The sequence below is a fragment of the Sinorhizobium psoraleae genome (genome assembly GCF_013283645.1).
Lineage (GTDB): Bacteria > Pseudomonadota > Alphaproteobacteria > Rhizobiales > Rhizobiaceae > Sinorhizobium > Sinorhizobium psoraleae.
Map to the genome: position 1 here is coordinate 1,808,398 of NZ_JABEKV010000001.1, position 50,628 is coordinate 1,859,025.

General features: G+C 60.4%; 47 protein-coding genes and 1 pseudogene. 22 read left to right on the forward strand and 26 right to left on the reverse strand.

Annotated features, from left to right (window positions below; genetic code table 11):
- Nucleotides 1-308: 308 nt before the first annotated feature.
- Both ILFOPFJJ_RS08520 and ILFOPFJJ_RS08525 read right to left on the reverse strand, forming a co-directional pair.
- Nucleotides 309-731, reverse strand: coding sequence for a hypothetical protein (locus ILFOPFJJ_RS08520; RefSeq protein WP_173510066.1), 423 nt, complete (start codon nt 729-731; stop codon nt 309-311).
- A 342-nt stretch (nt 732-1,073) separates the two neighbouring features.
- Complete coding sequence (locus ILFOPFJJ_RS08525) at nt 1,074-2,198, reverse strand: adenylate/guanylate cyclase domain-containing protein (RefSeq protein ID WP_173510067.1); 1,125 nt, start codon at nt 2,196-2,198, stop codon at nt 1,074-1,076.
- A gap of 297 nt (nt 2,199-2,495) precedes the next feature.
- Between ILFOPFJJ_RS08525 and ILFOPFJJ_RS08530 the strand changes: the two genes are divergently transcribed.
- Together ILFOPFJJ_RS08530 and ILFOPFJJ_RS08535 are read left to right on the forward strand one after the other, a co-directional pair.
- Complete coding sequence (locus ILFOPFJJ_RS08530) at nt 2,496-2,711, forward strand: hypothetical protein (RefSeq protein WP_173510068.1); 216 nt, start codon at nt 2,496-2,498, stop codon at nt 2,709-2,711.
- A gap of 21 nt (nt 2,712-2,732) precedes the next feature.
- The gene (locus ILFOPFJJ_RS08535) at nt 2,733-3,503 is read left to right on the forward strand and encodes an aminoglycoside adenylyltransferase family protein (RefSeq protein ID WP_173510069.1); all 771 of its coding nucleotides are present in this window, start codon (nt 2,733-2,735) and stop codon (nt 3,501-3,503) included.
- A 52-nt stretch (nt 3,504-3,555) separates the two neighbouring features.
- On the opposite strand, the gene ILFOPFJJ_RS08540 is transcribed toward ILFOPFJJ_RS08535, so the two are convergent.
- From ILFOPFJJ_RS08540 to ILFOPFJJ_RS08550, 3 genes are all read right to left on the reverse strand, one after another.
- Nucleotides 3,556-4,233 (reverse strand): cysteine hydrolase family protein, encoded by a 678-nt coding sequence (locus ILFOPFJJ_RS08540; protein WP_173510070.1) that lies wholly within the window; start codon nt 4,231-4,233, stop codon nt 3,556-3,558.
- Between the two features lie 146 nt (nt 4,234-4,379).
- A complete protein-coding gene (locus tag ILFOPFJJ_RS08545; RefSeq protein WP_173510071.1) occupies nt 4,380-5,354 on the reverse strand; it encodes a C45 family autoproteolytic acyltransferase/hydrolase in 975 nt (324 codons plus the stop codon).
- A 177-nt stretch (nt 5,355-5,531) separates the two neighbouring features.
- Complete coding sequence (locus tag ILFOPFJJ_RS08550) at nt 5,532-5,981, reverse strand: YybH family protein (protein ID WP_246299503.1); 450 nt, start codon at nt 5,979-5,981, stop codon at nt 5,532-5,534.
- Nucleotides 5,982-6,230: 249 nt separating this feature from the next.
- On the opposite strand from ILFOPFJJ_RS08550, the gene ILFOPFJJ_RS08555 reads away from it, so the two are divergent.
- Complete coding sequence (locus tag ILFOPFJJ_RS08555; RefSeq protein WP_173510072.1) at nt 6,231-6,737, forward strand: AAA family ATPase; 507 nt, start codon at nt 6,231-6,233, stop codon at nt 6,735-6,737.
- Between the two features lie 146 nt (nt 6,738-6,883).
- Nucleotides 6,884-7,333 (forward strand): DUF6130 family protein, encoded by a 450-nt coding sequence (locus tag ILFOPFJJ_RS08560; protein ID WP_173510073.1) that lies wholly within the window; start codon nt 6,884-6,886, stop codon nt 7,331-7,333.
- 332 nt (nt 7,334-7,665) lie between these two features.
- On the opposite strand, the gene ILFOPFJJ_RS08565 is transcribed toward ILFOPFJJ_RS08560, so the two are convergent.
- A complete protein-coding gene (locus tag ILFOPFJJ_RS08565) occupies nt 7,666-8,169 on the reverse strand; it encodes a DUF2380 domain-containing protein (RefSeq protein WP_173510074.1) in 504 nt (167 codons plus the stop codon).
- A 514-nt stretch (nt 8,170-8,683) separates the two neighbouring features.
- On the opposite strand from ILFOPFJJ_RS08565, the gene ILFOPFJJ_RS08570 reads away from it, so the two are divergent.
- From ILFOPFJJ_RS08570 to ILFOPFJJ_RS08590, 5 genes and pseudogenes are all read left to right on the forward strand, one after another.
- Nucleotides 8,684-9,484 carry an SDR family NAD(P)-dependent oxidoreductase gene (locus ILFOPFJJ_RS08570; protein WP_173510075.1) on the forward strand — a complete coding sequence of 267 codons (801 nt, stop codon included), beginning with the start codon at nt 8,684-8,686 and terminating at the stop codon, nt 9,482-9,484.
- 212 nt (nt 9,485-9,696) lie between these two features.
- Nucleotides 9,697-10,071: pseudogene (locus tag ILFOPFJJ_RS36445) on the forward strand (hypothetical protein); the annotation flags it as partial.
- A 76-nt stretch (nt 10,072-10,147) separates the two neighbouring features.
- Complete coding sequence (locus ILFOPFJJ_RS08580; RefSeq protein ID WP_173510076.1) at nt 10,148-10,771, forward strand: VOC family protein; 624 nt, start codon at nt 10,148-10,150, stop codon at nt 10,769-10,771.
- A 396-nt stretch (nt 10,772-11,167) separates the two neighbouring features.
- On the forward strand, nt 11,168-11,569 hold the full coding sequence (locus ILFOPFJJ_RS08585) for a cupin domain-containing protein (protein WP_173510077.1): 402 nt from the start codon (nt 11,168-11,170) through the stop codon (nt 11,567-11,569).
- A 314-nt stretch (nt 11,570-11,883) separates the two neighbouring features.
- Entirely contained in the window at nt 11,884-12,378 is a 495-nt protein-coding gene (locus tag ILFOPFJJ_RS08590) for a nucleoside deaminase (protein ID WP_173510078.1), read from the forward strand.
- A 15-nt stretch (nt 12,379-12,393) separates the two neighbouring features.
- Here the strand turns inward: ILFOPFJJ_RS08590 and ILFOPFJJ_RS08595 are convergent, their stop codons facing one another.
- The 3 genes from ILFOPFJJ_RS08595 to ILFOPFJJ_RS08605 all read right to left on the reverse strand — a co-directional run bounded on the left by ILFOPFJJ_RS08595 (nt 12,394) and on the right by ILFOPFJJ_RS08605 (nt 15,855).
- On the reverse strand, nt 12,394-12,585 hold the full coding sequence (locus tag ILFOPFJJ_RS08595; protein WP_173510079.1) for a DUF6494 family protein: 192 nt from the start codon (nt 12,583-12,585) through the stop codon (nt 12,394-12,396).
- 270 nt (nt 12,586-12,855) lie between these two features.
- Nucleotides 12,856-13,338 carry a hypothetical protein gene (locus tag ILFOPFJJ_RS08600; RefSeq protein WP_173510080.1) on the reverse strand — a complete coding sequence of 161 codons (483 nt, stop codon included), beginning with the start codon at nt 13,336-13,338 and terminating at the stop codon, nt 12,856-12,858.
- A 747-nt stretch (nt 13,339-14,085) separates the two neighbouring features.
- On the reverse strand, nt 14,086-15,855 hold the full coding sequence (locus ILFOPFJJ_RS08605; protein ID WP_173510081.1) for an adenylate/guanylate cyclase domain-containing protein: 1,770 nt from the start codon (nt 15,853-15,855) through the stop codon (nt 14,086-14,088).
- 343 nt (nt 15,856-16,198) lie between these two features.
- On the opposite strand from ILFOPFJJ_RS08605, the gene ILFOPFJJ_RS08610 reads away from it, so the two are divergent.
- Complete coding sequence (locus ILFOPFJJ_RS08610; protein ID WP_173510082.1) at nt 16,199-16,948, forward strand: carbonic anhydrase; 750 nt, start codon at nt 16,199-16,201, stop codon at nt 16,946-16,948.
- Nucleotides 16,949-17,201: 253 nt separating this feature from the next.
- Here the strand turns inward: ILFOPFJJ_RS08610 and nhaA are convergent, their stop codons facing one another.
- The 3 genes from nhaA to ILFOPFJJ_RS08625 form a co-directional block, all read right to left on the reverse strand.
- Entirely contained in the window at nt 17,202-18,404 is a 1,203-nt protein-coding gene (nhaA, locus tag ILFOPFJJ_RS08615) for a Na+/H+ antiporter NhaA (RefSeq protein WP_173510083.1), read from the reverse strand.
- 433 nt (nt 18,405-18,837) lie between these two features.
- Complete coding sequence (locus ILFOPFJJ_RS08620; protein ID WP_173510084.1) at nt 18,838-19,569, reverse strand: hypothetical protein; 732 nt, start codon at nt 19,567-19,569, stop codon at nt 18,838-18,840.
- A 534-nt stretch (nt 19,570-20,103) separates the two neighbouring features.
- A complete protein-coding gene (locus tag ILFOPFJJ_RS08625) occupies nt 20,104-21,072 on the reverse strand; it encodes a GlxA family transcriptional regulator (protein WP_173510085.1) in 969 nt (322 codons plus the stop codon).
- A gap of 105 nt (nt 21,073-21,177) precedes the next feature.
- Between ILFOPFJJ_RS08625 and ILFOPFJJ_RS08630 the strand changes: the two genes are divergently transcribed.
- Complete coding sequence (locus tag ILFOPFJJ_RS08630; RefSeq protein WP_173510086.1) at nt 21,178-21,780, forward strand: hypothetical protein; 603 nt, start codon at nt 21,178-21,180, stop codon at nt 21,778-21,780.
- Nucleotides 21,781-22,304: 524 nt separating this feature from the next.
- Here ILFOPFJJ_RS08630 and ILFOPFJJ_RS08635 read toward each other — a convergent pair.
- The 3 genes from ILFOPFJJ_RS08635 to ILFOPFJJ_RS08645 form a co-directional block, all read right to left on the reverse strand.
- Nucleotides 22,305-23,384, reverse strand: a complete 1,080-nt coding sequence (locus tag ILFOPFJJ_RS08635) for a mechanosensitive ion channel family protein (RefSeq protein WP_173510087.1) — start codon at nt 23,382-23,384, stop codon at nt 22,305-22,307.
- Between the two features lie 491 nt (nt 23,385-23,875).
- Nucleotides 23,876-24,349 (reverse strand): VOC family protein, encoded by a 474-nt coding sequence (locus ILFOPFJJ_RS08640; RefSeq protein ID WP_173510088.1) that lies wholly within the window; start codon nt 24,347-24,349, stop codon nt 23,876-23,878.
- A gap of 141 nt (nt 24,350-24,490) precedes the next feature.
- The gene (locus ILFOPFJJ_RS08645) at nt 24,491-24,757 is read right to left on the reverse strand and encodes a DUF2277 domain-containing protein (RefSeq protein WP_173510089.1); all 267 of its coding nucleotides are present in this window, start codon (nt 24,755-24,757) and stop codon (nt 24,491-24,493) included.
- A 750-nt stretch (nt 24,758-25,507) separates the two neighbouring features.
- Between ILFOPFJJ_RS08645 and ILFOPFJJ_RS08650 the strand changes: the two genes are divergently transcribed.
- Entirely contained in the window at nt 25,508-26,113 is a 606-nt protein-coding gene (locus ILFOPFJJ_RS08650; RefSeq protein ID WP_173510090.1) for a Crp/Fnr family transcriptional regulator, read from the forward strand.
- A 184-nt stretch (nt 26,114-26,297) separates the two neighbouring features.
- Nucleotides 26,298-28,349: a PAS domain-containing sensor histidine kinase gene (locus tag ILFOPFJJ_RS08655; protein ID WP_173510091.1), complete on the forward strand. Its 2,052-nt coding sequence runs from the start codon at nt 26,298-26,300 to the stop codon at nt 28,347-28,349.
- Between the two features lie 66 nt (nt 28,350-28,415).
- Here ILFOPFJJ_RS08655 and ILFOPFJJ_RS08660 read toward each other — a convergent pair whose 3' ends face one another.
- The 4 genes from ILFOPFJJ_RS08660 to ILFOPFJJ_RS08675 all read right to left on the reverse strand — a co-directional run bounded on the left by ILFOPFJJ_RS08660 (nt 28,416) and on the right by ILFOPFJJ_RS08675 (nt 31,333).
- The gene (locus ILFOPFJJ_RS08660) at nt 28,416-28,901 is read right to left on the reverse strand and encodes a cupin domain-containing protein (RefSeq protein ID WP_173510092.1); all 486 of its coding nucleotides are present in this window, start codon (nt 28,899-28,901) and stop codon (nt 28,416-28,418) included.
- Between the two features lie 117 nt (nt 28,902-29,018).
- Nucleotides 29,019-29,798 (reverse strand): Stf0 family sulfotransferase, encoded by a 780-nt coding sequence (locus tag ILFOPFJJ_RS08665; RefSeq protein ID WP_246299504.1) that lies wholly within the window; start codon nt 29,796-29,798, stop codon nt 29,019-29,021.
- A 179-nt stretch (nt 29,799-29,977) separates the two neighbouring features.
- Nucleotides 29,978-30,463: a transcription elongation factor GreA gene (gene greA, locus ILFOPFJJ_RS08670; RefSeq protein ID WP_173510093.1), complete on the reverse strand. Its 486-nt coding sequence runs from the start codon at nt 30,461-30,463 to the stop codon at nt 29,978-29,980.
- Nucleotides 30,464-30,637: 174 nt separating this feature from the next.
- Nucleotides 30,638-31,333 (reverse strand): TetR/AcrR family transcriptional regulator, encoded by a 696-nt coding sequence (locus ILFOPFJJ_RS08675; RefSeq protein ID WP_173510094.1) that lies wholly within the window; start codon nt 31,331-31,333, stop codon nt 30,638-30,640.
- A gap of 234 nt (nt 31,334-31,567) precedes the next feature.
- Here ILFOPFJJ_RS08675 and ILFOPFJJ_RS08680 point away from each other — a divergent pair, with 234 nt between their 5' ends.
- The 3 genes from ILFOPFJJ_RS08680 to ILFOPFJJ_RS08690 all read left to right on the forward strand — a co-directional run bounded on the left by ILFOPFJJ_RS08680 (nt 31,568) and on the right by ILFOPFJJ_RS08690 (nt 34,118).
- Nucleotides 31,568-32,056, forward strand: a complete 489-nt coding sequence (locus ILFOPFJJ_RS08680) for a RidA family protein (RefSeq protein WP_173510095.1) — start codon at nt 31,568-31,570, stop codon at nt 32,054-32,056.
- Nucleotides 32,057-32,415: 359 nt separating this feature from the next.
- On the forward strand, nt 32,416-33,564 hold the full coding sequence (gene ampC, locus ILFOPFJJ_RS08685; RefSeq protein WP_173510096.1) for a class C beta-lactamase: 1,149 nt from the start codon (nt 32,416-32,418) through the stop codon (nt 33,562-33,564).
- 104 nt (nt 33,565-33,668) lie between these two features.
- Nucleotides 33,669-34,118, forward strand: coding sequence for an HIT family protein (locus ILFOPFJJ_RS08690; RefSeq protein WP_173510097.1), 450 nt, complete (start codon nt 33,669-33,671; stop codon nt 34,116-34,118).
- A gap of 210 nt (nt 34,119-34,328) precedes the next feature.
- Here the strand turns inward: ILFOPFJJ_RS08690 and ILFOPFJJ_RS08695 are convergent, their stop codons facing one another.
- The 6 genes from ILFOPFJJ_RS08695 to ILFOPFJJ_RS08720 form a co-directional block, all read right to left on the reverse strand.
- Nucleotides 34,329-35,513 carry an MFS transporter gene (locus tag ILFOPFJJ_RS08695; RefSeq protein WP_173510098.1) on the reverse strand — a complete coding sequence of 395 codons (1,185 nt, stop codon included), beginning with the start codon at nt 35,511-35,513 and terminating at the stop codon, nt 34,329-34,331.
- Nucleotides 35,514-35,655: 142 nt separating this feature from the next.
- The gene (locus ILFOPFJJ_RS08700; protein ID WP_312032686.1) at nt 35,656-36,297 is read right to left on the reverse strand and encodes a TetR/AcrR family transcriptional regulator; all 642 of its coding nucleotides are present in this window, start codon (nt 36,295-36,297) and stop codon (nt 35,656-35,658) included.
- Nucleotides 36,298-36,375: 78 nt separating this feature from the next.
- Nucleotides 36,376-37,836 carry an amidase family protein gene (locus tag ILFOPFJJ_RS08705; RefSeq protein ID WP_173510099.1) on the reverse strand — a complete coding sequence of 487 codons (1,461 nt, stop codon included), beginning with the start codon at nt 37,834-37,836 and terminating at the stop codon, nt 36,376-36,378.
- A gap of 485 nt (nt 37,837-38,321) precedes the next feature.
- Nucleotides 38,322-38,735, reverse strand: coding sequence for a putative quinol monooxygenase (locus ILFOPFJJ_RS08710; RefSeq protein WP_173510100.1), 414 nt, complete (start codon nt 38,733-38,735; stop codon nt 38,322-38,324).
- Nucleotides 38,736-39,022: 287 nt separating this feature from the next.
- The gene (locus ILFOPFJJ_RS08715; RefSeq protein ID WP_173510101.1) at nt 39,023-39,487 is read right to left on the reverse strand and encodes a DUF6130 family protein; all 465 of its coding nucleotides are present in this window, start codon (nt 39,485-39,487) and stop codon (nt 39,023-39,025) included.
- Between the two features lie 231 nt (nt 39,488-39,718).
- Nucleotides 39,719-39,877 (reverse strand): hypothetical protein, encoded by a 159-nt coding sequence (locus tag ILFOPFJJ_RS08720; protein WP_173510102.1) that lies wholly within the window; start codon nt 39,875-39,877, stop codon nt 39,719-39,721.
- A 251-nt stretch (nt 39,878-40,128) separates the two neighbouring features.
- On the opposite strand from ILFOPFJJ_RS08720, the gene ILFOPFJJ_RS08725 reads away from it, so the two are divergent.
- The 3 genes from ILFOPFJJ_RS08725 to ILFOPFJJ_RS08735 all read left to right on the forward strand — a co-directional run bounded on the left by ILFOPFJJ_RS08725 (nt 40,129) and on the right by ILFOPFJJ_RS08735 (nt 43,835).
- A complete protein-coding gene (locus ILFOPFJJ_RS08725) occupies nt 40,129-40,845 on the forward strand; it encodes a DNA helicase (protein ID WP_173510103.1) in 717 nt (238 codons plus the stop codon).
- A gap of 293 nt (nt 40,846-41,138) precedes the next feature.
- The gene (locus ILFOPFJJ_RS08730) at nt 41,139-42,302 is read left to right on the forward strand and encodes a calcium-binding protein (RefSeq protein WP_173510104.1); all 1,164 of its coding nucleotides are present in this window, start codon (nt 41,139-41,141) and stop codon (nt 42,300-42,302) included.
- Nucleotides 42,303-42,572: 270 nt separating this feature from the next.
- Nucleotides 42,573-43,835: an alpha/beta fold hydrolase gene (locus ILFOPFJJ_RS08735; RefSeq protein ID WP_173510105.1), complete on the forward strand. Its 1,263-nt coding sequence runs from the start codon at nt 42,573-42,575 to the stop codon at nt 43,833-43,835.
- 230 nt (nt 43,836-44,065) lie between these two features.
- Here ILFOPFJJ_RS08735 and ILFOPFJJ_RS08740 read toward each other — a convergent pair whose 3' ends face one another.
- A complete protein-coding gene (locus ILFOPFJJ_RS08740) occupies nt 44,066-45,346 on the reverse strand; it encodes a flavin-containing monooxygenase (protein ID WP_173510106.1) in 1,281 nt (426 codons plus the stop codon).
- Between the two features lie 303 nt (nt 45,347-45,649).
- Here ILFOPFJJ_RS08740 and ILFOPFJJ_RS08745 point away from each other — a divergent pair, with 303 nt between their 5' ends.
- The 3 genes from ILFOPFJJ_RS08745 to ILFOPFJJ_RS08755 all read left to right on the forward strand — a co-directional run bounded on the left by ILFOPFJJ_RS08745 (nt 45,650) and on the right by ILFOPFJJ_RS08755 (nt 50,354).
- Nucleotides 45,650-46,135, forward strand: coding sequence for a hypothetical protein (locus tag ILFOPFJJ_RS08745; protein WP_173510107.1), 486 nt, complete (start codon nt 45,650-45,652; stop codon nt 46,133-46,135).
- 301 nt (nt 46,136-46,436) lie between these two features.
- Nucleotides 46,437-47,207 carry an SDR family oxidoreductase gene (locus ILFOPFJJ_RS08750; protein WP_246299506.1) on the forward strand — a complete coding sequence of 257 codons (771 nt, stop codon included), beginning with the start codon at nt 46,437-46,439 and terminating at the stop codon, nt 47,205-47,207.
- A 591-nt stretch (nt 47,208-47,798) separates the two neighbouring features.
- Complete coding sequence (locus ILFOPFJJ_RS08755; RefSeq protein ID WP_246299561.1) at nt 47,799-50,354, forward strand: PAS domain S-box protein; 2,556 nt, start codon at nt 47,799-47,801, stop codon at nt 50,352-50,354.
- Nucleotides 50,355-50,628: the final 274 nt, after the last annotated feature.

Sequence of the window (50,628 nt, forward strand, 5' to 3'; positions counted from 1 at the left end):
GCATCGACTCCAGATTGGCGAAGCCAAACCGCAGGTCGTAAAGCGATTGCTACAATACACCGGGCGGCCGCGGCGTCGAAGGAAAAAGCCTCGGCATCGCAGAAGTGCCGGCGCGTCACACTCGATACTGCTAGTGGTGAAGATCCGACGCTTGGTACCCGCCACAGGCTCCCGCCTGGGGCGGAGAGCCGTAGTCCAAACGCAGATGCCGTACGGCAGCCTCGCGCCAAACAGTAGCCATTCCATGACGGCAACGACGCTTCGCCTCTTTGAAGCCGCCGTTGCCGTACTTCAGCGCGTCGCCTCTCTTATGAGGTCATCAAGTCGATGACCCGCATGATCGCCACCGCACTGCTCGAGTTCTGGGTGCCTTCTGTCGTGTCGGCATTAGCGCAGGTCCAAACATCACCCTTCTTGACCGTGAATTTTTTCCCATTCTGAACAACCGAAAGTTCCCCCTCAGTCATGTGGCAAAGCATATCGTTCTTCATCACGTTGTCCGGCGTCTTCGCACCGGCTTGGATAACGACATCACGCAGCTTGACCATTTTGTAAGCTGGTATGACCGAAGCCCTCTCACCAAGCGCGACAACTCTGACACCCGGACCAACCTCCTCACCCTCATCTGGGCCATAGGTCTGGGCGGCCGCTGGCGTTGGCCAAGCGATCAAAGGTGTGGCGGCCATTGTAAGACCGAGTACGAGTGTGGATCTACGATTGACGGCTTCCATTGCTTCCTCCCTAGCCAATTCGTTCTGAAAAAGTGGGAAACCAATGAGTTTTGAGCCGCTGCCACCAAGAGTCAACGGCCATTCCCATCTGGCCTGTCTCGTCGCGCTCGTGGTCCGCGAGAGGCTCCATCAGTACAGCGCCGCGCATCTTATCAGACGCGCAAAACTCGCTGTGGCACTTTGATTTGCGGCATGTTTTGGTCCTTTAATCGGCTACGATTAAAGGAAACAGGCAGTAGGTCAGCGAACGTGTCCAAGCGATATTCTTGACGCACGTTCAAAGACAAAGATCGGTGCCGACATCGGCAATGTCGTAGCGCGAGACTGCCGTACAGGTTGCGCTCAGCCCGGGCTGCCCCGGCGCAGGACCCATAGGAGGGCGGCGGCGATGGCGAGGCCGAGGAGTGGCCAGACGGCCCAGAAGGTTCTGTCGAAGGTGAGGAGGTTGACGGCGACGACGATGAGGGCGGCGATGGCAAGCAGGCCGCGGGTGCGGTCAATGTCCTTTCTTCGGCGCAGCCAGAGGAGGGCGTAGAAGATCGATAGGCCGAGTAGCGGCCAGACGGCCCAGAGAACACCGTCCCAGGTGAGGAGGTTTATCGCGACGATTGCAGCGACGATCACGGCGATGACGCCGAATTTGCGGTTGCTGAGCGCTGCGGGAGAAGGGGGCGCTTGCGGCCGCGTAGCTTCCGGGGCGGGTTGCTGGTCCCGGTTTCCGGGTGAACGGCCGGCGGGCTCGCCTGCCAGCGTGTCTTCTGTGGCGCTCGCCCGCCCGGCGGGCGCCTGCGGCTGCACCGTCCCGGGCGCGGATTGCCGGCCCCAGCTGCCGGAACCGCGGGCGGGCTCCGCCGTTGCTGCTCCGTCCTGCCGGGAGCCGTCTTGCCGAACGCTGCTAGTCCCGAAACCGCTCTCCCGGCCAAGGGCCTCCCGTGCGCCATCCCCGGCGCCGATCCTGACGGCATAGCTCGGGACGCCGCCCTCGATGTTCTTCACCTCGAGCTGGCCGAGGAAATCGAAGCCGACGGCGACCTTGTTGCGCACCTGGTCGTAGACGGTGTTGGAGATGACGATGCCGCCGGCCGGCGCAGTCGCCTGCAGGCGGGCGGCGATGTTGACGCCGTCGCCATAGAGGTCGTCGCCCTCGGCGATGACGTCGCCGAGATTGATGCCGATGCGAAAGAGCATCCGCGTCTCGCTGGGGCGCTCGGCGTTGAGGCCCGCAAGCTCGTTCTGGACGTCGACGGCGGCGCGCACCGCCTCGACCACGCTCGGAAATTCGGCGATCAGCCCGTCGCCCCAGGTGTTGACGACGCGGCCGTCATGCGCCTCGATCAGCCGCGCCATGGCGTCGCGGTAGCGCTTCAGCGTCGCGAGCGTGCCTTCCTCGTCCGCCCCCATCAGGCGCGAATAATCCTGCACGTCGGCGGAGAAGATCGTCGTCAGCTTGCGGCGGATTTCGGACATGATGGTTCGTCCTTGCTTCGGTTCCGCCGGGTGGCAGACGAAAGAGCGGCGGGGCGCTTGCGCACGACGGGGCCGTGCCACCTTGGATTGCGCGCAAGCCTGACCTTACTGCATGTTTGCTTGAATCGAAGCCGATTCAAGAGCGGCAGGTCAAAAGTGCTACCGTGAGCTTTGTGCGCCTGTAAAGATACACGGCGCTGTAGATCGATTCCGTGGGAAAGGCACTGCTGCCTGATTTTGCCCTTAAATCGATTCCGATTTGAGGCATCATGCGGCAGCACAGACGAGGTCAAGGCCATGCACAAGTTCACAGTCACCGTCACGGAAGAGTTCGAGGCCGACACTGCCGAAGAGGCCGCCTTGCTCATGTATCAGCAACTGACCAAAGAGCCGGCCCCTCTGAATTATTCGGTCGCGGACGAGACGAAGATTGCGACCGATCTGACGCTGGACAGGGAAAAGGCAGATGAGTTTGCCAGTGTCGATCACACGGCAGATCCCGGCAACTGGTAGCTCGCGGCGAGAACTGTGACGATGCATGAAGCGTCCAGTGTTCCCTTCGAGGCGCGGCAGGCGCTGCCGGTCATCCGGCACGCTTTCGGAGATTCGCTGGTGGCTGCGTATCTCCATGGCTCGTCGGTCTCGGGAGGGCTGCGCCCGGACAGCGACGTGGACGTGCTCGTTGTCATCGACCGGCCGACGACGCATGCGGTGCGCGCTGAACTCGTAACAGAGCTGATGAAGATCTCGGGGCGTCCCGGCGACAACGTCTCCCGCCCGCTTGAGCTGATTGTCTTCCACCGCGCCGACCTCAAGGCAGCGGTCTATCCGGCGCGCGGCGAGTTTGTCTACGGCGAATGGCTGCGCGAGGCTTTCGAGGCAGGGGAGGTGCCGGCGCCGGTATCCGATCCCGAATTTACGCTGTTGCTGGCACAAGCCCGGCACGAAGCCCGGTCCCTCATCGGCCCCGATCCGGCGGAACTCCTGCCGATCATTCCGGAAACGGACATACGCCGCGCCATTGGCGACGCGCTTCCGGCGCTCATCTCTTCGCTCGAGGGGGACGAACGCAATGTCCTTCTGACGCTCGCACGCATGTGGAGGACCTTGGCGACCGGGCAGTTCGTGCCGAAGGACGTGGCGGCCGAATGGGCCATGTCTCGCTTGCCTGCCGAGTCGGCAACGCTGGTCGCCCATGCCCGGGAGGCGTATCTCGGCGCAACGCGGGATGATTGGCGGCCTCGCCGGCAGGAAGCCCGGCGCGTGGCCGGCGACCTCAGCGCCCGGGTGGTTGCGATGCTGTGACGGGCCCGCCGGTGGCGCTTCCGACAAACGCGACGCTCGTGGGGGAGCGGGCTCAGGCGTGGTCAATAAGCGCGATCACGTCGTCGGTTGAACGCACATCGCCGAAGCTGCGATAGATGTTGTGAAGCGCGGCATTATGGTCCTGATCGCGTCTCGCTGCGGTGGCGTCGCCGACCACGATCACGCGAAATCCCGATGCAAAAGCGTCTCTTGCGGAGGATTCGCAGCATATGTTGGTGACCGCGCCGGTGATGACGACGTTTTCCATACCGCGGTCCCGGAGCGCCGCCGGCAGCGGCGAGGCGCCGGGGTAGAATGCGCTATAGGCGTTCTTCTCGAACAGGAGATCGCCCGCTTCGGGACGAAGGGCGGGCCACAGTCTTTCGGCGATCGGGCCGGACCCGCCGGACGTTCGAAACAGTTCCGCGATATCCTTGCCGAAGAACTCCTCCGCGAGCGCCGGATGGCGATGCTCCGGGGCGGGGACGATCCAGGAGACGACACCCCCGGCCGCCCGCAGGCAATCGGCGATGCGCAGGATGTTGGGCACAATCCCCCGGCAATAGCCGTTCTGCTCCAGGAAGAACGGCACCATGTCGATCACGACCAGCGCCGTGCGGGCGGGCGCGATGCGCTCGAACGCATGCCGCCGGCCCCTTCGCTCCTCCTGGCGCGCGTATTCGCGCGGCTCGATGGCCCAGTTGTGGTATTTCGGCGGGGGATATTCCATGGACACGCTCCGGACGGATCGCCTGAGAGTTCGGGGCCGAATCTCGCGGCGTACGACATCATCGCACAGATTTGACGAGCACCGGGATGAGGGAGGACGTGGCCACGGCGAGGCATCCCGAGGGTGCCGGTGATCCATCGCAGGCATCAGACCGGCGAAACAACCCGTTCGCCGTAGTGGTGCGTGTACTCGCCCGTTCCAAAGCTGTCGAAGCCCTGGGACCAGCGTTTTCCCGGCCAGATGTAGTCCACCCGGCCTTCGGCGAGCCGGTAAACGGCCGTGTAGAGCGTTGGGGAAGGGCCACGCGCGGAATAAAGCGGCGGCTCGAGAAAACGGTCGGTCAGCGTCGAAAGCGACATGGAAGGATCCTCCAGCGCTTGCAAAACCGCGAGCTGCCGTGCCAGCGAAGACGACGAGGGTCTTCCGGTCCGCTGGTGGTTCGTGCATGCCTTGAGGCGCGAGACGGTTGGTCGCTGGCCGGGGCCGAGGAGCAGGGTGGCATAGTGGCCGGAGCGGTCGAGCACGGTCACGTTCTGCGGGAGCGCCACCGGTATCCGGCACAAGGCCGCCACCGCCTCGCGCACCTGGCGGCAGGTCTCGAGCACGTAGCGGATGACGAGAATGATCGAGAAGCCGACGCCCTGGGCGCGGCTTCCGCCCAAGGTCACGCTGGCGACCAGTCCTTCCTCGTTCATCCCGTCCAGGCATCCACCCCAGGGGCGCTGCGCCTTCGCAATCACTCTCAGGCCCGACCACGCGGTCATCTCGAAACGCTCGGAGACGATATCGGGCGGATAATCGAAGTTGCGGATGAGCGCCGGACCTTCTTCTCCCAGCCAGACGGCCTGGCTGCACCCATAGCGCTCCGGCGCCGGGCGGTAATGGCTCAGCACCCGGTGGGCGACCTCATCATCTCCGACGAGGCCGCAGGCGTCGTCATAGTAAGGGATAAGCTCGGGCATGTGCTGCCACAGGGCGGCGCGACAGTCCCTGGCGTTCGGGGTCGATGCCACGGCGCGGCCGAAATACCATTTCTCGGCCTCGGCCCGGCCGGCGGTGAACCGGGACAGCCAAGCTTCCCCGGGCCGGTCCTCCCGCGCTGCGACGAACCTCTTGTACATGGCGGCAGGAGTATAAGGAGGGAAGGGGCCGGGTGGCAACGCAGACCCTACTACAGGCCTCCTTGAATCGGAGCCGATTCAAGGAAAAAAAGATGCAGCAGTTCAAAGTGCTACAGCGACTTTCGTGCGTCTGGGAAGACGCTCGGCGCCGCCGTTGCCAGCCGCAAGAGCTGAATGTCAATTGAACGTGTGCAGCTTGATTTTCAAGCTGCCGTCGGCCTGCCGCTCGAAAACATGCGTGGCAATTCCGCCCCACGGCTGGTCTTTGCCTTGAGCATCCTTGCCCTTGGCCGACCATTTTGCTGCGCCGTAGATCAATTTCTCGTCGCCGTCCGCCCTGATCACTTCGAGTTTGTGATCCGTGGCGCCCATGCCGAATATGCCGCTGAAAAACTTTTCGACGCCGGAAGGTCCTTCGACCACGTCGTGACTTGGGGGAAGAAGGAGCGCGTCCTCGGTATAGAAGGTGGCAACCGCCTTGGCGTCCCCTTTTCCGAAGGCCTCGTCCCAAGCCGTGTAGGCGGCCTTGACATCGTCTTCAAGGGGACCGGCACGAACCTCCATCGACGCCATGGAGATGGAGCATGCTGCGAGCGCAATTCGCCAACCAACACGTGTCGTGAACATGGCTTTCCTCCTCCTGATTGTTATTATGCCCCTGGGAAGTTCATAATATACCTCTGTTCGCCTTGAGGCGACGTCAGAGGCACGGATCGTCGAAAACTATGATGCCGTTCAAGCTTTCGATTGCAGACCCGCGTCAAGGTCGGGGTTGTGGGTTCCCGGGACAGGGCTAACTGCCGCGCTCCACTCCGTTGCGGACCGTTGAGATCGGCCGAAGCTCGCTCGGCCGGCCCGTTTCTTAAAGGAAGAGCCATGCCTTTAGTCATTCTGATTGGCGCTTCAGGGTCGGGAAAAACGACGATCGCCCAGGCCATCCAGGATCGCCATGCCGAGAGTGTCGACGTCTTTTATTTCGATCGGGTCGGCGTGCCATCGCTCGAGCAGATGATCGCCGAATACGGGTCAGCCGAGGGCTGGCAGCGCGCCATGACCATCGCGTGGATGATGAAGCTTGCGCAACCCGTCAAATCCGGAGGCAGCGTGCTATTCGAAGGCCAGACACGCGTTTCCTTTCTCGCAGACGGAGCGTCCGCCGCCGGTGGTTTCAGTTATCTGCCGATTCTCGTGGACTGCGATGATGAAACCAGATCGAAGCGCCTGACGGTCGACCGAGAGCAAGCTGAACTGGCGACCGAAGACATGATGAACTGGGCGCGATATTTGCGGTACGAGGCCAGGAGGAGCGGCTGCGAAATACTCGACACGTCCTCGCTCTCGCTGGATGAAAGCATTTCATACGTCATGACCAGGCTGCGTTGAGCGGTCTAACGCTCTGTATCCCAATATGTCCAAGCGGCCGGCCGCTACACAGGCTTTCAAATCGGCTGGGCGCCAAAACATTGGAGATACATGTCGGCCGTCTTTTGTGACCGTAAGTCATCCGGTCACCGAAGAGGTCAACGACCATGTTCATCAGGACACTTGCGGCAGCCGCCGCTGCCGCCGTGCTCGCCACGAGCGCTTTCGCAGAAGGCTCGGGAGAGGGCCGCCCGGCGCCGGTGTTCTTTCCCATCAAGAACGAGCCGCCGCCGAAGCTGATCGTGGAGCCGCCGCTTGCCGGGGCGCTCGCGCGCGGCGCCGTGCTCATCCCGTACCGGACCGAGAACTTCCGCATCGTATCGGTGTTCGGGGCGGGCGCCAGCACCGTGTCTCCACGGGTCGGGCATCTGCATGTCACCGTCGATGACTCGCCCTGGCGCTGGGCGGAAACGGGCGACACCAGCACGGTTGTCGTGGTCGGGCTGCCGCCCGGCGAGCACAAGGTGCGGCTCGAACTGGCGAGCCCCGAGCACCAGGTCTTCACCGGAGAAACGGTGGCGTTCACCGTGCCCGAGACTGCGGCCCACCCGCATTGAAGGCTGTGCAATCTAGATCAACGATAGAGGTATCGGAGACTGGCAATGAGAAGTTTTTTCAGAGCGGCATGGCAGACGAAGAACGGAAGGCGCAGGCGGACCGCATTCAGGCGATGGCGAGGACAAATGATCAAGCCCCCGGGAATCATTGCCGCGGCGGAAATTTGGCGGCAACTCCGACTGGCTTTGACGAAGGCCGAACGGGAGGAGACCGGCGCCGCGGCAAGGCGCCCCGATTTCAATCCGGAAATTCCGAGAACATTCGATCCGGTGAGGGTGCCCACGCCGCCGCTCGCTTTGAATTGTTTGTACTGACCTCGGCAGCCGGCAGCCTATTGCAGGATCCTGTTCGTCATCAGCCATTTCGCAGAGCGGGGCCATGCGTGGTTCGCACCCATGCGAAGATTGGTGAAGCCCTGCGAAACCGGCTTCCCGGTTTCAGCGTCAAGGATGCGGATGAACATGGTGTGCTCTGTTCGGTTGACGCGCGTCACGACGCCCAGCAAGGCAAGTGACGCGCCGTGCTCCCTGGCGATCTTGCCCTCACAGCCCCCGCAGTTGCGCAATCCGTGCGGCGCCGCCTGCTCATCCAATTCGGGCGCATCGATGACGGCAAAGCGCCCGGACTTCGACAGCATGTCCTTCGCAACTTGCTCGGACTCGGACAGATAGCGCCGGTCGTGTTCGTCCGGGGGAATTATTCCTGCCCCGGCGCTCTTGTCTTCCAATTCGAAGGGAAACACCTCGATTGCCATCGGCTTTGCCTGCTGAGCCTGCGCAAATGAACAGGTGCCCGCAAGCAGCGTCATCACGACAGTCAACGTGCGAATACGCATGGTCGTCCTCCCGTCAATGTGACCGCCATTGTACACGGCTGCCGCATGTTTCCTTAGCCGTCTCACGGACAAAGGTGCAGCAGGCGCTACAGCGCGTCTGATCCCGGTACAGGGCAGCAGCCTGCCGCGCCTCGTCGGTTGCGTACGGAGCGGGCGCGCGGCGCTTCAGGCGCGTGACGGCTTCGGCGAGCGCGAGCGCCGCGAAGCGCTTCGTATCAAACTGTGTCCGACCGGCATTCGCCCGGCAATCGCTTACACAGCGACCCCCATCCCGAAACATCCGAGATACGTAAGGAGCGCGATATGTGCCTCGACGGGCGGTTCGGGTAATCAGGCCTCGGCATCGCCCTGGGGGAAGGACGCGGACGGACCCTCCTGACGTCCGCGTCCTCACCCTTGGACGTTAAGGAGCTGTGTCGGCGACGGCGGGTGTCCGAAATCGCTGCATATATGACATTTGAGACATCGGCGCTTCGCCCTAGTATCGAAGCAGTTCAACCAAATGGAGCCTGTCATGACCCAGAACTCGAAAGGTACCGCGCTGATCACCGGCGCTTCCTCCGGCATCGGGGCGATCTATGCCGATCGCCTCGCGCGCAGAGGCTATGATCTGATCCTTGTCGCTCGCAACAAGGCACGCCTCGATCAACTGGCCAAGCGCCTCAGCGACGAGACCGGCCGCTCTGTCGAAGTGGTTGCGGCGGACCTCGGCGACCGGGCCGATCTCGCCCGCATCGAGACGGTGCTTCGGACCGACGCCAGCATCACCACGCTGGTCAACAATGCCGGCGTCGGCGCGACCGGGCCGCTCTTGGCCTCCGATGTCGACAAGATGGAAGAGATGATCACGCTGAACGTCACCGCGCTGACACGGCTGAGCTACGCCGCGGTGCCGGGCTTCGTGGCACGTGGCGCCGGCACCATCATCAACATCGCTTCGATCGTCGGCATCGCGCCGGAAGTGCTGAACGGCGTCTACGGCGGCTCAAAGGCCTTCGTGCTCGCCTTCACCCTGTCGCTGCAGAAGGAGCTTGCCGACACGAACATCCGCATCCAGGCCGTGCTTCCGGGCGCGACGGCAACCGATTTCTGGGGCCTCGCCGGCACGCCTCTGGAGCATGTGCCGAGCGAGATCGTCATGCGCGCCGAGGACATGGTCGACGCCGCGCTTGCCGGCTTCGATCTTGGCGAGCGGATCACCATTCCCTCGCTGCCGGACGCAGGCGATTGGGAAGCCTACGAGGCGGCGCGCCAGAAGCTCATACCGAACCTCTCCTTGAGCGTGCCCGCCGCGCGGTACCTGTCCGTGGGCTGACCCCGCCGTCCGCGTCCTTCGAATTGCAGGAGCCCCCGTCGGCGGCGAGCCGCCGACGCTAGCAAACCTCTCCGGCGGCGTGCCGCCGGCCCCACAGAGCATGTCGGCGGCGTGCCGCCGACCCCTCACGGAACAGGAGAATGACCATGCCCGGAGTCTTTTCGCTGATTGGCAAGCGCCATTATCTTGCGGCCACCGCCTATGCCGGCGGCATCATGAACACGGCCGTGTCCTCGGCGCGGCTCTATTGGGAAAACAAGTCCGCGTTCTTTGCTCCGAAGGGTGTTACCATACCCGTCGCTGTCAGAGCGGGACGAGGAAAAGTGTCTGCGGTTTTCCGCCCGCATCCGCGCTGACTTCCTAGAATCGATCACGTTTATGATTCGGGTCGATCCGACCCAAATCACGTGATGCAGTGCCTTTCCGGACGAACCAAGCACCCGCGTTCCTGGGCAGAAAAGCGTTTCCCAAGCTCATTCACTACAACCGGCTCGAGAAGGGCGGACACTTTGCCGCCTGGGAAAGAGCGGGAGGTCTTCGCGGAGGAGATCCGAGCCGGATTCAGGTCGTTGCGTAAGTCGATTTGAGAAAACACGAGTTGAGAAAAACAGGGGCGCGCGTGCGCGTACTCGCCGCCGCCCTTCCGAATTCAAGGAGAAAACCATGACAACTGAAACCAGCAGCGAGAGAACCGTGGACTTCAAGCTCGAGGTCGTCGTCATCCCCGTTTCCGACATCGACCGCTCGAAACGCTTTTACAGCGATCTCGGCTGGAGGCTCGACGCCGACTTCGTCGTCGGCGACACGTTCCGGGGCGTCCAGTTCACGCCTCCGGGCTCGCCCGCTTCGATCCATTTCGGCAAGGGCATCACGTCAGCCGCGCCGGGCTCGGCAAGCGGCATGTATCTCGTCGTCCCGGACATCGAGGCGGCGCGCGCCGACCTCATCGGCCGCGGCGCCGAGGTGAGCGAAATCTTCCACCGCGCCGGCCCGGGACAACCGGCGACGAGAGGCCGGGATCCGGAGCGGCGCAGCTACTTCTCCTACGCCACGTTCAGCGATCCCGACGGTAACAGCTGGCTCTTGCAGGAGGTCACGACGCGCTTCCCCGGACGCGTCGACCCGGGCGCCACCACATTCGCCTCGGCCGCCGATCTCGCCAATGCGTTCCGCCGCGCGGAGACCGCCCACGGCGAATACGAGAAGCAGCTCGGCCACCGGGACGAGGACTGGCCCACCTGGTATGCCGACCACATGGTCCGGGAGCAGAGCGGCGCGACCGCATGATGAGCGGCCGCGGCGGTTCGCCGAGGTGAGCCGCGGTCAACACCCGCGGGCTGCGCGGCCCGCGGGAGGACATGAACATCGGCCTTCCTGCCGCGACTGCAGGCAGGCTTGCACAGGGCCCGCATCGCGGAAGTTGCCGGCGAAGTGACTTTCCATCTACCGTGATCCCATTCTGGCCCTTCCAGGGAACAGGCAGCAGGCGGACCGAGGCAAAGCGCCCGGCCCGCGGACATCGACACGGCCTTCCACTGTGTCCGTCGGCGATTACATCCGCTTACAAAAGTCCCGCCCGGCCGACACATCGGCAATACACGCCCGCACTCAAATGACGACGCTCCTTCGAAGACGAAGGCCAGACCGAAACAAATAGCCAGACACAATGGAAGGACGACGCTTATGAAAACCACTCGGATCATCGCGGCTGCGCTGCTGATCGTCGGCAGCGGATTGATGCTCGACGGGGCCGCGGCCCAGCAGCCCGGAATCCACCGCACCGATCTTATCAAGAACGATCTGGGCGTTCCCGGACGCGAGACCCTTCAGGTGCGCGTCGACTTCGAACCGGGCGCCGTCTCGATCAAGCATTCCCATCCGGGCGAAGAGGTCGCCTATGTGCTCGAAGGCTCGCTGGAGTATCAGCTCGAGGGCAGGGCGCCCGTGACGCTGAAGGCCGGCGAGGCCCTGTTCATCCCGGCCGGCGTGGCCCATGTGGCGAAGAACGTCGGCAACGGCAAGGCCTCGGAACTCGCGACCTATATCGTCGACAAGGGCACGCCGCTCGTCGTTCCGGTCGAGTGAGCTCGTCCTCGATGCATTGTGGAAGCGTGCGGCGCGGCGTCTCCCGCGCCGCGTCTGCGCCGTGAATGACGCGCAATTGGGTAGCAACTGCCACCGGTCCCCCCGGTCGTTCCCTTACACGCTTGCACCTTCGCTCGGTCTTGCTGGCAAAGTGAAAAAGGATCAAATTGATCTTTGATGCCTGTTCATCGGGGAATGTCAGATAACCAGCGCCGGGAAGTCGGCAACTTTCTGCCTGGCGGAGAAATTACCCGCTCCGTCAGGGAGAAACATTGATGGTGAATGAACTGCGATGATTCTCAGGAGTTCACAAAATGGCAAGCACCAAACGGCCCTATGACGAGTCACTTTTGCGGAAGGCCTTCGATGTGGCGCGGCGTTCGCGCGAAGGCGGGGACCACCCGTTCGGTTCGATTCTCGCCGACCGTGATGGCAATGTCTTACTGGAACAGTGCAATGGCTACAGTTCGGAAGGTGGCGACCGCACGGCCCACGCGGAGCGGCTTCTCGCAACGCGCGCCGGCAAAGCCTATGATCTGGATTTTCTTGCCGGATGCACGATGTACACGTCCGCGGAGCCATGCGCCATGTGCTCAGGCGCGATCTATTGGGCAGGCATAGGGCGCGTCGTGTTTGGCCTTTCCGAGAGAGAGATGAAACAACAGATCGGCGACAGCCAGGAAAATCCGACGCTCGATCTGCCCTGCCACATCGTGTTCGCGGCCGGTCAGCGCCCAACGGAAGTCGTCGGCCCCATGCTTGCGGACGAGGCGGCGAAACTCCACGAAGAATACTGGTCTCGCCGCTGATGGCCCTTCTGCTTCCTATGGAAGTTCTATTTCGCCGTCGACCACGTGGTTGAGGTCGGTGCCTTCCGCCGTCAGCGTCATGCGGACCTTCAGCTTCTTGCCGCCGGTCCGGCCTTCGCGCACCATCTCCTCGATCTCGCGCTGCGACGTGACGCCGACTTCCTTCAGGAACTTGCGGATCGACATGTTGAAGGCGTCTTCGCTCATGGCGGAACTCCTCTCTATCCGGAAGGGATTGTAAGGGAAGGCGAGTGGTCAAGGAAGCTACGCTTTTGACAATGGCGAGGATCGCGCGTCTGTCGCACGGCGGAGAGCGGAGCTTCTCGCCAGCGTGCCGCTCCACCTAGAGAGAGTCGAATTTTGAAGCTCAACATCTATAGATCGTGTTTGATTATTTGTGTCGCAGCGGTCGTGTGTTACTGCGGAATTAGGTAGCAAATGCCACAAGATTCCGACCGCAGGACGGTCGCACGTCGATCAAAGAGGGCGATAGCGCATTTCAGCCCAAAGATGAATTAGCGGAACCCCCAAGGTCAGGCCGTAGGCCAGGAAACCGAATACCATTGCTTTATCTGGAAAAAGAGCGTTGGTCGCAATGAGCGGAAGGGCTGCCCATGCAAGGCAGCGCCAGAGTTCCTGCCGATGCCTTCGCAGTTCGGCCGTGCCGCGTCTCATGAAGATCGCCGACAAGGATATGAATTTCACGAGCGCAGTCGCGCCCATTCCTGCTAGAACAGCGGCCCCCCCGGAAAGTGCCATCAATAGCAATGCCTCTCCAGGCGTCTGCTGAATGTCAAATAGAGTGCTGGCCGCTAACATGGGAAAGGAGGAAAGAAACACAAACAACGCGCTGCTACCTACCAAAACTGTCCATGCCGCCAGAACAAAGGTCGGAAACACCGCGAAAAGAACGAGTTCCACGACGTAAAGTGCTCGGCTCGATCTTTCGGAAATGCTCACCACGCCCTCACGCTGTCACTGACGCCTCGCTTCCGCTACCACAACTTGGTGGAGAATGTCAGTATATCCCAAAGCCAGTTGCGCAACTTCAGGGACCGCCCTGCAATGAGGTTAGCTTTTGGGTGTTCACTCCAGACGGCTTCGCGCGCAAAGTCCGATGTTGCGAACTAACGGTTTCGAGAGCCGTAAATACGGCGAGTCAATCTGCCAGAAGAGCACACCGAGACGATCATGATCGACGGGCTGCCAACCTTGTGGCATTTGCTACCTAATTCCGTATTACTGGAACATTGCGGCCATTCTCATCATGGGTTGGTGGTGGGGCCTTCATTGGTCTTTTGGCAGAAAAAAGCGATCCCTCACGTGGTAAGAGTTCAACCTCTCAGATCATAAACACCGAATCTCTCGGACTATTGTCGACCTGGCGCGCTCTTTGGAATGGCTTCTACGTCTGGAAAGACCTTGATCACGACTATCATCGTCGAAACCGCGAGTGATCTTCTAAAGCTGAAGTCGGCCAGGGGTCGAATGCCGCTGTTCGTCGCATCCGAGGGAACGAGCAAGGAGCATAGCACCGGTCATTGCTCCTCCTACAGCGCCGCGCGTCTTATCAGACGCGCAAAGGTCGCTGTAGCACTTTGAATTGCTGCATATCTTTGTCCTTAAATCGGCTACGATTTAACGAAACATGCAGTAGAGCGAATGGGCGCAGAAGGTGATAGGACACTCGCCCGGCGTTACACCTAACTACACCAGGCCGGCCGCGCGAAGCCCGTTCACGACCAACTCGAAATCGTCAGGGTTCTTGTGGGGCAACACTTTGCGGCGATGTTCCAGAGAATAATCAGGGTTGACGCGGAACACTTCCTGCCACTCACGGCGCGCGTCTTCGAAGCGTCCCAGATGGCCGTAGCTCGACGCCAGGAGCACGCGTGAGACGTCGGTATCAGGGTTACGAATAAGTCGCCGCTTGAGCATCCCGATTGCCTCTTCATACCTGCGCAACTGGAACATCGCTTGTGCCTGGAAGTGGAGGTATATGTCCGGATAATACGGGTTCAGGGCCATTGCCCGATAGAAACACCCGAGTGCCTCCGCAGGCCTGCCGGAATAATGCAGTGCAATTCCGAGATTTTCGTGCCCTTCGGGAAGATTTGGGGCGAGGGCGATCAAGCGTTCGGCCGCGCCGATGGCGACATCGTGCCGTCGCGAATACAATTCGACAATACCCAGCACCCAATGCGCGTAAGGATATCGATCGTCGAGCTCCACTGCGCGTCTTGCAAGCACTTCCGCTTGTTGCATTGATGTCGATGGCGACGGGCTCCACTGGTTTCCATAGTCCAGCATGTTTGCGAAGGCGAGGAATGCGTAGGCGGGAGCGAATTTCGGGTCCAGTTCGATTGCGCGTTGCAACAGTTCCCGACCCTGGATGTTTTTCTCTCTCGTGAACCGCCACAGCTGCTCTCGGCCACGCAGGAAATAGTCGTACGCTTCCAGGTTGTCGGTCTGCTCGGTCGCGAGCCGCTGCTGGTCGCCCTCCGTAAGGTTGAGCGCGAGCGCGCCGACAATTTGCTGCGTCACGTCGTCCTGCACGGCGAAGATGTCGGTCAGGTCGCGATCGAAACGTTCCGCCCACAGATGTCCGCCCGTGGTCGCGTCGATAAGCTGTGCGGTGATCCGTACCCTGTTTCCGGATTTGCGGACGCTGCCCTCCAGCACATAGCGCACGCTGAGGTCCCGGCCCACCTCCTGAACGTTCACGTTCCTGCCCTTGAAGGTGAAGGACGAATTGCGAGCGATCACGAACAGCTGCGACAGCTTTGAGAGAGCTGTGATGATGTCTTCGGAGGTTCCGTCGGCGAAATACTCCTGCTCGGCATCACCGCTCATGTTGACGAAGGGCAGCACGGCGACCGACAACTTCGGCAGGGGCGCTGTCGGAGGCAACGCTGGCGGAAATTCGGGAGCCACTGCCTTCGCGTGAGCCGCGGTTCCGACTCGGAGCGAATAGACCCGGATCGGTTCTGCGATGTTCTTGAGCTGGGTGTTGCCGAGATCGCTGACCGAAAGGTCGAGTCTGGTCTTGACCTGGCGATAGGCATCCTCGGACAGGCAGATGCCCCCCGGGGCAGCGACGCCCTCAAGGCGCGAGGCGATGTTGACGCCGTCGCCCATCAGGTCGCCGTCGCTTTCCTCGACTACGTCGCCCAGATGAATACCGATCCGAAACTCGATGCGGCGGTCCTGCGGCACGCCGGCATTGCGTTCGAGCATGCTGTTCTGCACCTCGATGGCGCAGCGCACGGCGTCTACGACACTGCGGAACTCGACCAGCGCCCCATCGCCTGTGCGCTTGATCACGCGTCCGTTGTGAACGGCGATGGTCGGATCAATAAGATCGCTGCGCAGCGCCCGCAACCTGGCCAAAGTACGGTCTTCATCCGCGCCGGCGAGGCGGCTGTAGCCGACCACGTCCGCGGCCAGGATCGCGGCTAGCTTGCGGTTCTCGCTCACAGGGGGCCATCTCCTCGTCTCCATAATAACAGGAAGACACGGGGAAGAGGAAGTTCGGCGTCCCGTTCAGAGCGACTTTGGGTGAGATCAAGGCTCGCCATTTGCACGCAGCAATCGTGAATGCTCACAATGTCGAGCACCGATCGGGAGGAGCGGTCGCCCCGCAACTCCGGTGGCATTGAACACAGCCGCCCGTCCTGCCTGGGCGATGACTGCCCTGGCAACTTTCCAAAACGCGTCATTCCGACAGGTGTTGGACAGCTGACAGGTGTTGGACAGGTATCGAGGACGACATCCCGTCCCCGAGCGCGATCTGCTCGTAATCATTCGAAAGGGAATATGAATGGAAAGGCGTGATTTCCTCAGGGGCTTGGCCTTGCTCGCGGCCTGCCCGCTCTGCGTCAAGACGGCATACGCGGCCGAGGGCGTGCACTGGGGCTATGAAGGCGAAGAGGGTCCTGAGCATTGGGGTACCTTGAGCACTGAGAGCAGTGCTTGTTCGGCCGGATCGCAGCAATCACCGATCGACATCCGCGGCGCGATCAGGGCCGAAATTCCCGATCTGGCGACGGACTGGAGGCGCGGCGGCACGATCCTCAACAATGGCCATACGATCCAGGTGAAGGCCGCCGGCGGTACGCTTCGCCGCGGCGACAAGACCTTTGATCTGGTGCAGTATCACTTCCACGCCCCGAGCGAGCATCTTGTCGACGGCAAAAACTTCCCGATGGAAGCGCATTTCGTTCACAAGAATGCTGAGACCGGCGCGCTCGGCGTGCTCGGCGTTTTCCTTGTCCCCGGCGCGGCTAACCCGACCTTCGCGAGCCTCGCGGCGAAGTTCCCGCAGAACGCCGGCGAAGAAACCCGGCTCGATGCCGTCGACCCGAAAGGCCTCTTGCCCGCCTCGCTGAAATATTGGAGCTATGAGGGGTCGCTTACCACCCCTCCTTGCAGCGAGATCGTCGACTGGATGGTGGCGATGGAACCGATCGAGGTCGATCCGGCCGACATCAAGAAGTTCACCGGGCTTTATTCCATGAACGCACGGCCGGCGCTTCCCGGCAACCGCCGCTACGTTCTGAGCTCCAGTTGATCGACGAGACCAACGGCCGCAGGGCCACCTCGGCAAAAGCGTCGCCTTTGTAGAGGTGGCCGCCGCGAGCAGCGGGACCGGGCGAGGGGCGCAGCGGGAGAACTGCCCGCGCCTTTGACAATGGCGAGGATAACCGCGCCGCGCATCCTGTCGCAGAGCGCATCATCTCGGCAGCCGCGCAGAGCGGAAGTTCGCACCAGCGTGCCGAAGGTCGAATGCGCCCGAAGCACTCATTCATACGGTCATTGCGTCCTCATGGTTGGACGCGAACGCGCTTGCTTCGGCGGCCGAACAACATCAAGAAGGTAGCTCCAAGGATACCCGAGGCCACCGAGCCTAACAGGATGCCGATCTTGACGTCATCCTGCATTGCCGGATCATCGAAGGCCAACAGCCCAATGAACAGCGACATGGTGAAGCCGATGCCACACAGGAAGGCAGTGCCCGTCATCTGCCCCCAGCTTGCATTGGCAGGGAGATCGGCAAGATCAAGCCTCACAAGAACGGCAACGACCCCCAGCACCCCGATCAGCTTGCCCAAGAGCAGCCCCGTCGCTACCCCCATGGTGAGCGGTTCCGCAAAGACGGCCGTTGAGAGGCCGGTGAAAGACACGCCTGCATTGGCAAAGCCGAAAATCGGGACGATGACGAAGGCTACCGGCTTGTGGAGACTGTGCTCCAGCCTGTGAAGCGGCGAAGCCGCATGATCAGCTTCGGGTCTTCCTGGCGTGGCCTCCAGCGGTATGGTGAGCGCGAGCATGACACCGGCCATTGTCGCGTGGACACCTGACGCAAAGACGAGGATCCAGAGGGCCACGCCCAGCGCGAGGTATGGCCACAGCGCCCTGACGCCCATCCGGTTGAAGATGAGGAGATTGCCGATCACGACGGCCGCTCCGCTTAGCGCGAGAATGTTCAGATCAGCCGTATAGAACAGGGCGATAACGATGACTGCCCCGAGGTCATCAATAATGGCCAATGCCGCCAGGAAAATCTTGAGCGATGCCGGAACGCGGCTTCCGAAGAGGGAAATAACGCCGAGAGCAAACGCAATGTCGGTTGCCGTGGGGATTGCCCACCCGCGAAGCGCCGCAGGGTCGGACCAGTTGAAGAAGACATGGAACAGCGCCGGGACGAGCATTCCTCCGGCTGCGGCAGCACCCGGCAGAATGCGTCTGCTCCAACTCGATAACTGACCATCCAGCATCTCGCGCTTGATCTCCAGCCCCACGAGCAGGAAGAAGACCGCCATGAACGCGTCATTGATCCAGTGCTGGAGGCTCAGAGGCCCGATATGAATGTGCAGGGCCTGGAAGTAGCCCTCTGCCAAAGGCGAGTTGGATATCAGCATCGCCAGCACGGCAACCGCCATGAGGATGACGCCGCCGGATGCCTCGTTGTCGAGGAAGTGGCGAAGGGTGGATCGATTACGGCCTTGCGCAGGTGTCGAAGACATGGGTTCACACTCCCGCATTGGAAGGTTGATCGAAGTCTCCGTCGATTTCGGGGAACCCGCAGCGCACGCAGCACACGCCGTAATGTCCAATCTAGGGCGAGGCCTGCGCTATTTCCAGTCGATCATTCCAGATGGACAGGGGACTGTACCGACTACGCGGGCGCATGTTTGGCCGCTATGGGCCGATTTGCGCCGTGGCGCGAGCACGTTCGTATGGCGGTTCCAGCCGCCGCTGAACGGGTAGCGTCAACCGGCTGCTTCTGGCGCTTCCCTCGCGTTTCTGAAACAGGCGACTGTCGTCCTGAAGGACGGCCGTAATTCAATCGAGAGTGAAATCCAATTGCGCGACCGATCTGACTGAGCAGATTGCTCGTGTAGACATCATTAAGTCAGTTGCATTGGAACTGACAGAAAGGACACATTAGGCCCCCGGCTATTCGACGGAATCAGAGTTCCCGTCGCGCTCAAACTGCGCAATCAGGTTGACAAGGTTATTGTGGATTTTCTTCCAGTCGCTAAAGTATTCTGATGAGTAACGGTAATGGATATAGTTATGATCGTCATAAATGTAGTCAACCGTGCATCCAGGCGATGGATGTACTCCCGGATAACTGCACTCAAGCTTAATTTTAAAATCTGAAGTAAAATATGTTACATCGTAAGGCTTCCGGTCTCTGCCCTTGCCCATCAGGTTTAGGAATTTGATAAGCCCATTCTCATCGTCCAGTCTCTTGGCATAGCCCCGCCGCACGCTTTCCATTTGGCCGTCATACACGTGGTGCCAGGACGTTCCGTCAAAAACCTTTGAGTGCACGTAGAGGTACAGCTTGTTGCCATGTCCCAGTTCCCGCCAAAGCGCATCATCCTGCTCCTGATAAGGCCGCAAATCGGGCAGCAGCGCGTCGAAGTTGAACCCGTCGACCTTGACCCGACCCTCCTTCGGCTTAGGCCACCGCCCATGCTTCACGTAGCCTTCCCAATACATATAGCGCTCGGGAATATTGAATTTGCGCCCGCTCGGCAGCTCGATGCGCACCATGCCATTGGCCAAATAGTGTTGGCTCGCGTGGTCAAACGCGTACCCGGTGAGGACATGCCATCCGAGCCACAGCGCGCCAAGCGCGGAAAGCAGAAGCAGAAGATTGCGCGTTCGAAAAATGCCCATGCCGCCTCGGAATGCCCATTACCATGCTAACGCTAAGCTCTTATGCTATTGTTAATATCCCGGATAAGTTGTGCACGTTCTTTTGCTTAAGTGAGGCACTATGCAACGGCGGCCAGGCATCTTCGAAGTCCGCAATCGGTCGGTTCCAGCCGCTGCTGAACAGGTAGCGTCAACCGGCTGCTTCCGCCGCCGGATGCCTCGTTGTCGAGGAAGTGGCGAAGGGTGGATCGATTACGGCCTTGCGCAGGTGTCGAAGACATGGGTTCACACTCCCGCATTGGAAGGTTGATCGAAGTCTCCGTCGATTTCGGGGAACCCGCAGCGCACGCAGCACACGCCGTAATGTCCAATCTAGGGCGAGGCTTGCGCTATTTCCAGCCGATCATTCCAGATGGACAGGGGACTGTACCAACTACGCGGGCGCATGTTTGGCCGCTATGGGCCGGAAGCGAACCGACTGCTCCTGTACTCTTAGGCCCATTGACGGACATTTGTTGTAGTATGAGTTAAGCTGAGCTTTGCGTCCAACATGGCTCACCTGCTCGTATGGGTCTCGCGGAAAAGTCGCGGCGTCACGCCGAAGCGTCTTTGGAAGACCTGCGTGAAGCGTGCGGTCGGCGCAAGTCCCACCCGCCTTGCGATTTCCTTCAACGGAAGTTCTTGGGAGAGCAAGATACGCGCCGCGTCCAGCCGCACGGTCTCGATATATTGTGCCGGCGTCTCGCCTATCGCAGCGACAAACCGTCGGTAAAACGTCCGCTCCGAGAGGCCGACCCTGGCCGCAAGGCTCGGCACATCCAGCGCGGTATCGAGATTGGCCTGTGCCCACACCAGGAGATCGGCGAAAGGACCATCGGCTTTCGCCTGGGCACGCAGCAGCGGGCTGAACTGAGACTGATAGCCGGGACGGCGTGCGTAGAGGACGAGGCGCTTGGCGACCCGACTTGCAAGCGCGCTGCCGAGATCCTCGCTGACCATGGCGAGCGCCATGTCGATGCCGGTGGTCACTCCGGCCGATGTCCATACGTTGCCGTCGACGACATAGAGTGCATCGGCGTCGACCGTAAGGGAGGGGTAGAGTCGCGCGAGCGGTTCGCAGGCGCTCCAGTGTGTGGCAACACGCTTACCGTCCACCAGTCCCGCCGCTGCGAGCACAAAGGTGCCGGCGCAAACCGACCCGAGTCGTCTGACGGACGAGGCGCTCCGCGACAACCACCGCCCTAATTCCGGCGTCCGGGTTGCTGCGGTGACCGCGCCGGCCTCCGCCCCGGCCACCAGGATCGTGTCAACCTGTCGTGGCACCTTCGCCAGTGCTTTGGTTTCGACGACGACACCGCTGCTACTCGGCACCGCACCGCCAGTCGGCGAGGCTAAATGCACGGCATAGCGTGCAGGCTCTCCATCCTCTGCGAGTGCGTGATTGGCGGATGCGAAAACGGAAGCCGGGCCGGTCGCATCCAGCAATTCGAAGTCTTGATAGACGGCAATGACGATCTGATGCATTGGCAGGAATTACCATCCTTTTGTCATTCCTGCCAACTCTGTGCGCCTGCTAGTGTTCACACTGGTGGTCGGCCAAGGACCGCGCCACCGCAGGGAGGAGCAATCATGACTGAAGCATCGGAAGCATCAAAGTCAGTGCCCGAATCTCCCACGTCGGGCTGGCGGTCGATACAATGGTGGCCCGCGGCTATCGGCCTGGCATTCGCGGCTTTCGTTTCGATCGATCTGCTCAATGGTTCGGAGCACGGCACGGACTTGGCTGCGATCGTCGTCGCCTCGGGCCTCGTGTACCTGGCAGCGGCTGCCTTGGAGGTTCCATGGGTTTCCTGGCCGGTATTCCTGCTATCGGTGGTCGTGATCACCGTCGCAAGGTTCGGCCTCATACCGTTCGATGCGACATGGGCGATGCTTATCGTCGCCGCCCTCTTTGCGGTCTATGGCGTGATCCGGGCACTGAGACGTCCTAACCGCGAACTGCCGCTGCAAGCCATCGCAATGGTCGTCTTCGGCGGTTTAGCCACCGTGGCCCTCTTCATCAGCCCCTCTGTGGGAGCGCTGCTGGTAGCGGCGGGACTGGTCGCACATGCCGGCTGGGACGTCTATCACCACGTCAAGAACAAGGTCGTCGTACGGTCGATGGCCGAGTTCTGCTTCGTGCTGGACATTGCTCTCGCGATCGTCATCGTCTTGGCAACACTCAGAGGCTGAGACGGGCACCCCGCCGTACGTTGCGGCGTTGAGGTTGATCTCGATGCGCTCGCGCTGCGACGCCCTTCGGACAAACCCGCGCAGTGTCCGCTGTGACACAACCTTGTCATGGCGTTGACGCTGCTATGTCTGCTTCTGCAGGACGGGAAGGGACGGCGGAATGACCACGATGGGGGCGCTTCCTTCGCGTTCCTCACAAGGCAAGACAAGGCAGAAAGCCACCCTCTTGCGCCCGCTGAGGAACGTGAAAGTTCGACCCGAAACGGACCTCGCACGTCAGGATGCAAAAGGTCCGCAAGGGCGGCAACTGGGCCGCGCGACGCGATGAGGCGTCGCCTCGCGCGGGACGCGCATCATGTCCGCAGCGGGTGGAAAGCCGAAATGAGGCAGCAGCCATCGTGACAGCATTGCGTTCGAGGCGGCCGTATCCGTTAGCGTCTTGAACGTCCGCTAACGTGCCCCGATTGCGAACATCACACTCAGTTGCGCCGCCTTCAGCGCACCGCAGAGAAACGCAAGGAAGTTCACCTCAAATTGCTCTTCGGAAACAGCACACGATCGGGTTCTGCATTCATTCGCGCCAGCATTTCCTTGATCAAGCGTGTTTTGGTGCGGCCCGCTTCCTTCGGCGGCACGAGGTAACGCACGATGGCCTCCAGCCAAGTGTTTTCACTGACACGAAAATGAACCACGGGATGCTCCCTCACTTCGAGTTCGTCCACCGGCGTTTTCGATAGCATGTGCTTGTAGACCTTCACTTTCTGGCCCATGACGTCGCCGATCTGCTCTTCGACGACCTCTCTCATCGTTAGCGCTACGAATTCCAGGTCGCTTTCATAGGCGAGCTGGAACTTGATTTCGTTCCAGACATAGGGAAACAGCGGCCAGGAGTAGTTGAAGACCGGCGTGTCAAACACGGTGGAGTTCGGAAACTTGATGATGCGTCCACTCGGATGATCGGTCCAAAGATATTCGCCGCCGAATTCCCATAACGTCGTGTCGAGATAGCTGACATCGACGACATCGCCATGGGCATCGCCGATGCGAATGCGGTCACCAACGCGATAAGGCGCCCTGGCCAGAATATAAATCCACGCGATGAAGCTGGAGATCGGCATTTGCAGCGCAAAGCCGAGAATCAATGAAATCAGGCCGAGCGAAACAACCGCGGCGTACCAGTTCACAAACAAAACTGAAATGGCCACGAAGACGACGGCGACGCCGACGATCAATCGAAAAATGCGTTTCAGGTTGAAACGCGAAACACGATTGGGAATTCGGCCAATGAGAAAGACTTCGACAACATTCGCCACGGTCAGCAAAACGAAAATGAGAAGGCCGCCCTTGACGTAATTCAGCACGCGAACCCGCAAAGGCGCGTCAAGCCATTCCAGGCGCCAATTGATCAGGACCTGGATGCCAAAAAGCAGCAAGGCACCGGCAGCGAAGCCAACCGTCCACCAGAGGTCTGTTTTGCGAAGGCTGAAGTGAAATTTGTCCTCGGGCTTTTTCGCCTTCCGCTGCAACGTTTTTGGATCTGCAGTCTGTTGCGCGGCCCGTTCGAGCCGGGAAAGGTTCTCCTGTTCCTTGTCGCGTCGTTCCATGGGTTCACCCCGATGTGGCCATCCACGCCCAGCCAGTGCCTTCTCGTTCTTCGACGACGGCATCCCGGTATGCCTCGCCACATGGCAACGTTTGAATGGACAATCCGGGCAAGCCGGTCGTTGTTTCGCAGGCCTATGCTTGAGCTAATTGCCACTCGGCCGAAGGCAGCGAGTAATCCATTATACCATTATCAAACACCAAATATGGGCACTTGCCGCTCGGCGCTCCATTCATGATTGGCATTCGCTGAGCCGATGGTTACCGTCCGCAATGGTCGGTTCCAGCCGCCGCTGAACAGGTAGCGTCAACCGGCTGCTTCCGGCGCTTCCTTCGCGTTCCTCGCAAGGCAAGACAAGGAAAAAAAGCCACCCTCTTGCGCCCGCTGAGGAACGTGAAAGGTCGACCCGAAACGGACCTCGCACGTCAGAATGCAAAGGTCCGCAACGGGTGACACGCTCTGGCGGCAGCTGGGCCGCATGACGCGATGGCGTCAGCCGCGCCGCGCCGTCTCGATCGCGGCGACGTCGATTTTCCTCATGTCCATCATCGCGTCGAACGCGCGCTTTGCTTCGGCTCCGCCCGCCGCCATCGCCTCGGTCAGGACGCGCGGCGTGATTTGCCAGGAAATCCCCCACTTGTCCTTGCACCAGCCGCATGCGCTCTCCTGGCCGCCGTTGCCGACGATGGCGTTCCAGTAGCGGTCGGTCTCCTCCTGGTCGTCGGTGGCGATCTGGAACGAGAAGGCTTCGTTGTGCTTGAACATTGGCCCACCGTTCAGGCCGATGCAGGGAATGCCCGCAACCGTGAAATCGACCGTCAATACGTCGCCCGCCTTGCCGGAGGGATAGTCGCTGGGTGCACGGTGTACGGCATGCACCCTGCTGTCGGGAAAGACCTCGCAGTAGAAGCGGGCGGCAGCCTCGGCGTCCTTGTCGAACCAGAGGCAAATCGTATTCTTCGCCATTGAGTGTTCCTTTCGCTTTGAAGCCATACGGCTTGTTTCCCCACCCCCCCGAAAGTGTCCGTCTCGCCAGGCCCGGGTGGAGGCCGCGGGAGCCGGAAGCTGACAGGCAAGCGCGCTTTCGTCGGCCTTGCCGCCAATAGGCTACGCGAACCGTGCGGCGCTTCTCGCGCGCGCCTTTGCGGCTTCCTCCTCGCGGTTGCGTGGCGGTTGCGATGTCTCCATGGAATCGAGCAGTTCGCGGGCGCATTCCGCGATCGAACGCACCGCGCGATCGAATGCCGCTTCATTCCGCTTCGACGGCCTGGTCGTTCCGGCGAGTTTACGCACGAACTGCAACGCAGCGTCCTGTATTTCGTGATCCGTCGCCGGCGGATCGAAATTGAACAGGGGTCTTATGTTTCTGCACATGACTTGCTCCCGGTCATCCTCATCAAGCATCGAAGGCAGGATACGCCATCGAAGCATTTGCGCCAAAAAAGCCCGCATGACTGGCATGGCGGCGGGTTGTTACGGTGCGAACCTGGTCGCCTGCGACGTGGCCTGCGTGAGAAACCTCCCGATCACTTTCCCGATCATTTGCGCCACCTCCGGCCCCTGGGCGAGGTTGTAGTGCGAATAGCCGGGAATGATTGCCAAGCCGCGCGCGCGAACCGCGTATCGATCCAGCCCGGCTCGCTGACGTCGCCGCCGAACAGGACGAAGAATTCGACGATGAGGTCAGTTGTGCGGTCAAACAAGGACTCGGTCAACCCCCGTGCCCGTCACAGGAGCCACGGCGCGTCGCGCCGCCAGCCGCGTCCTTTGCTGCAGGTCGACTGCCGAATGGCCGGGTCCGGAGCGCGGCCGCGCAAAAGTCGTGAGGGACTTATTATGAAACCAAAGGACGCGCGGCCCGTTCTGCTAAAAGACCAAACGAACGGGAGGGCCATCCGACATTCATCGATGCGGGGCAGTTCGTGCCGGCAGATGCCGTGGACTGACACAATTCGAATTTTGCGGTGGCGCTGGGTCGCAGTTGTGGCAAGCGGAAATCACAGTAGAAATCGACTCCTCGCCGCCCTTCCGGACGCGGACTGGGAGTCGGTTCGATCCGGCTTCCAGCGGACCGAGCTTGCCGCCCGAACGGTGCTCTATGAACCGGGCGACCGGATCTGCCGCTTGTACTTTCCAACCACGGCCATCGTATCAAGTGTCTGCGCGTTCGAAGACGGCAGCGCCGTGGAAATGGTTGCCACGGGGCGCGAGGGAATGATTGCCGTAGAGGCGGTTCTTGGCAGCGAAACGGCCTTGTCGCGGCAGGTCGTCCAGGTCCCGGGATCCTCGCTGATGATCGATCTCCGCCAGTTCAGGCGCGCCCAGGACGAATTGCCTTTCTTCAGCGATGCGCTCCTGGCGTATAGCCAAGCCGTGCTGGCGCAGGCCCTCCAATCGGCAGCATGCAACGGAGTTCACGCGGTCCAGGAACGAGCGGCGCGCTGGCTTCTGATGTGCCATGACCGAAGCGACAGTGCCACCTTCGCGCTTACGCAGTCTTCTCTCGCGGAAATGCTCGGGGTCAGCAGGCAGGCGGTCAGCATCGTTGCACGGGCACTCCAGCAAGCGGAGCTGATCCGATACCGCAGGGGAGAGGTGACGATCCTGAGCCGGCGCGGCCTGGAGCAGGCGTCGTGCGAATGCTACGGGATCATACGTCAGCACTACGACGAACGGCTGCTTCCCTCGCAGCAACAGGGACGAAGAGCCTCCGCAGCGGCAGATTCGTAGCTTGTGTAAACTTCTTGGCAGACAGTTCTTCCAAACTCTGGGCATAAAGCCGAAAAGCTCTAACCTGCAGCACTGAACAGGGCGGGTCGAAGAGGGCGTTTTCCAAAGCGAATTCGAAAAGCGGACCAGTCTCCGAACTGGTCGCCGGCCTCATGCTGCGTCTAACAGGAAGAAACAGAAACGAATGTCGAACGTACTTCGCGCGAGGCGCGATCTTGCGCGCCGCCAGGAGATCGCGCCCGCTCGGGCCGTCGTCAAGCTGAGCGGATCCGTCCGGGATGCCGCAGAGTACCGGCGATCCGCCGACGCCCTGCACATGGCCGAGGAACGGCAGCGGCTCGCGGTGGAGGCCGGCGAGATGGGCACCTGGTTCTGGGACCTGACGGCGGATGAACTCGTCTTCTCGCCAAGGGCCAAGGCGCTGTTCGGATTCCCGCCCGAAGCGGAGATAGACTACCAGTCGTTTCTCGAACGGCTGCATCCCGACGATCGCCAGGACACTCATGCGGCGGTGCAGCGTTGCCTCGACGATGGCATGGACTACGACGTCGAATATCGCGCGCTCCGGGCGGGCAGCGGCTGGCGCTGGTTGCGGGCGAGAGGGAGCAGCGATCGTGATTCTGCCGGAAAACCGATACGCATGCAGGGCGTCGTCTACGATATAGACGCACACAAGACGGCGATCAGGAAACTGACGGAAAGCGAAGCACGCTTTGCCGCGCTCTTCCGACAGACGGCAGTGGGCATAGCGGTGACGGACACGGCGGGCCGGTTCCTGATGGTGAACCCCTCCTTCTGCGAAATGCTCGGGCGCAGCGAGGACGAACTCCTTTGCTTGTCCCTCCGGGACGTGACGCATCCCGACGACGTGCCGGAGAGCCTCGAGCGAACGCAAAGGCTTGCAGGCGCGGGAGAAAGCTTCGCCATGGAAAAGCGGTACCTTCGCAAGGATGGAGCGGAGGTCTGGGTGAACGTCTCGGTTTCCACGTTCGAGGATGGAACGGGCGAACGTCACGTGAGCGTGGCCCGCGACATTTCGGAGCGAAAACACGCCGAGAATGCGCTGCGCGAAGAGACCCGTGTGCTTGGCATCCTGAACCGTACGGGCGCGATGCTGGCGGCCGAACTCGATCTCGAACGCCTGGTACAGGCGGTCACCGATGCCGGCGTGGAACTGTCCGGGGCTGAATTCGGGGCGTTCTTCTACAACACCGCCAACGATGAAGGTGAGCCTTACACGCTCTATGCCCTGTCAGGTGCGCCACGGGAGGCTTTCGAGAACTTTCCGTTGCCCCGTAACAGCGCGCTGTTCGGTCCGACCTTCCGAGGGGGCGGCATTGTCAGGAGCGATGACGTTCTGGCAGACCCGCGCTATGGAAGGAACAAACCTCACCGCGGCATGCCCGAGGGGCATTTGCCGGTGCGCAGCTATCTGGCGGTTCCGGTCATCTCCCGCAGCGGCGAGGTCCTGGGAGGACTTTTCTTCGGCCACGGGCGACCGGGTGTGTTCAGCGAACGGGTGGAGCGCCTCATCAGCGGCATCGCGGCACAGGCTGCGATCGCGATGGACAACGCCCATCTTTACCGTCAGGCCCAGGAGGAAATCGCGCAGCGCAGCCGCGTGGAAGAGCAACTGCGAGAGGCTGTCGAGCGTCAGACCCTGCTCGCGCACGAGTTCCACCACCGGCTGCAGAACAAGCTGACGATCGTGCAGGCTGTCATCAACGCGGCTGCACGGCGGGCGAAGACGATCGAAGAATTCAACGCAGCCGTTGGACATCGCATCGCTGCGCTCGCCAGGACGAACACCTTGCTCCTGCAAGGCGGATTCGAGGGCGCGTTCCTGGAACATATTCTTCGCGTGGAATTCGAAGCGCACCAGGGCGGCGCAAACCGCATTGTTTGCGAGGGACCGACCGTCATGCTCCCCTCCGAACTGGTGGTTCCCCTCGCCATGGCGGTTCACGAGTTGACTACGAACGCGGCGAAATACGGCGCTCTTTCAAATTCCACCGGGCAGGTGTCGCTTGCGTGGCAAAGCAACGCCGTGGGCGACGAACGGACTCTGGAGCTGAACTGGATCGAACGGGGAGGCCCGCCGGTCTCCGTCCCCGCGCATCGGGGCTTTGGTTCCGTGCTGCTGGAGCGGGTGCTTGCCAGCAGACAAGGCGCATCGGTCGAGACGGAGTTCGCGCCCGAAGGGCTTCGCGTGCGCTTCAAGCTTGCGCTGACTTGATGCAAGCCGTCGGAATGCGCTGATCAACCTGATCCTGACCGAACCGCCTATCGGGCGCGCGTTCGGCTATGGCGAGTGGTCGCGCGAGGCATTCGGCGCGGGCCAGTCGGGCAGCAGGGTGATGCCGAATTTCGGGGAAGCCGCCCTCAGGCGATCAATCTCCTCGGGCGACGGTGACCCGACGACTTCGCCGGGCCCGAGTTCGTGGCCGGCTTCCGCCAGGAATTTGTCGAAGAGAGCCGGCGTACCGATCAGGATATAGCGTGCCGGCCGGCCGCTCGTATTCATCAACTGATGCGGCACCCGGCGTTCGAGAAAGATGCTCTGACCGGCGGTCAACCGGCGCACCTCACCGTTGACGACAGCGGTCATTTCGCCCTCGATGACGTAGACGGTTTCATCGTCCTCGGCGTGGACGTGGATCGGCGTCGTCGTGTTTCCGCCGCTGATGTTTTCGAAGAGGCAGAACTGGCCGTTGGTCTCGTCGCCGGACAGCAGGCGCTTCATGACCACGCCGGCGAGAACGAACTCTTTCGGTTCCATGCTGCTCATGGCAATCATCCTTGTCGGTTTCGAGCGGTGTCATCTGCTGTTGTTGCAGGCGGCCACGATGGCAGATGCCGTTTCCGGCAGCTTTGCGGACAAGTCCGCCATCCAAGGAGTGAGCAGTCAAACGATATCGTGTTCCATACGGAAACGCGACACCCAGTCTTGGCTTGTCTCGTCGGCGAGCTTTGCGACACCGGGTGCCACGCCAGTTGCGGCATCGCGATTCAAGCCCAGCTGGGCCAGTATTTCGCGCAAAGTTTCAATAGGATCGGAAGAAAGCGCTTCATAGGTGATCCGAAGGGGCTCAATTCCCTGCACCTCGAACCAGTTCTTCCAGTCAAGATCATAGGTCGTCAATCTATCGCAGCAGGCGCGGATTTCTTCCGCGTTGTAAACCGGCGTGCCTGGCGGTGCGAGGCGTTCCAACTCCGTCCCGTCCGGCGCCATATGCCACAATCCGGTTTGCTCCGCCTTCACATTCGAGACTGCCTGTTGAATCTTGTCCAGCCGAGTGAGGTGAATAAAGAGCGTTCGTCCAAAGGCGGCTTCAAAACGTTCCAGATCACTCGCTCGTTCCGGGTGCAGCACCGCCAGTTTCTGGACAAAAAAATCAAAGCTATGTCTTTGCAGTCGCAGGCCAAACATGCCGGTATCGAGGCTTCCCTTCGCGATTGCCGCGCGAAATATCAGGGCCAGAAGATCCGCTTCCGGAGTTGAGGCCTCTGAAGCCAGGTCGAAATAGGCAAGCCATTCGGAAATCGAGGCGCGATGAAAGTAGGACCCCGGATTTCCGGAGACGCCGGTCGCAGCCAGGAGTTTGCACAGCAGTGTGCTGCCACTGCGCGGAGACGTGCAGATCACATAGGAGTCAAATTTCGACATTGCTGTTTTAAAAACCAAGGGGGATCCTGACAAAGTTCCAACGCCCTATCAGCCCCGTGTTGCAGTGGCATGACCGCTTTTGGCGCGAAAAAGAACGCTTCGCCACCCGTTCCCGTCTGACCAGGCGGGATCATTCGCCTGCAACTGCGGATCGATCCCGCAGAGCCGTTGCGTTCGCATGTCGGCGATAGGGCGCTTTACTGCGAGATGGCGATGATCTCGAGCTCCTGGTCGCCTACGCTCACGACATCGCCAACGGCCTTGCCCATGAGAACCCTTGCCACCGGCGATACGTAGGAAATGGATCCGGCCTTGGGATCAGCTTCGTCCTCTCCCACGATGCGGTATTTCTGCACCCGCCCGTCGTCGCGGCTGAAGGTGACCGTGCTCCCGAAGGCAACGGTGTCACTCGACGTCGGGTCGGGGACGACCTGAGCCGTGCGAAGGCGTTCCGCAAGGTAGCGCAGGTCACGCAAGGGGCCCGCCGCCTCCCGCCGTCGTTCATTCACGTCCTCGATTTTGCTCGCCGCATCATAGGCCTCGCGCGCTTGCTGGAGCTGCAATTGCAGCGCCTTCAGTCCCGCTTCCGTGACAAGGTTCGGGTGCGGCGAAATCGGGCGGTCGGGCAGCAGGGTTTCCGAGGCCGTTTCGGCACTTTCTTCCTTGACGAAGGCAACGCTCAAGATCGAACTCCATTCAGACGCGGTGCGCTCTGACAACGCCGGGGGAACAGCAGTTATCAGAACCAGTGTTGCGGCGACTTCGGTGGCCGACGCGGATCAATGGTATACGATGTTTCCGATGCGGACCATTGATTCCGCCCGATGCTCAATGTCCGCCCTGCGGCCAAAGCGTCATTATCTCGGGGCCAGGCCATCGAGCAGGAAGTCCAGGCCTTTCCTGAAAGCGCCGTCCCAATCGTTATCCAACAGCAGGCGAGTGCGTTCGATTGTCGGATAGCGTTCGTTGAGACGTGTAAGGCGCTGCTGTGCGGCGGCCCTGTCGTCGTCCGAGAGGTCGAAGCTCGCCCGGGTGGTGGTAGCGCCGATCACATAGTTCCAGAGCGACCATATTGCGACGTTCAAATCCGCGTCCGCTACACCGGCTCTGGACAAGGTCTTGCTCAGCAGTTCCAGGCGACCAAGGATGTTCGGGCCGAGCGCCCGGCGCGGCAACAGCGATGCCGACCAGGGATGGCGCAGCATGCTGGCGCGCCAGTCTTCGAGCATATGAACGACTTCCCCGCGCCAGTCTTGAGACTCAACTATTTGCGGCGGTGCGCGATATTCGAGCACCGAGTCGAGCGCCAGATCAAAGACCTCCTCTTTGTTGCCGACGTGCCAATACAGGCTCATTGCGCCCGAGCCGAGGCGATCGGCCAGCCGACGCATCTTCAATCCGTCGACTCCCTCGGCGTCCAGCAGCTCTACCGCGGTCGCCACGATCCGTTCCAGTGACAGAGGCGGTTCCCGCGACGCTTCCTGCACGGACCGGGGTGATGCAGCCGTCCGTTGAGACCGTTTGCTCTGAGCGCCGCTACGTTTGGCTGCCATCCGTCTTCCCCGCTACTGCGTGATTCCTCAAATCGGAAACGATTTGAGGACAAAATCATGCAGCAATTCAAAGTGCTACAGTGATCTTTGCGCGTCCGATTGGACGCGCGGCGCTGTGGTCACAACGTCGATTTTGACCGGCAACGCGACGAATGTCGACCCTGACCGATTGACTCGTACGGCGTACGATGCGATTGAATCGTACGCCGTACGAGTCAGAGCCAAGAGAAAATCATGTCACGCGCAATCAAGCATTTGCTTATCGGAGGGCTAATCATCATGACCATCGCAGTTCCCAATGCGGCGACAGCGAATGAGAAGGATCTCGAGCTGACCATCGTCAATCCGAAGAACCTCTATGACCCGACGCCGAATGGCTACAGCACGGCGGTGATTGTGCCCCGCGAAGCCCGGGTGGCCTACATCTCCGGACAGGGCGGCCAAGACAGCACGGGAGCCTTGTCGCCCGACTTCGCTGTCCAGGTTAAGCAGGCCTACGCAAATTTGCGCACCGCCCTCGATGCGCTCGGTGCACGGCCGGACCAGGTCGCCAAGCTCACGGTCTTCGTGGTCGATCACGATATGTCCAAGCTTGAGGTGCTGACCAGGAACGTAAAGGAAATGTTCGGCGGGGCGCTGCCGGCACAAACTCTGATTCCTGTCCCCAAGCTTGCAATTGACCCCATGCTTTTCGAGGTCGAAGCCGTCGTCATGCTGGACTAACGCATCGGCCCGAAAATCGGACTCGATTTTCGGAAAGCACGATGCGTAGATTCAAAGAGTTACAGCGTCCTTCGTGCGTCCTAAAGGACGCACGGCGCTGTAATGCATGTCGCCCAAAAGTGGTGCAGCGGTTTTGGGACAACGGCATGCATAAAAACAAGGACCTAAAGCGCGTCGCATGAGTCCGATTGAACGCGACGCGCTTTAGAGCAATTCCAGGAAAAGTGTGTCGCGGTTTCCGTGCGGAATTGCATAATTTCAAAGAGTTGGATCATTCGCGGACGCTGTAGCAGCTTGAATTGCTGCATGTTTTCATCCTTATATCGGATAGGATTCAAGGAAACATGCAGCAGGTTCAAATGAAAACCCTAGGACTGGCAGCCTTCAGCCTGATCGTCTCGACGCTCCCTTTCTCATTCGCCGCGGCAAACGAAGACGCCTTCCAAGCGAAAGCGCGCGCGGCCTTTGCAAGCGCCATCGAAGAATACAAAATTCCCGGGCTCGTCGTGGGCATGACCAGGAACGGCGAGCACAGCTTCTATGCGACAGGCCTCGCATCGCGCGCCGACAACCGTCCGGCAACCCCCGATACTCTTTTCGAACTGGGGTCGATCAGCAAGGTCTTCAACGTGACGCTGGCGGCGCTCGCCGAGCAGGGCGGGCAGCTCTCCCTTGATGACAAGGTTTCCCGGCATCTGTGCGCCGACACCTGCTCGATCGGCGACGGCATGACGCTCATGGACCTCGCGACCCATCACTCCGGCGGGCTGCCGCTGCAGGTTCCCGACGGCATCGCGGACACCGACGCGCTTGTAAACTGGCTCAAGGACTGGCGGCCGCCGCAGCCTGGAACGCGCAGCTATTCCAACGTCAGCATCGGGCTTCTTGGCCATATCGCCGCACGTGCGATGGAAATGAACTACACGCAGGCGGTCGAGACGGTGCTGATCCCCGCATTCGGTCTTGAGAACACCTTTATCGACGTGCCCGCCAAGGCGATGGACAACTACGCCTTCGGCTACGAGCGCAAGACCGACAAACCGATCCGTGTGACGCCGGGTGTCCTCGACGCGGAAGCCTACGGCGTCAAGTCGAGCGCGCGTGACATGCTGAAGCTGCTCGATGTGGAGCTCGGGGAGGGGACCGTGTCCCCGGAGCTGAAAGCGGCTGTCCGGCGTACCCAGGAAGGCCAGTTCAGGACCGCGAAATTCACGCAGGGCATGATCTGGGAGCAGTACCCATGGCCCGCCGATCTCGAGACGATGGTGGCGGGGAACGGCTACGATTTCATCCTTCGCCCGCAGAAGGCAGACCGGATCGAACCGGCGCTCGCGCCCGAGAAGAATGTTATCATCAACAAGACCGGATCGACGAACGGCTTCGGCGGCTATGTCGTGCTCATTCCGAGCGAGAAGCTCGGCATCGTGGTTCTCGCGAACCGGAATTATCCGAACGAAGCGCGGGTGAGGGCAACCTATGCGCTGATCGAGGCGCTGCTCTCGAAATAGGCTTGCGCGCGGGTACCGGACGGGAAGGTCACGACACGACCCGTTGCGGACTTTGGAGGATGGGCAATACTGCAAAGAGTGCCTCTATCTCAGGAAACACGATCATGATTCCAGAGCGCCCTTCTCAGTGTCCTTTTTGCGAGATGGCACAGGGTCGCATTAGGCCAAGCACCATTTTTGAGAGCGATCGACTGCTGGCCTTCCTAGACATCTATCCGATCCGTCGCGGCCATGTTCAAATCATTCCTCGCGACCATTTCATACATTTCGGTGATCTGCCAGGCGATCTCGCGGGCGAGATTACCGCCCTGGGGCAGAAGATTGCCCGCGCTCAGAAGCGGATCTACAGAGTAGAGCGTGTCGCGTTCCTCTTTACAGGAGGCGACATTCCACACGTGCATGCTCATGTGGTTCCTATGGTGGAAAAGACCGACATAACATCGCGGCGCTACATCAAAGAAGAAACACTTACGTTTGCGGCGACGCCTCGCGCAACGATGGACGAACTCAGCGTTGTGGCCAATGAGCTAACCAGCGCGCTCGACACCGCGTAGTTCCGCATTCGACCGATTGCGGACAACGGTGCCTACGCGATGAAAGGCTCGAATGAGCCCAAAGCTGCCATAGCGAGCGGCTCCCAAGATATCATCCTAGCCCGGCAAGCGCCGCTCCGCTGTCGCCCGCGTGAAATGGAAGTGGTTCGATTTCACGCGCAGTACCGTCCCGCTGCTCGCTCCAAGAACGGTACTGGCGTGCCGCGATTTTCAGTTCGCCACGGATTCAGCAAGCCTCATATCGTTTGCCGCTACTCTGCTAATCTGTCGGTACGTTATTTGAGCAATTACCAGCGCAAGGGCGATGAATGCGGCGCCGATTAGACCGAGTTGGTACCGATCGAGCAATGTGATGCCGGCGGCACCAATCACGCCTGATGCGGATACACCTACGTAGAGAGCCGCCGAGTTCAATCCCAGCAGAAGGGACGCCGAACCGGGTGCCAAGCTAATCAAGCGGTGTTGCTGCGGCACAAGCAGTCCCCAGCCGCACACACCCCAGACAACGAGTGCCAGGGCCGAACTCCAAAGATGAGCCGTCGTCCATGGCAGCAACGCGAAATTGATCGCAGCAGCGGCAAGCGAGCCATTAATGGCAAGCCGGCTTCCAAAACGATCGGTGATATACCCGGCGGCGAAATTCCCGGCCGTCGCCGCGATTCCCCAAAGCAGGAGCAGCGCGGCCAACACGTCAGGCTGTCCGCCGGTGGCCCGATCAAAGGTCACACCGACGTAAGTATAGACCGCAAAAAATCCTGAGTAGGCTACCAGCGTCGTCACCAGAGTGAGTGCGATGCGGCTGTCCCTGAGCGGAACGAGGCGCTCTCGTAGGGAAACTGCCGGCAGCGGAGGTATCGTCGGCAAAAACATGTAGACGCCAGCGCCGGCAATGAGTCCGACGGCGGTCACAAACCACATCGTGGTTCGCCAGTCGCCAAGCCCGCCTATAAACGTCCCAATTGGCGAACCCAGCGCCGTTGCAGCAGACAGGCCCGCAATCACGATCGCCAACGCACTTGCACGTCGCTCCGGTGCGACAAGCGAGGCGCCGGTCGCCGTCGCTGTCGGACTAAACATCGCCGCGCCAAGCCCTGCGATAAAGCGGCTCGCCAAGACCCACCCGATAGAAGGTGCGATTGCAGTAATGAGGTTGCCAAGTACGAACACCGCCATGCCGGTAAGCAACAGGCGCTTTCGTGGCCAGTGTGCCGCTGCTGCCGCAATGACGGGAGAAAGCAGGGCGAAACTCAAAGCGTATACAGTCACCATCTGGCCTGCGACCGCGATGGAAACGCCCAGGGCTTCTGACACCTCCGGAAGAATTCCAGCAATGACAAAACTGTCAGTGCCGATAGCGAACATGCCGGTGGCAAGCACTACCAAGCGACGATCCATGGAGATAATCCTTCAAAAAAACCCGTCAACGGGCAACCGTGAGATACGGGCCGCGGGAATACTGGGGAAAAGTTCAATGCCGTCGATTTTCGCTGACAGCCAGCTCGGCTTTAGGATCGCAGCGCTTGCACTGCGACAGACGTCAGGCGCCCCTTGCCTCCGGCTCCTTCGCCAGCATTAGCGCTGCTTCAATACCTGCCTCCAGGATGTCTTCCGCGAGAGACGCATCGGAAACGGCGCGGGCGATTTGCAGGGTCCCGACCATGACACCGAAAATCGCCATGGCGCGTCTGATTGACGCTGTCGTGCCAGTTTCCGGTAGCTGCTCGGCGAGGTTCTTGATGTAGGGGAGAAGATTATTTTCGTAAGCTTCTCGCGTCGACTGGGGTTGCCGCCCGATCTCCGGCAACAATGCAGCCGAGGGGCAGCCTTCTTCGCTCCGTTCAAGATGGGACTTGTTCAGGTATCCCCGGATTGCACCTTCGATCCCGCGGCCGTCACCACAATCCTGCTTCGATCTGGCAGATTGGTCAGCCAAGGTGTTCACGAGAGCCTCTCGGAGGAGAGTCTCTTTAGACTCGAAGTGCGCATAGAACGCCCCATTCGTCAGTCCTGCCTCGGCCATAATCCCAGCCAAGCCCGTCGCGGATGCGCCATCCTTTCGGAAGCGTCGCGAAGCGACATCGATTATCCGCTTCCGCGTAGTCTCTTTGTGACCTTTCTCATAACGCATCGTGCTCTCCATCTTTCGGTATGTTGAAGGGTAACTGCGTAGCGCTTTCATGCTCGCAACGATAATTTCCTGCCCATTGGGTTTCCGCGTATCCAGGCGACACACCCCAGGGTCAGGCTCAAGTGCCGTTCAGACCGGCGTCGACAGAATGCCAACGGATGCTTCGACACGGCGCGCGAGTTGGAGAAGGCTTCTGTCACGACCCTGCTCGCCGTCGAGCTCAAGCCCAAACGGAAGCCCGTTGCCAGACACGCCTGTAGGAATGCTGATGCCTGGCAGGCCCGCTATGCTCGCGGTGATAGTGTGTCGTGCCAGAACCAGATCACTGACCTCATGACCCGCGATCAAGAATTTCGATTGATGCTCGATTCGCGGCGCCGTGCTGGGAGTTGTTGGAAAGAGAAGAGCCGAAGCTCCGCTGCGAGCCAATGCTTCTGCGAACCGACGCTGAATTTCGGGGCGATCGACTGAAACGGAGGTCTGATACGCCTCCGGGTTAAATCCCGGCCCGCTCGGCAATACGACATGTCCCCACGCGTCCTTCAGGCCCGATTTAAGTCCATTGTAAATTTCGTCGAAGGTGGTCGGAACGTCGTTGTGCAGAAGGAATTCCGATATTGCTTCCATTGTCTCGTGGAAAAAGATGCTCCAAGTCGACCTCTCGGTGATCGATGAAAAATCTTCTCCGAGGTCTACCTCCACAACCTCCGCACCAACTTGGCGTAGCCGGTAGATTGTATCTTTGAAATGGGCCTCGATATCAGGCTCTATCAGATCAAGATATTGCCGAGGCGCATAGGCCAACCTGACGCCCTTCAGATCAGAATGATCGGAGGATGCGACCGTCTCGGCCTTCGTCACGATTTGATCGACAAGCATGCAGTCGTCGACGCTGCGCGCAAGCACACCAGTTGTATCGAGGGTATGCGAGATCGGGGCGACGCCGTTGCGCGGCCAACGTCCTGTCGTCGGCTTGAAGCCAACGACACCGCAGAGCGAGGCAGGCACTCGGATTGAACCTACCGTATCACCCCCTAGGGCCGCGGGCACGATCCGGGCTGCGACAGACGCGCCGGCGCCGCTCGAGGAGCCCCCGGAAATATGATTGCGACTGTGCGGATTTCTCACCTGGCCATAGGGGCTGTTGTTGCCGGTCAAGCCATAGGACATCTCAACGAGGTTATTTTTGCCAAAGACGATGCCGCCAGCCTTTTTTATCGCACTGACAACATCGGCGTCCTCGCTCGGCACGAAACCGTCCAGATTCTGCACCCCGAGCGTCGTACGGAGTCCTTGAGTCAGATAGCTGTCCTTGACCGCCAACGGAACGCCCAGAAGGGGAGAGGTAGAGCCAGCGGCGCGGGCCTTGTCCGCATTTCGAGCCGCATTCAGCGCGGCTTCTTCATCTATCGTGATGAAGGCATTTAGATCTGAGTGGGTCCGGGCGCGCTGGAGGAGCGCGGCCGTGTATGACTCCGACGAGATATCTCCTTTACGAATGGCCGCGGCCGCTGCAACGACGCCAAGCCCCGCGAGCCAGTCTGATACTCCGTCCGAGGCTGCTCCGACGAGTTCGATGTTCTCTTGCATGATAACCTCACTTGAACGCTGCATGGAAACCCAGGATTGGTCGCCCGATCGTCGCTATCCTGTTGCAGCACGTTTCGTTGAATTACGATCATAATATAATATTGCATCCATAATGCAATAGAAAACTTCGTGTCGTGAGAGAAGTTGACGTTGCGCTGCCAATTCGCGCCACCGTTGTCCTCGGAAGGTACAGTTGGCGACTGGCCCCGCCCGGGCGCTAACGACCACTATGAGTCTATCCGCCGCTGAGTGCACTTCTGCGGGGAGGATGGTTGTCCGGCCTTCCGCCAGAATAGACCGCATGAGAGGCGGGCCAACAACCGTTGGCCCGCCCAGCAGCTACATCTAAAAGGCAACTTCCTGTGGCGGCCGGCTACGGAGGCACGGCTGAGGCAGGCGGCTAATATCGATCCTGGGAAGGATCGACTGTTTCGCCCGGCTGGCAGCAGTCCGCTACCGAACTTCCCAACAGAACATAGCCCGATCTAGGCCAAGGCTCGCAGGAGCTTTAGCTCGACAGGTCCCTCGGTCAATGTTGCAACCGTCGTTGACCACTCGTTCACGTGCGGGGTTTGTTTATGAGCTTCAAGCGCTGCGGTACTCTCGAAGATTTCATAAAACACAAAAAGGCCGGGCTCTTCCAAACCCTGGTGGAATTGGCAGAGGAGATTTCCGGCTTCCTGCCGCACCTTTGGGACCAGAGTATTCGTCGCGCGGACGAGTTCAGCCTCTTTACCGTCTCGTGCCCGCAGCGATGCCACGACGGTAACGGCTCCTTCGGGGAGCGCCACCGTCTGAGCGGCGTGAGATGCCATAGGGGCAGAGATCGCGCCAGCCGCGGCAATCATTCCGAACGTTGTCACCAGGCTGCGTCGATTCATTTGCAACTGGTCTTTCATTTCAACTCCATCCGATCGAGTTTCAGGGCGAGTGTCATCAGCGCGGCGCGGAGCGCCGTCATGAACCTGTTTTGGCATCTGTTATTCCTATTCGTTGTGCTTCCAGCGTAGAGCGGTGGGCATGGCCCCCCTCTTCATCTGCAACTGTGAGTAAGGGAACATTTGTTTCTATCGGGCTGCCGGCGATCTCTCGATCCCGCACGCCGAGCCATCTTGCGGCTCGGCGTACGTAGTCCAGATTGGCGCCGGACGGGCCGTTCTCGCTCCTGTGCGGAGCCGAGTCATGCTCAGTGCTTGTGAGCTGTCACGGTGTCGGGCACGGTGAACGTATGCGTCACTTCCTGTCCGGGGATGGCGTTGTGATTGGCGTCGACCAACACGATTCTTACCTTGTGCGGACCTGGGGGGAAATTGGCTATATCGACCGTGTTGTTGTCGCTCGCGTCAGCCCACCACCACGGCAAATCATCGACGATGACGTGGAGATGCCCGATACGTGGAGAAACGTTAAGGCCGCCCTTGCCGAACACCTGAACGATGCGCAGGTTCTCCACCCGATATTGAGCCCAATAGATACCCTGCTCGATTGCCTCGGCAACCGGGGGATCGACGATCAACTTTGGCGGGGGCTCGTTCTCGATGGCGATGTAGGGGGAAGGGCCGCGGATCTCCCGCGCGCTCTGGGCGAAAGCGCCAGTGGCAAGCAATGTGGCGGCCGTGGCGGCAGCGAAGGTCTTGATGAGCATGTTCATGGCATTCGTTCCTTTGATTCAGAAGGCAATTTGCCTGAGGGCAGTTCTTAACCGGACGCAAACAAGCGTCCGGCGTGAGGAGACTTTGTTCATCGCCCGATGCCTCGGATCTTTTAAATTACGATCATAATACCATATTACACTCATAATGCAATGCGAATTTTAGCCGTCGTTAAAGGAGCGAAGATTGAGCGCAGTCAGCTCGCGCCCCGGTTGTTTTCGGAATGACGCTTATTCGAGGGTGTTGCCGTTCAGTCCGTTTCGGCTGAGGAGGATCGGAAGATTGCCGAGCGTGAAAGCGAAATCGCGCGGCGACAGAGCAATGAGGTTTTTCGCGACGAGGAAAACGTCGACAGTGACCGCCATCTCCGCATTGCAGTCGCTCTGCATGCCGACTACGGCCTTCCGCTCTCCACCCAAAGCGGTCGCTCGGGGGATTCCGGTGCTGGACCGAAGCGGTCATCAATGCTTGTGACGAATCACCAGGCCCGCTAATTTCCGTAGCGCAGGCTTGGCCCACGCCTCCTCCCTCCATTCGGGGAAGTATCGCACATACGGGGTAACAACATCATCATCGAACCATCTGTTCGAGCGTCGCATAAGGAGGGATTGCGTTTCTGGCTCGGAATGGAGGTCCTTTGATGAAACTTTCTGCCCCCATCTTCCAATTGAAACGCCGAGCCAAGCTCATGGCTCGGAACAAAAACGTCCCCCTGCACGAAGCACTGGATCAAATTGCGCGTGAGGAGGGGTTCGCAAGATGGAGCCTGCTGTCGTCCCAAGTCGCAGCGGCGTCACTTTCCAAATCAATCCTGGCTCGGCTGGACGAGGGTGATTTGCTGCTGGTGGCCGGTCGCCCCGGGCATGGCAAGACCACGCTCGGCCTCCAGCTATTGCTCGACGCTGCCCGAGACGGCAGAAAAGCGGTATTCTTCACGCTGGAATTTACAGAACAGCAGGCGAGGAGGCACCTTCGGTCCTTGGACGAGGGGTCTCACGGTTTTTGCGAGACGTTGGAAATCTTGACGTCTGATGAAATCAGCGCGGACTACATCATCCGCCATTTGTCGGGGTCGGAGCGCGGGACGGTTGCCGTTATCGACTATCTGCAGATACTGGATCAGCGGCGAAGCAAGCCGGCACTCTCGGAGCAAGTTCTCGCCCTTGGAGATTTCGCCAAAAAGACCGGCGTTATGCTCGGGTTCATTTCGCAGGTAGATCGATCGTTTGATCCGGAAAGCAAGCGCCTGCCGGACATCAGGGACATTCGTCTCCCTAATCTCGTTGATCTGGGGCTCTTCAACAAAGCCTGCTTCCTGCACAACGGTGCGGCACAGCTTCAGGACGTGGCCTCTTAAATCGGCGACGATTTAAGGAAACACGCAGGAGTAAGCTTCGGCCCCGTTCGGCGCAGCACCGACGTTTGCCGAATGCGATCCGGCGAGAACGCGCTTACGCGAATTTGAGGTCTCCCGACGCGGTGAATACCTGACGTTTCTTCCGCGAAAAAGTGGCGTATCTTGCCGCGACGGGCGACCAGATCGTTTCATTATTTCATTGAAACGGTGAAATGGCCTAACTCTTTGAAACGACGCAATTCCTGCGGAAAGCCGTTGCACAGTTTTCCTAGAATTGGCTTGGGGGTACTACGATGATTCTGAAGGGAACCAATCTGTCCGACACGATACGCGGCTTCCTCAGCGACGACGAGATCTGGGGCTATGACGGCGACGACTATCTCGACGGCGGAGGGGGCAACGACATGATCTTCGCCGGCCTCGGCAACGACTACATCGTGGCGGGGGACGGCGACGACTATGTCGAAGGCGACGATGGCAATGACCGTTTTGAAGGCGGCCTGGGCAACGACACCCTCAAGGGCGGATTGGGAAACGACATCTTTGACGGTGGCGACGGCAGCGACACCCTCAATGGCGGCGACGGCCATGACCGGATCCACGGTGGTCGCGGACACGACAAGATCTTTGGCGGCGCAGGCGAAGAATATATCGACGGCGGCGATGGCGACGACATCATTTACGCTGGATCGGGCAATGACGGCTTCAATAATCGCGTAAATCCGGCAACCGGAAAGATCACACAGCAGGCGGTCGGAGGCGGCGCCGGTGATGACAGGATCTACGGTGAAGAGGGCGACGACGTTCTCAAGGGCCAGTCCGGCAATGACGAGGTCTATGGCGGCATCGGCAATGACATCGTTGATGGCGGCGACGGGAACAACTACCTGGACGGCGGCGACGGCCATGACATCCTGGACGCCGAAACCGGCATTGACGAGGCGCATGGCGGGTCCGGCAACGACAGGATCGAGCTCGGCGCCGGCAATGATCTGGCCTACGGCGACGACGGCGACGATGCGCTGTCGGGGGAAGCGGGAGACGACACCCTCCATGGCGGCATCGGCAACGACATCTTCTATGCCGGCGATGGCAACGACACCCTGCGCGGCGACGCCGGGAGGGACACTCTCATAGGAGAAGCGGGAAGCGATATCCTGTGGGGTGGCGCCGATGCCGACCGCTTCGTCTTCAAGGCGACGCCCGCGCTCATCGGTCAGGACACCGTCATGGATTTCCAAGATGGGGTCGATCTCCTGGTTATCGAGAAACTCGGGGTTACCCAATATTCCAGCTCCGGCGCCAACGGAACCGTCCATGCCTATGATACCTCCGACGGCGACGTGCTCATAAAGGGCTATGACTCCGTCGGTCACGTGTTCTCCATCCTGATGGACGATCCCAACGGCAGTCTCAGCGCCGCCAACTTCTCGAGGAGCGATTTCCTGTTCGCTTGACGGATCGTCAGCCCGGATGACTGGGTGGGAGTTTTCGCGCAGCGGCAGCTCCCGCGCACAGCACCGGACATGGAGGCGCTGTCGGCGCGTGGCCGCATCGGGGTCGATCTCTCACGTTCCCCGGAGGGCGCAAGAGGGGTGCTTTTCTGCCTTGCCTTGCCTGGTGAGGAACGCGAAAGAAGCGCCAACTCCTGACATTTGCGCGGGCAGCAGCGAAGGTCGCGGTAGCGTCGTGAGACTCGCACACTTGTCTCGACTTGGGGTAGGGCCATGCCTGGATTTCGCCGCTTCGGCCGAACAAAAATCGTGCTTTTGCTACTAGTTGCACTCTATGTCGGCCGACCGGCGTATTACTCGCTGTCCGTCTGGCTATCGCCTGAAAGTATTGGAGACCGAGCATGCCCTCCCGGAGCAAAAGGTGATCCCGATGCTGATGCTCCGCGACACCGTATATCAGGTACAATTAAAACGATTCAGCTGACTGACGCTGGGGCGTACGTCAATCGTTGCCAACTTACTGCGGCGCTCGTGGAATTTACCCGTCTCCGTCGAGGTGTGGACGACGTTGGCAAAAAGCTTGTCGTGATCTATGTCCATGGATGGCGCAACGATGAGCGGACGACCGATGGGGACTATGTTTCCTTCAAGAAGCTGATTGACGATCTCACTAGGGCGAACGAACACAGGAAGCATGTCGTTGGGATCTATGTCAGTTGGAAGGCTAGGAGCGACAATCCCGTGCTCGGGTTAGTAAATTTTTGGTCCCGCATGTTCGCTGCGGATAGAATTGCCCAGTCGGGCACTGTTGCAAGCATAATCGGGGCTGCATCAAACATCGTCAGGACCAATAACCACGATAGTGAGCTAATTGCGATCGGCCACAGTTTCGGGGCACGCATCCTTTTTTCCTCAGTTCAACAAAATTTCCTCTATGCTTTAGCGCGTGCTCACCCGGGTTATCGTGGCGGCACATACGCCAAGATCGAGCCAATTGCCGATGGGGTTATTCTTCTCAATCCGGCCTTTGAGGCTTCCATGTACACACGTTTGGATGCGCAGCGGCGGCTACAGGAAAAGTTCAATCCCCACCAGCCGCCGTTGCTAGTCGTCATCTCCAGCAAGGCCGATTTGGCAACTAGGGCTGCGTTCCCTTTCGGGCGATGGCTTGCAGGTTGGCTACCGTGGAACGAACTTGTAACCGTGGGAAACAATCCGGAATACTGGACGCACGACCTTCGCCGATCGGAACAGTGCCAGACGAAAGAAAGGCTCGACTTTTGGGCAGGCTTCTCTCACAAGGGATTATGTATGACACATCGAGTAGGCGTTCCGTTTCCCTTCCATATGGTGACCACGGATGCCTCGATAATCAATGGGCATTCGGACATCTGGAACCCTGAGTTTTCCGATTTTCTTTTCGAGCTCGTTAAGAAAATGTCGGAGCGCGCAAGGCCGCCCGCCTATACGCAGGGCAGCATGACCGTCGATCAGCCTGAGGCTGACATGACCACCGTTCCGTTAAACCCTCATTAAGCGACACAGGTCGTTCGTGCGACATCGGAACGTCCGCTGACATCGATTGCAGACTCATTCGCAGCGACGGATCAAGGGCCGCTTCGGATCAAAACTTGTCCAAGAGATTGCCTTTCGGGAAAGTCCGCAATGGGTCGATCTTTCACGTTCCCCAGAGGGCGCAAGAGGGGTGCTTTTCTGCCTTGCCTTGTCTGGTGAGGAACGCGAAAGAAGCGCCAAAGGCGGTCACGTCACGAATGCCCTACGATGTGTTCGACAAGGCGAGGTGCTTCCTCGACGATCGACAATATTATGCCTGACTTGCGGGTGGAGGCGAAATCCAACCCGGCGAAGTAGAGGCCTGGCAGGGCGGCCACGCCATCCTCGTGAACAGGCCGTCCCGCGGCATCGAGCGCACCTTGAAGTCTCACCCAGCTGAAATCGCCCTTGAAGCCTGTGCACCACACGACACTCGTTACGCCGGACCGGGAGAGATCAAGCGAACCGATCGCGGGGTTTGGCCGACGTATCGCGACCGTTTCCGCCGGGTCGGGCTCCGCAACGGGTGCATCGATTCCAGCGCGGCTGATATATTCGTCGATGTGGCGCTTGATGTTCTCGGAGGCTTCATCTGCAAAGCGAACATTCGCTTCGAGATCGTCGGCGAAGGAGAGGCGGCCGCCATCCTCGACGCCAGTCAATCGTCCAAGAAGCACGACACCTTGGGCGCTGAGCGCTTGAAGGCTTATCGTGTGCACCGGCCCAACCACACCACGAGGCGGGATGCGTCCCGCAAGCCGAATGACCTCCTCTCGTCGCACGTCGAGAAACCCGCATTCGAGGAGCCAGAGCATAATGTCGCGGCCCCGGTAGCGCCGTGGGAGCCGTCCGACACGACTGGTGGCAAGGAAGACTGTTCGGCCTGCTTCCGCCAATTCCTCCGCGATCTGGGCACCCGATTGGCCACTGCCGACCACCAGCACCGCTCCAGCGGGGAGATCCGCAGCGCTGCGGTAGCCGGAAGCGTCGACCTGGCGAAGGGCAGGGGGTAATTGAGCGGCCCAAACCGGGCGCACCGGACAATTCAGGCTGCCGCTTGCGACGATCACATTCCGCGCCAAAAGCGTGCCGCGGGAGGTGGTCAGCCGATACGCGCCATTCTCGTGATTTTCGTGCGCGCGCGAAAGTTCGGTCACCGCCGTATCCGGTTCGATCGGGAGCGCGTTGCGCCTGGCGAAGTCCTCGAGGAGAGCGACGAACTGGTCGCGCGTCAGGGCACCAAACGGATCCGGGCCGTCATAGCGGTCGCCTGGCATGACGGTCTGCACGTTGGGGGTATTCATCCGAAATGAATCCCATCGCTGTGTGCGCCATGTCTCTCCGATGCGGCCTCGCTCCAACACGCTATGGCGCAGGCCCCGTCGTGCCAGCCAATAGCTGACACCCAGGCCGGCCCAGCCTGCCCCGATTACGACCGCATCAAGAGCATTGACGCTATCGGTCATTTGCAGCGGTGATTTCATGATCGACATCCCAGCGGAGCCGCCATCCCCCGCAGCATTAAGCCTTGTCCAAGGCAGTTAGTCCAGCGTGGCGGATCTCCACCCGACTGTCAGAGCGCACTCCAGTTCCCGCGACCATCGGTTCTGCCGAGCCCGCGCCCATCTCTGATAAAGAAAAAAGCGGAATTAGGTAGCAAATGCCACAAGGTTGGCAGAACCAACCTCATTGCAGGCCAGTCGGTGATGTTGAGCAACCACCGTCAGGGTTGTACTGACATTCCCCATGAAGTTGTGTTAGGTGAAGCGAGGCGTTAGCGACAGCGTGAGGGCGTGGTGAGCATTTCCGAGAAATCGAGCCGAACACTTTACGTTGTCGAACTCGTCATTTTCGCGCTGTTTCCGACCTTTGTTCTGGCGGCGTGGACAATTTTGGTAGGTACCAGCGCGTTGTTTGTGTTTCTTTCCTCCTTTCCCATGCTAGCGGCCAGCTTTCTATTTGACATTCAGCAGACGCCTGGAGAGGCATTGCTATTGATGGCACTTTCCGGGGGGGCCGCTGTTCTAGCAGGAATGGGCGCGACTGCGCTCGTGAAATTCATATCCTTGTCGGCGATCTTCATGAGACGCGGCACGGCCGAACTGCGAAGGCATCGGCAGGAACTCTGGCGCTGCCTTGCATGGGCAGTCCTTCCGCTCATTGCGACCAACGCTCTTTTTCCAGATTTCGACGAGAGGGTATTCCGGTTTCTGGCCTACGGCCTGACCCTGGGGGTTCCGCTCATTCATCTTTGGGCTGAAATGCGATATCGCGGTCATTGATCAACGGCGGTCGGAATCTTGTGGCATTTGCTACCTAATTCCGGAAAAAAGCTCCTCCTACTCACACGCACTCCGCTGCTGGTGCAGCGGAATGACGTTTTCAGGCAATCGAGTCTGGTGATGCCTTTGCTAAATCCGACCCGGTTGGATCTCATGCCTTGAGGAGAAGCTGGAGCCGCCAGCTCACGGTCCATTTTTCGTGACGGGTTGGTTGCACACCACTTTCGGGCAAACTGGCGCGCACAGCACGCTGGCCGACCACAGAGACTGACATCAAGCGAAATCAATTGGGAGGTTGACGATGGTGCAGCGTGTGATGGTGACAGCGGGTGGCTCGGGTATCGGGTGGGCCGTTGCGAAAGCTTTTCATGACAAGGGAGCCAAGGTGCACATCTGTGACATCAACGAGGGCGCGCTGCGGGAAGCCACCGCCGCGCATCCCGACATTGTCGCCACGCACCTTGACGTATCCAGCGAAGAAGAAGTGAACCGCTGGTTCGATCAGGCGCTCGGCGATCTCGGCGGTCTCGATGTCCTCGTCAATAACGCAGGAACCAAGGGACCCACGGGGTATGTGGAGGAACTTCGGCTCGACGATTGGCAGAAATGCCTGAACGTTTGCCTAGACGCACAGTTTCTCTGCGTAAAACGGGCCGCACCCGTGATGAAGGCGCAGCGATCGGGCAGCATCATTAACATTGCTTCGACCGCCGGATTGTTCGGCTATGGTCTCCGCACACCTTATGCTGCCGCAAAGTGGGCGGTCATCGGCTTCACCAAGTCGCTGGCAATCGAGCTTGGCCCATACGAGGTCCGCGCGAACGCCATCTGCCCCGGGTCCGTGGCAGGGGCGCGCATGGAGCACGTAGCGAGAGCCGAAGCGGAAAGCCGCAACGTCTCGATCGAAGTCGTAAACAAGGAATATGTGCAGTCGCAGTCGATCAAGCGCTTTGTGAACCCCGAAGAAATCGCTGACATGTGCGTTTTCCTCGGCTCGCCCGCTTCGAAGATGGTGAGCGGCCAGGCGATTGCCGTCGACGGCCACACAGAGACCTACCACATCGGATGCTAGACAATCATCATTGAACCCACATCCGGGACGACCGCCAAGCCCTCGAAGAGCATCGGGCTGACTTGGGCATAACCAACGGAACGGCCGGACAATCCCCTGTCCTGCCTTTCCTTTGTGTTTCTCTCAGCAGCGTCCAGAGTCTGTAATGGTGGTCTCGGGAGCAGTGGTGCATTACCGAAGACCTCATGACAGACCTTTCGAGATCTCCGGGCTATCGGTCGCCGCGATGACGCACGATCCCGCTATCCTCCAGCAGTCGCGTCAGTGAGGTTTGACGACCGGAATGGGGCCGGGCGCGGACCGACCGGCTTGAATGTAGAGTTCCCGTTGAGACAAAGACCACCTGCTAACCGCAGGCCCGAATTCGGCCACGCTACGGAACAATTTCCTTGCCTAGCTCTTTGACCGGCATAGGGTTGGTGAGTAATGGTACCGCATGGTTCAAAAACGCCAGTCGAACGTCAGGAACCCGAGGAACTCGGCTACAGACTGCACCAGCAGTCTGTCCTTTCGGAATTTGGGCAGAGCGCCCTTGAGGTCCCTACGCTCGACGCCCTCCTGGGCGAAGCAGTCCGGCTGTGCGCTGAGGGCATGCGCGCCCGCTGCTGCAAGGCGATGGAGTACCTCGCCGATCAAGGTCTCCTCCTGGTCAGGGCGGGAGTGGGATGGAAGCCCGGCGTGGTGGGTCACACCACCCTCGAAACAGGCCTCGACACCCCCGCCGGATTGGCGTTTCAAACAGGCCGTCCCGTCCTTTCTAACAACCTCGATGTAGAGCGCAGATTCCGCGTGCCCAAGCTTCTCGTCGAGCATGGGATCAAGCGGCTCTTGAACGTACCAGTTCCCCTCTCCAAGGGGCGCGCGTGGGGCGTGCTTGCCGCCGACAGTCCCGACGATGGCGCGTTCGACGATGTCGATGGCGAATTCATGGAGGGCATGGCCAGCCTGCTGGGCGTCGCCATCCAGGGCAGGCTCACCCAGCAGAAGCTGGAGCAGCATGCGGCTCTATTGCGGTTGTCTCACGACGCGATCATCGTATGGACGGCTGCCCACGGTATCGAACTCTGGAGCGAGGGCGCCACTCACCTTTATGGTTTCACGGCGAGAGAAGCCCTGGGCCGGTCGCCGGCCAAGCTGATCGAGCCCGTCTATCCGGCGCAGTGGGCGGACGTGGAGAGGGAGCTCAAATCACGCGGCGGCTGGGAAGGGGAGGTTCGGCAAAGCTGCAAGGACGGGCACGAGGTGATTGTACTCAGCCGCCTGCAGCTGGTGAGGGGGCCAGGCCGAGAGGAACGGCTGCTGGAGGTCAATCGGGATATCAGCCCGCGCAAGCGCGTGGAAGCGGCGCTGCGTGCCAGCGAGGAGCGGTTCCGTACGCTCTACGAAGCCCAGCAGACGGCGCATCTGATATTGTCGCCCGATCTGATCATCGAGAACGCGTCGCCGGCCTATCTCGAAGCCACCATGAAACGCCGCGAGGAGCTGATCGGCAAGCACCTGTTCGAGGCATTCCCGGACAACACAGACGACCCCGGGGCGACCGGCGTGCGCAATCTTCGCGCTTCCCTAAACCGCGTGCTGGAGAACCGCGCTCCCGATAGGATGCCGGTGCAGAAGTACGATATCCGGCAGCCTTCCGGCGTATTCGAGGCTCGCTGGTGGGCACCGCTCAACGTGCCGGTGTTCAGCGATGAGGGCAGGGTGCGGCACATCATCCATCAGGTAGAGGACGTCACGGCCGAGATGATCGAGCGGCAGAAGGCGGCTGAGGCGAAGGCTGGCGAGGCCCGGCTGCGGGAGCTCGCGGACACCATCCCGGGGCTCGTTTTCGAGACCGATCCCGAAGGGCGCAACACCTACGTCAACGAACAGTACCGCGCCTATACGGGTCTCCCACTTGACGCCCTGCTTGGCGAGCGCTGGCGCGAGGTGGTTCACCCGGACGACCGCGGCCGTGTGGCCGCCGCGTGGCGCGAAGCGGCCCACAGCTCGCAGCCGTTGGAGATGGAGGCCCGAATACGACGGGCCGACGGCGCCTGGCGCTGGTTTATGTTTCGTGTTTCGGGCATCCGCGACGATGATGGGCGCGGCAAGAAGGGGATCGGTGTGTGCATCGATATCGACGACGCCAAGAGGGCCCAGGAACTGCTGCGCGAGAGCGAACAGCAGTTCCGAAACCTAGCCGAATCCCTGCCGCAGCTTACGTGGATGGCAGATGGCAGAGGGTGGATCTATTGGTATAATCGCCGGTGGTTCGAGTACACCGGCACTACTCTCGAGGAGATGCAGGGGTGGGGATGGCGCGCCGTCCACCATCCCGATTACGTGGACGGCGTCGTCGAGCGCATCCAACGAGCCTGGAACACCGGCGAGCCCTGGGAGGACAGTTTCCCACTGCGCGGGGCGGACGGGCACTACAGATGGTTCCTGTCGCGGGCGCTGCCGATGAAAGATTCGGAAGGCCGCGTGATCCGATGGTTCGGAACCAACACGGACATCACAGAGAAACAGAGGCTCGAGGACCTCCAGAAGACGCTGATCCACGAAATCAGCCATCGGGTAAAGAACAGCCTGGCACTGGTCTCGAGCCTCCTTAACCTGCAGGCCAGAACACTAGAGGGCACTCCCCGCAAGGCACTGGCGGAGGCCGCCTCGCGGGTGCACTCGGTTGCCGGGGTCCACGACCAACTGTCGCTCCAGGAGAACGCCCGGGAGGTCGATCTCGGCCCCTTCATCCAGAATCTCGCCGGGGCGATAGCGACGTCGGCGCCCCGGCACACCACGGCCGTAGAAGCCGAGTCGGGCACGGTTTCAGCGGATCTTGCCATTCCCATCGGTCTTCTGCTGAACGAGCTCCTCACCAACGCCTACAAGTACGCCTATCCTGAGGATGTCGGGGGCGAGGTCCGGGTGAAGGGTACACTGACCGGAGAAGATCGATACCGCCTCGAGGTGGCCGACTTCGGGCGGGGCCTACCGGCCGGTTTTGCTTTCACCAAGGCCGGAGGCAGTCTCGGATCGCGCGTAATCACCAGCTTGGCGACGCAGCTGAACGGCGAACTCACGGCCGATTCCACCCACCCGGGTGCGCGGTTCACCTTGACGTTTCCCCTGAGGCGCAACGGTGAGAAATCGCCGACGCGGTGATTTCGCAGTTTTGGTCCGAGCGGTAACCTTTGCGTTGCGCACGCGAATGTCTGCTTTCGAGCCCTGCGGAGGGGCTTCTCACGACTGTATGGGGCGCAAACCGGTCGTTGTTGGGCCACGAGTTCAAGGACCGGAATCCACCCGATGCGGACCGTAGCATCCTGAGGTGCCAGGTCCGCTTCGGGCCAGCACCGGAATTCCCTGTGCAATCGACGCATGGTAAGCGGTGTTCTCAGGCCACGGGCTTGGTTTCTGGCTTGTCGGCGTAGGTCCA

Bases quoted from the DNA above. Each gene is read 5' to 3' on its own strand.
- ILFOPFJJ_RS08520 (WP_173510066.1), bottom strand. From the start codon at position 731: ATGGAAGCCGTCAATCGTAGATCCACACTCGTACTCGGTCTTACAATG.
- ILFOPFJJ_RS08525 (WP_173510067.1), bottom strand. From the start codon at position 2,198: ATGTCCGAAATCCGCCGCAAGCTGACGACGATCTTCTCCGCCGACGTG.
- ILFOPFJJ_RS08530 (WP_173510068.1), top strand. From the start codon at position 2,496: ATGCACAAGTTCACAGTCACCGTCACGGAAGAGTTCGAGGCCGACACT.
- ILFOPFJJ_RS08535 (WP_173510069.1), top strand. From the start codon at position 2,733: ATGCATGAAGCGTCCAGTGTTCCCTTCGAGGCGCGGCAGGCGCTGCCG.
- ILFOPFJJ_RS08540 (WP_173510070.1), bottom strand. From the start codon at position 4,233: ATGGAATATCCCCCGCCGAAATACCACAACTGGGCCATCGAGCCGCGC.
- ILFOPFJJ_RS08545 (WP_173510071.1), bottom strand. From the start codon at position 5,354: ATGTACAAGAGGTTCGTCGCAGCGCGGGAGGACCGGCCCGGGGAAGCT.
- ILFOPFJJ_RS08550 (WP_246299503.1), bottom strand. From the start codon at position 5,981: ATGTTCACGACACGTGTTGGTTGGCGAATTGCGCTCGCAGCATGCTCC.
- ILFOPFJJ_RS08555 (WP_173510072.1), top strand. From the start codon at position 6,231: ATGCCTTTAGTCATTCTGATTGGCGCTTCAGGGTCGGGAAAAACGACG.
- ILFOPFJJ_RS08560 (WP_173510073.1), top strand. From the start codon at position 6,884: ATGTTCATCAGGACACTTGCGGCAGCCGCCGCTGCCGCCGTGCTCGCC.
- ILFOPFJJ_RS08565 (WP_173510074.1), bottom strand. From the start codon at position 8,169: ATGCGTATTCGCACGTTGACTGTCGTGATGACGCTGCTTGCGGGCACC.
- ILFOPFJJ_RS08570 (WP_173510075.1), top strand. From the start codon at position 8,684: ATGACCCAGAACTCGAAAGGTACCGCGCTGATCACCGGCGCTTCCTCC.
- ILFOPFJJ_RS08580 (WP_173510076.1), top strand. From the start codon at position 10,148: ATGACAACTGAAACCAGCAGCGAGAGAACCGTGGACTTCAAGCTCGAG.
- ILFOPFJJ_RS08585 (WP_173510077.1), top strand. From the start codon at position 11,168: ATGAAAACCACTCGGATCATCGCGGCTGCGCTGCTGATCGTCGGCAGC.
- ILFOPFJJ_RS08590 (WP_173510078.1), top strand. From the start codon at position 11,884: ATGGCAAGCACCAAACGGCCCTATGACGAGTCACTTTTGCGGAAGGCC.
- ILFOPFJJ_RS08595 (WP_173510079.1), bottom strand. From the start codon at position 12,585: ATGAGCGAAGACGCCTTCAACATGTCGATCCGCAAGTTCCTGAAGGAA.
- ILFOPFJJ_RS08610 (WP_173510082.1), top strand. From the start codon at position 16,199: ATGGAAAGGCGTGATTTCCTCAGGGGCTTGGCCTTGCTCGCGGCCTGC.
- nhaA (WP_173510083.1), bottom strand. From the start codon at position 18,404: ATGTCTTCGACACCTGCGCAAGGCCGTAATCGATCCACCCTTCGCCAC.
- ILFOPFJJ_RS08620 (WP_173510084.1), bottom strand. From the start codon at position 19,569: ATGGGCATTTTTCGAACGCGCAATCTTCTGCTTCTGCTTTCCGCGCTT.
- ILFOPFJJ_RS08625 (WP_173510085.1), bottom strand. From the start codon at position 21,072: ATGCATCAGATCGTCATTGCCGTCTATCAAGACTTCGAATTGCTGGAT.
- ILFOPFJJ_RS08630 (WP_173510086.1), top strand. From the start codon at position 21,178: ATGACTGAAGCATCGGAAGCATCAAAGTCAGTGCCCGAATCTCCCACG.
- ILFOPFJJ_RS08635 (WP_173510087.1), bottom strand. From the start codon at position 23,384: ATGGAACGACGCGACAAGGAACAGGAGAACCTTTCCCGGCTCGAACGG.
- ILFOPFJJ_RS08640 (WP_173510088.1), bottom strand. From the start codon at position 24,349: ATGGCGAAGAATACGATTTGCCTCTGGTTCGACAAGGACGCCGAGGCT.
- ILFOPFJJ_RS08645 (WP_173510089.1), bottom strand. From the start codon at position 24,757: ATGTGCAGAAACATAAGACCCCTGTTCAATTTCGATCCGCCGGCGACG.
- ILFOPFJJ_RS08655 (WP_173510091.1), top strand. From the start codon at position 26,298: ATGTCGAACGTACTTCGCGCGAGGCGCGATCTTGCGCGCCGCCAGGAG.
- ILFOPFJJ_RS08660 (WP_173510092.1), bottom strand. From the start codon at position 28,901: ATGAGCAGCATGGAACCGAAAGAGTTCGTTCTCGCCGGCGTGGTCATG.
- ILFOPFJJ_RS08675 (WP_173510094.1), bottom strand. From the start codon at position 31,333: ATGGCAGCCAAACGTAGCGGCGCTCAGAGCAAACGGTCTCAACGGACG.
- ILFOPFJJ_RS08680 (WP_173510095.1), top strand. From the start codon at position 31,568: ATGTCACGCGCAATCAAGCATTTGCTTATCGGAGGGCTAATCATCATG.
- ampC (WP_173510096.1), top strand. From the start codon at position 32,416: ATGAAAACCCTAGGACTGGCAGCCTTCAGCCTGATCGTCTCGACGCTC.
- ILFOPFJJ_RS08690 (WP_173510097.1), top strand. From the start codon at position 33,669: ATGATTCCAGAGCGCCCTTCTCAGTGTCCTTTTTGCGAGATGGCACAG.
- ILFOPFJJ_RS08695 (WP_173510098.1), bottom strand. From the start codon at position 35,513: ATGGATCGTCGCTTGGTAGTGCTTGCCACCGGCATGTTCGCTATCGGC.
- ILFOPFJJ_RS08700 (WP_312032686.1), bottom strand. From the start codon at position 36,297: ATGAAAGCGCTACGCAGTTACCCTTCAACATACCGAAAGATGGAGAGC.
- ILFOPFJJ_RS08705 (WP_173510099.1), bottom strand. From the start codon at position 37,836: ATGCAAGAGAACATCGAACTCGTCGGAGCAGCCTCGGACGGAGTATCA.
- ILFOPFJJ_RS08710 (WP_173510100.1), bottom strand. From the start codon at position 38,735: ATGAAAGACCAGTTGCAAATGAATCGACGCAGCCTGGTGACAACGTTC.
- ILFOPFJJ_RS08715 (WP_173510101.1), bottom strand. From the start codon at position 39,487: ATGAACATGCTCATCAAGACCTTCGCTGCCGCCACGGCCGCCACATTG.
- ILFOPFJJ_RS08720 (WP_173510102.1), bottom strand. From the start codon at position 39,877: ATGCAGAGCGACTGCAATGCGGAGATGGCGGTCACTGTCGACGTTTTC.
- ILFOPFJJ_RS08725 (WP_173510103.1), top strand. From the start codon at position 40,129: ATGAAACTTTCTGCCCCCATCTTCCAATTGAAACGCCGAGCCAAGCTC.
- ILFOPFJJ_RS08730 (WP_173510104.1), top strand. From the start codon at position 41,139: ATGATTCTGAAGGGAACCAATCTGTCCGACACGATACGCGGCTTCCTC.
- ILFOPFJJ_RS08735 (WP_173510105.1), top strand. From the start codon at position 42,573: ATGCCTGGATTTCGCCGCTTCGGCCGAACAAAAATCGTGCTTTTGCTA.
- ILFOPFJJ_RS08740 (WP_173510106.1), bottom strand. From the start codon at position 45,346: ATGTCGATCATGAAATCACCGCTGCAAATGACCGATAGCGTCAATGCT.
- ILFOPFJJ_RS08750 (WP_246299506.1), top strand. From the start codon at position 46,437: ATGGTGCAGCGTGTGATGGTGACAGCGGGTGGCTCGGGTATCGGGTGG.
- ILFOPFJJ_RS08755 (WP_246299561.1), top strand. From the start codon at position 47,799: ATGCGCGCCCGCTGCTGCAAGGCGATGGAGTACCTCGCCGATCAAGGT.